Below are 57,053 nucleotides of genomic sequence, written 5' to 3'. Positions count from 1 at the left end.
TCGGTGATGTCTTTTTCCGAGGCGCCCGACGACAGGACGATGTCGGTGGCGCGGCGCCATTCGATGGAGTTGCGGTCCAGCATGTCGCGGGCGCGCATGGCGAACTGGTTGGCCTGTTCCGTGCGGCCCAGGGCGAACCAGTATTCGGCCGAGGCCAGACGCGCCTCGCCCTCCTTGCCCTGGCTTGCGTAGGCTTGGGACAGCAGGCGCCAGCCCAGGGTGTTGTCCTTCTCCAGCGCGATGGCGCGCTTCAACTGATCGACGGCGGCGTCCAGATTGGCGGCGTCATTGGTCTCGATCAGGGCGTGGGCCAGGTTGATGCGCAGCAGGGGCGCGTCCGGTTTCAACTCGACGGCCTTCTGATGGGCGCCGATGGCCTCGGCCGGGCGGCTTTCCTCGAACAGAATCTGGCCCTTCAACTCCCAGAAGTAGGGATTGTCCGGCTGTTCGGTCAGCAGATCGTCGACGGCGCCCAGGGCCTTGTCCGTCTGGCCGTCGCGATACCAGGCGATGGACCGGGCGTAGCGGGCGGGCAGGGAGGTGTCGGACGATGGATAGTCGCGCAGCGTCGCGTTCGGGCTGTCCATGAAGGAGCGGATCTTGGCGACCACCAGCGCGTGCTGGGCCATCCGCTCGGGGCTGTCTTGGTGACCGTAATGGGCGGCGGTCTCGACCGGACGACGCAGGGCCTCGATGCGCTGCGACGACAGGGGGTGGCTGCGGAAATAGGGATAGCGGCGCTGGTCCGAGAAGACTTCCTGCGAGCGGAAGTTCTCGAAGAATTCGACCATGCCCTTGCCGGATTCCCCGGCGCGTTCCAGGGCGCGGGCGCCGGTGATGTCGGCCTCACCCTCCTGACTCTGCATATAGCGCAGGGCGCCTAGGGTGCCGAAATACTGGCTGGAGGCCAGAAGCGCTGCGCCCGCGTCCGGCGCGCCCGCGATCGCGGCCAGAGCGCCGAGCGCCATGGTCATGATCATCGGCTGCATCCCGGCGTTCTGGGCGCCGTCGCGCAGGGTGTGGCGGTTCTTGATGTGCCCCGCCTCGTGGGCGATCACGCCCAGAAGCTGGTTGGGGGTCTTGGTCTGCAGGATCAGGCCGGTGTTCAGGCCCATGATCCGCCCGCGCGTGGCGAAGGCGTTCAGGTCCTGATCATTGACCAGCAGGACCTCGACCTCCGAGGGTTCCAGACCCATGGCCGTGAAGACCGGGTCGGACCATTCGCGGATGATTCCCTCGACCTCGGTGTCGCGGATCAGGCTCTGGGCCGAGGCTGATCCGGCCGCCGCCAGCACCGCCACGGCGGCCGTGGCGGAGACGAGCGAGCGGTAGGCGACACGTAGTGCGACACACTTTGCGACACGGGGAAGCCTGGTCATGGCGTACTCCAGAGCGACAGTCTCCCCCGTGTCTTCAAGCCTAATCGTGTCCGATCAACGGCGCCACCAGCCGCGCTTCGGCTTCTCGGGCGGCGCGACGATCTGGTTGGGATCCTCGGCGATGATGGCGGCCACGTCGACTTCGGGCGTCGGTGCGGGCGTCGATTCGACGACGGAGACCGGCTCGGGCGCGGTTTCAGGCTCAGGAGCCAGAGCCTGCTCGATGGCGGCCTCGACCTTGGCGGCGATCACGGGTTCCACGTCCAGCTGGGCGGGGACCGCGGCCGGTTCGGCCTCGGCTTCAGCGGGCGCTTCGATCACGGCCTCGGCGGCGACGTCGGCGCTGACCTTGCGGCGCACACGGCGACGCTTGGGCGCCTCGACGGCTTCGACCACGGTCTCAGGCGCATTGGCGACGTCTTCCTCGGCGGGAATGATCGTGGCGATCGGCGTGTCCGGCGAGCCGACGGGGGGCAGGCCCTCGTTGACGGCGCGGTCCTCGACCTTGGCCTCGTGGGTCAGGCCGCCGCGATCCCGGCCGCGACCGCGACCGCGACGACGGCGCGAACGGCCGCCTTCACGCTCGGCGCGTTCGCCTTCCGGACGCTCGTCGGCGACGGCCTCGACGTCGCGGGCTTCCGAAGCCTCGATCGGCGCGCGTTCGCTGCGCGGGGCCGGGTTGATCGGGTCGAACCAGACGTAGGGATCGTCCAGCGACGGCGTGCGGCCGCGCACCCAGGTGAAGGCGTCGCGTTCGCCGTCTTCACGCATGCGGCGACCGCCACGACGGCCGCGACGGCGGCGACGGCCGGCCTCGCTGTCGTCGTCCTCGTCGTCGGCGGCGACGACATCAACGGCTTCTTCCGAGCCTTCCTCATCACGGCGACCGCCGCGACGGCGGCGACGGCGGCCGCGGCCGCGGCCTTCGCCGTCGTGATGCTCGGCGCGCTCGCGGGCCTCGTCGTCGTCGGTGTCTTCGCGGTCCAGGTCGGCTTCGTCCTCGTCGTCGCCGCCGATGACTTCCTCGTCCTCGTCTTCGTCCTCGTGGTCGAAGGCGTGGTCGTCATAGCCGTCGTCCAGCTCGGCGGCCGAGATGTGGGTGACGGTCGGGACGAAGTCCTCGTTGGTCGAGGTGCGCTCGATGGCGTGCTCGCCCTGGGCCAGGCTGTCGTCGATCTGGATGACGACGTTCAGGCCGCGCTGTTCCAGCAGACGCTGCAGATAGCTGCGCTTGTGGTTCAGGATGTAGAGGGCGACGGCGGTCGAGACGCGCAGGTTGACCGAACCGGCGCCGTTGCGGCCGGCTTCGATGTCCACGGCGCGCAGAGTGGTCAGGGCGGCGCTTTCCGCCGAGCGGATACGGCCGGCGCCCTGGCAGTGCGGGCAGGCCTCGGTGGCGCCTTCGATCACGCCCAGGCGACGGCGCTGGCGGCTGATCTCCATCAGGCCGAAGCCCGAGATGCGGCCCATCTGGATGCGGGCGCGATCCTTGGCCAGGGCGTCCTTCAGCGCCTTCTCGACGGCGCGGTTGTTCTTGCCTTCATCCATGTCGATGAAGTCGATGACGATCAGGCCGGCAAGGTCGCGCAGACGCAGCTGGCGAGCGGCCTCGACGGCGGCTTCCAGGTTGGTCTTGGTGGCGGTGGCCTCGACATTGCGCTCCTTGGTGGAACGGCCCGAGTTGACGTCGATGGCGACCAGGGCTTCGGTCTGATTGATCACCAGATAGCCGCCCGACTTCAGCGGCACGACCGGCTGGTGGATCTGGGTCAGCACCTCTTCGATGCCGTTGGCGGCGAACAGGGGCTTGGAGCCCTGATAGAGGTGGATCTTCTTGGCCTGCGACGGCATCAGCACGCGCATGAAGTCGCGGGCTTCCTTGAAGCCTTCCAGGCCTTCGACCTGAATGCCGTCGAAGTCCTTGTCGTACATGTCGCGCACGGCGCGGCGAACGAGGTTTTCTTCTTCGTAGATGACAGCCGGGGCGTTCGACTTCAGCGTGGTCTCGCGGATCGTCTCCCACAGACGCAGCAGGTATTCATAGTCGCGCTTGATCTCGGCGCGAGTGCGCTTGGCGCCGGCCGTGCGGATGATCAGGCCCATGCCCTTGGGCACCTTCAGCGCCGAGGCGGCGGCCTTCAGGCGGCGACGGTCGGAGGTGTTGGTGATCTTGCGCGAAATGCCGCCGCCCTTGCCGGTGTTCGGCATGAGGACGCAGTAACGGCCGGCCAGCGACAGCCAGGTGGTCAGGGCCGCGCCCTTGGCGCCGCGCTCATCCTTGACGACCTGCACCAGCAAGATCTGACGGCGCTTGATGACGTCCTGGATCTTGTAGCGACGCATCAGGCGGCGCTTCAGACGTTCCTCGTCGGCCAGGCCGCCTTCGGACTCGTCGTCGCCTTCACGGCCCAGATCGTCGTGATCGTCGTCGTCCGAGTTCGCTTCGGCCATGATGGCTTCGCGGTCGGCGACCGGGATCTGGTAGTAGTCCGGGTGGATTTCGTTGAAGGCCAGGAAGCCGTGACGATTGCCGCCGTACTCGATGAACGCAGCCTGGAGGCTGGGCTCTACGCGGGTGACCTTGGCGAGATAGATGTTGCCGCGAAGCTGGCGGCGGGCCGTGGATTCGAAATCGAATTCCTCAACCTGGCGTCCGTCCACGATGGCGACGCGGGTTTCTTCCGCGTGCGCCGCATCGATCAGCATTGTCTTTGACATTAAAAGTCTCTCTCTGGCGCGCCAGGCCGGGCCCTGCGGATACATCCGCGGACAAGGGGGCGGCTCGCCGAATGGAAATGGGGGCCAAGGCGCGCGTCATCCCCTCGCGGTAAGCGAGAGCGGCATCAAACTGCCGGTCGGGAGCGCAGGCGGGTCGGCCCATGAGGTTCTGTCGGTCCTGGATCCGAACGCGCCGTTCAAGGCCGCGTCCCGGACCCGTTCGTCAGATCGTCGGCCAGGCCGGGCGATCCTCGGAATGAGGTGAAAGTCAGCGTTGCGAGGAGGGCGCGCCCGCCCTGCGGAAACATGCAGAGGGCGCGATCGTTCGCGAACGGATCACACCATAGGCCTAACTTGTGGAAAATAAAAGAACCGCCGCCGTTACAGGTCTTAACGAAATCCTTAGCACGTTTGCTCACCCTGTCGGCTGAACCAGAAGGGTGAAGTCCGTCCATGTATGGCCGGTGGCGTGACAATCTGGCCCGTTGGGGCGTGCGTGAATGGGCGATGACGGGCCTGGCCCTCGTCGTGATTTGCGCCGTCGTGCTGACGGCTGGGCGCGGCCTGGCGTTTGGCTCGGACAGTGAAATCAAGGCCGTCCGTTTCGGCGGAGACGCCCAGCGCACCCGCATCGTTCTGGATCTGGGCAAGAACACGCGCGGTCAGGTGATCGAGGACGGATCGACTGGCCGGGTCGTCGTGTCCATGTCGGGGATCACGCCGGGGCGCGGACTGGACGGGAACGGCTCAGGCCTGGTGCGCAGCTATGAAGTCAGCGCGACCGGCGGTGCGACGCGCGTGCGTCTGGACCTGGCGCGCGGCGCCGAAATCGAGCGCCGCTTCCTGCTGCCGCCGGGCGACGGGGCTCAAAACTATCGCTACGTCATTGATCTGAAGGCCACAGGCGCCGCCGCGTTGATCCCCGCCGCGCCGCCGCGCCGCGAACAGGCGCGCGCCGAAAAGCCCCTGATCGTCATCGACGCCGGTCACGGCGGCCGCGATCCGGGCGCTCAGGGCGTTCACGCCCAGGAAAAGGCCGTCACCCTGTCCGCCGCGCGCGAGCTGAAGGCCGCGCTGGAGCGCACCGGCCGCTATCGCGTGCGCCTGACCCGTGACGGCGACGTCTATGTCGTTCACGGCCGCCGGGTGCAGATCGCGCGCGACGCGGGCGCCGACCTGTTCATTTCCCTGCACGCCGACGCCGGGACCGACCCGGCCCTGCGCGGCGCCAGCGTCTATACCCTGTCGGAGCAGGGCGCGGGCCGGGCGGTGCGCGAGTTCACGCGCGGAGACGACTGGCAGCGCGATCTGCGCTTGCCGGGCCGTGACCCCTCGGTCGACCGCATCCTGCTGGACATGACCCAGCGCGCCACCCAGAACCGTTCGGCTCAGTTCGCGCGGGTGCTGCTGACGCATCTGGAAGGCGGAGATCATCCGCTCCTGCGCCGCAGCCACCGCGACGCGGGTCTGGCCGTGCTGCTGGCGCCCGACGTTCCGGCCATCCTGTTCGAGATGGGCTTCATCACCAATCCGGAGGACGAGCGCGTCCTGACCGACGAACGGGCGCGTCGCCGCCTGATGCGTTCGGTCGCCGAGGGTATCGACCGCTACTTCCGCGAACCCTCGGCGCCGGTCATGGTGGCCGGCGAGGTCGCCGGCGGCGGCTGATCTACTCCTCCAGCGCCAGCTTGGCGCGGTGGAAGATCTCCTCGAACATCTGCGGCGTCAGCCGGCCCGTGTTCGTGTTCAGCCGCGAGCAGTGATAGCTGTTGATGATCGTATAGCCGCCGACCTTGCCCTCGACGCCGTGTCCGGCGGGGATGGCCGTGCCGGGATAGCCGAGCGTTCGCAGGATGCTGCGGCGCGACACGTCGCCCAAGGTGACGATCACCTTCAACCGGGGCAGGGCGGCCAGACGGTCGACCAGGAAGGGACGGCAGGTGTTCTCCTCTTCGCCCGTCGGCTTGTTCAGCGGCGGGGCGCAGCGCACGGCGTTGGTGATCATGCAGTCGACCAGCGTCAGGTCGTCGTTTCCATCGGGATCGTAGCCGCCCTGGGCGAAGCCGGTCTTCCTCAGGGTGTCGTAGAGCAGCCATCCGGCGTGGTCGCCGGTGAAGGGGCGGCCGGTCCGGTTGGCTCCTGTGCGACCCGGCGCGAGCCCTGCGATCAGCAGCCGCGCATTGGGATCGCCGAAGGACGGCGCAGGACCGTTCCACCAGTCGGGGTTCTGGCGGATGTTTTCCTGCCGATAGGCGACCAGGCGTGGGCACAGGGGGCAGTCGCGCGGCGGCTCGGGGTTCAGGGCGCGGGTCATGTGCGGTCCTCCCGGTCGAAGGTGCGGGCCGTGGCCTGAGGAGTGGCGCTCTTGGGTTTGCTGAAGTGGGGCGCGACATCGGCCAGGTCGATGAAGGCGTCGGCCTGACGGCGCAGTTCGTCAGCGATCTGAGGCGGCTGGGTCCGGGTGGTCGAGACCACGGTGACGCGCACGCCTTTGGCCTGAATCGCCTGCACCAGTCGGCGGAAATCGCCGTCGCCCGAGAACAGGATCATGTGGTCCAGGCGCGGCGCCAGCTCCAGCATATCGACCGCGATCTCGATATCCATATTGCCCTTGATGCGCGAATGGCCCTGGGCGTCGGTGAAGCGCTTGACCGGCTTGGTCACCACCGTGAAGCCGTTGTAGTCGAGCCAGTCGACCAGCGGCCGGATCGGCGAGAACTCTTCGCCCTCGACCACTGCCGTGTAATAATAGGCGCGCACCAGCTGGCTCTTCTGGCCGAACCAGTCGGACAGCTTTCTGAAGTCGAGATCGACATTGAGCGCCTTGGCCGCCGAGTAGAGGTTGGCGCCGTCGATGAACAAGGCGATGCGGTCGCCCGTGTGGCCAGTCATGAATATGAGTCCGTGGAAATGGTCGAGAATATAAGCGTCCCGACCGAAATCCCCGAGGGCGACCTCGATCTGGACGGCGCAGTCATCGTCGCCCTGGGCTGCAATGACAAGGGCGTCTGGGCCTCTTGCGAAGAGTCGCTGGAAGCCGCCCTGGCGCGCTTCCGGGCCGAGGGCGTCGATGTTCTGGCCCGCTCGTCCTGGTGGTCGTCGAAGGCCTGGCCCGATCCGACCGACCCGCCCTTCCTGAACGGGGTGGTGATCGTGCGGACCGCGCACGATCCCGGAACCCTGATGAGCAAGCTGGCCCGGATCGAGGACGTGTTCGGCCGCCGCCGCAGCGTCCGCAACGCGCCGCGCACCCTGGATCTGGACCTGATCGCCTATGGGCGGCTGAGCGGTGATCTGGAGGGGCTGATTCTGCCGCACCCGCGCGCGGCCGAGCGGCTGTTCGTCATGGGGCCGCTGGCCGAGATCGCGCCGGACTGGAGGCATCCCGTCGTCGGGGGAAGCGCGGCCGCCCTTGCCGCCGCCTGCTCCGTCGGGTTAGACGCGCGTCCTGTTCCGGCGAAAGCGCGCGCCTGAGGCCCCATTCTGGCCTTCGCGGCGTTGCACAATCACGTCTAACCCTATATTTTGTGCGGTTCTCCCTGCCGCCAGAGGAAATTCATGGCCCGCGTCACTGTCGAAGACTGCATCGAGAAGGTGCCGAACCGCTTTGGTCTGGTTCTGCTGGCCGGCCACCGCGCCCGCAACATCGCCAACGGCGCCGCGCTGACGCTCGATCGCGACAACGACAAGAACCCGGTCGTGGCCCTGCGCGAAATCGCCGACGACACCGTCGTGCCGGAAGAGCTGCGCGAGAACATCATCACCACGCTGCAACGCGTCGATGAGCGCACGGAAGCTGAGGACGAAGCCGAAGTCGTGGCGCTGCTGGCCGAGCCGCAGCACATGAACATGGCTGAGGCCGAACTGATCCGCGCCCTGCAAAGCGACCGGGACGGCGGCCAGGAGGAACGCTACTGACGGCTGAGCCAGTCAACGGCGTCACTATCCTTCCGGCGCGGTCCCCCGCGGACCCGTCGCCGGACCAAGTCGCGAATCAGATAGACCAGTCGGCGTCGCTCCTCACCGGGGCGGCGCCGTTGTCGTCTGAAGCACCCTCCCAGTCCGAGTCCCAAGTGCCTGAAGCCAAGCGCGCGCCGATCATGCGCCAGTTCGAATTGATCGAGGCGGTCAAGGCCTATGACCCGACCGCCGACGAGGCGCTGCTGAACCGCGCCTATGTCTATGCGATGAAGATGCACGGCTCGCAGCTGCGGGCGTCGGGCGATCCCTATTTCGCGCACCCGATCCAGGTCGCGGGCATCCTGACCGACTACAAGCTGGACACAGCGACCATCGTCACGGCCCTGCTGCACGACGTGGTCGAGGACACCTCGGCCACCCGTGACGACATCGCCGCCATGTTCGGCGAAGAGGTCGCCGTCCTGGTCGAGGGCGTGACCAAACTGTCGCGGCTGGAGCTTCAGGCCGAGCACACGCGCCAGGCCGAGAACCTGCGCAAATTCATCCTGGCCATCTCCAAGGACGTGCGGGTCCTGTTGGTCAAGCTGGCCGACCGCCTGCACAATATGCGCACCCTCCAGTATGTGAAGCCGGAGAAGCGCGAGCGCATCAGCCGCGAAACGCTGGAAGTCTATGCGCCCCTGGGCCGCTCCATCGGCATCCACTCCATCGCCTCCGAACTGGAGGAACTGGCGTTCGAGCATCTGAACGCCACCGCGCGCGTCGCTATTCAGCGCCGTCTGGAGGCGCTGAAGCTGGAGCACGGCCGCGCCATCGAGGGCGTGTCGCGCGAGATCGAACTGGTTCTGAGCGAGGCGGGCGTCCGCGCCCATGTGAGGGGCCGCGAGAAAACTCCCTATTCGATCTGGCGCAAGCTGCAGCGCAAATCGGTCGGCTTCTCGTCCCTGTCCGACATCTACGGCTTCCGGGTGATCGTCGAGGCCGAGGACGACTGCTATCGCGCCCTGGGCGTCATCCACCGCGCCTGGCCGATGGTGCCGGAGCGGTTCAAGGACTTCATCTCGACGCCCAAGTCGAACAACTATCGCTCGCTGCACACCACGGTCGTCGGCCCCGGCGGCCTGCGCATCGAGATGCAGATCCGCACCGAGATCATGGACCGCGTGGCCGAGGACGGGGTGGCGGCCCACTGGGCTTACAAGAACCATTCCTATGGCTTCGACCGCGAGGCGATGGAGGCGGACGGCGGGCGCGACCCGCTGCTGAACCTGCGCCATCTGGTTCAGGTCATTGAGCACGGCGAGGGCGGCGAGGATTGGGTCGAGCACGCCAAGCTCGAAATGTATCTGGATCAGGTCTTCGTCTTCACGCCCAAGGGCGCGCTGATCACCTTGCCGCGCGGCGGCATGGCGCTGGACTTCGCCTATGCAGTCCACACCGAGGTCGGCGACACGGCGGTGGGCGTCAAGATCAACGGCGAACTGAAGCCGATGCGCACGGCGCTGCAGAACGGCGACGTGGTCGAGATCATCCGCGGGACCAAGCGCGAGGTGCCGACGGACTGGCGCAGTCTGACCGTCACCGGCCGGGCGCGCTCGGCCATTCGCCGCCACATCCGCACATCCGAACGCGACGAGTTCGTGCGTCTGGGCAAGGCGACGCTGGAGCAGACGTTGGAGCGAGCGGGCAAGTCGCTGGCCGCCGTCACGTTGAAGACAGTGCTGGAAACCCACGCCATCGCCTCGGAAGACGACCTGTTCGACGCCATCGGGCGGGGGCGTCTGGCCGCGACCAAGGTGGCCGAGACCATCTTCCCGGCGCTGAAGGGCCAGTTGAAGGCAGGGCCGGAGCGCAAACGGATCGGCAACGAACAGGCGCGCCTGTTCGTGCGCGGCAGCGGCCTGACGCCGGGCGTCAGCATCCATTTCGGCTCCTGCTGCAGCCCTGTGCCGGGCGACCGCATCGTCGGCATTCTGGAACCCGACAAGGGGCTGACGGTCCACACCATCGACTGTCAGACCCTGGCTGACTTCGCCGACGACGACTCGGTCTGGCAGGACCTTCAATGGACGCCGCAGGCGGAACAGGACGCAGTGGCCTCGGCCCGTCTGCGCGCCACGATCCGCAATGCGCCCGGCGTGCTGGGCCAGGTGGCGACCATCATCGGCGAGGCCGGCGGCAATATCCTGAACCTGTCGATGGCCCATCGTCAGCAGGACTTCTTCGACGTCGACATCGACGTGGAGGTCGAGGATGCCCGCCACGCGACCATGATCATCGCCGCCCTGCGCGCCAATCCGTCCGTCGACACCGTGGATCGAGCGCGCGGCTGATCTCTGCGCGCGTTTGAATGAAGGCCGAAATGACGCCCAAACAGCAAGAAGTCGCCAACGCCGCCCAGCTGGCGTCGCCCTCCTATCGTCTGGCCGCGCTGGATCAGGACTTCCTGCTGGGCGAGTCGATGCGCGGCGTGCGTTTCCAGATGGAATACCAGAAAGCCGAGGAAGAGCTGAAGGCCTGGGGCGTCCGCTCGACCATCGTGGTGTTCGGCAGCGCCCGCGTCGGCGTGAACGGCGACGGGCGGCACGCCTACTGGTACGAACAGGCACGCCAGTTCGGCCGCATCGCCTCGGAGCGGGGCGGGGCCTTCCGCGGGGCGCCGGGCGAGGTGCGCGACAACGTCATCGCCACCGGCGGCGGGCCGGGCATCATGCAGGCCGCCAACCAGGGCGCGCATGAAGCGGGCGCGCCCTCGATCGGCTTCAACGTCACCTTGCCGCATGAACAGGTTCCGAACCCCTGGTCGACGCCGGAGCTGACCTTCCAGTTCCACTACTTCGCCATGCGCAAGATGCACCTGGCCATGCGGGCCAATGGTCTGGTGGTCTTCCCCGGCGGCTTCGGCACGCTGGACGAGCTGTTCGAGATCCTGACCCTGCGTCAGACCGACAAGGCGCCGCCGATCCCCATCGTCCTGTTCGACGAGGCCTATTGGCGCTCGGTGATCAATTTCGACACCCTGATCGAGCACGGCATGGTCAAGGCCTCGGACATGGCGCTGTTCTCGTTCGCCGACGACGCCGAAACCGTCTGGACTAGGCTGCTGGAAGGCGGCGTCAAGCCTAACTGCGATCTGACCTAGATCGGTCGCTTGAGGGGGAGAGGCGCAGGGTCTAAGGGACGCTCTCATGAACACTGAAGACGTCCTCAACGAATTCCGCGACGCCGGCGCCCTGCGCGAAGGCCATTTTGTCCTGTCGTCCGGCCTGCACAGCCCGGTCTTCCTGCAGAAGAACCTGGTCTTCATGGACACGCGCCGCTGCGAGCGCCTGTGCAAGGCCCTGGCCGAGAAGATCGTGGCCACGGTTGGTCCGGTCGACGTGGCCATCTCGCCCGCCGTCGGCGGCATCATTCCCGGCTATGAGACAGCGCGGCACCTGAACGTGCGCTCGCTCTACGTCGAGCGCGAAGGCGGCGAGTTCAAGCTGCGTCGCGGCTTCACCGTCGAGCCGGGCGAGAAAGTCGTCATGGTCGAGGACATTGTCACCACGGGGCTTTCTTCGCGCGAATGCATCGCCGCCATCCAGAAGGCCGGGGGCGAGGTGGTCGCCGCCGCCTGCATCGTTGACCGCTCGGGTGGACGCGCTGACGTGGGCGTGCCGCTGATCGCCCTGGCGACGCTGGACGTCCCGGCCTACCCGGCCGACGCCCTGCCGCCCCAACTGGCCGCCCTGCCGGTCGAGGATCCGGGCAGTCGCCGGCTGTCCAAGTAAGAAGAGGGAACGGGATGAAGCGCGAGCGGGTTCGTCTGGGCGTCAACATCGACCACGTCGCCACGGTTCGTAACGCGCGCGGCGGCGCTCATCCCGATCCGGCCCGCGCGGCCGAGGCGGCGCTGGCGGCGGGGGCGGACGGCATCACCGCCCACCTGCGCGAGGATCGCCGCCACATCACCGACGCCGACATCGACGTGCTGACGGCCCTGTGCCGTCGCGCGGGCAAGCCGCTGAACTTCGAGATGGCGGTGACGGAAGAGATGCTGGCCATCGCCCTGCGCCATCGTCCGCACGCCGCCTGTCTGGTGCCGGAGCGGCGCGAGGAGGTCACGACCGAGGGCGGTCTGGCCGTCGCCGGTCACGAGGCGCGCATCGCCCCGGTGGTGAAGGCCCTGTCCGACGCCGGCATCCGCGTCAGCCTGTTCATCGAGCCGTCCGAAGCCCAGGTCGAGGCCGCAGCCGCCGTGGGGGCGCAGGTGGTCGAGTTCCACACTGGCCGCTATTGCCACCTGACCGATCCGGCCGAGCGCGCCTTCGAGTTGGACCGTCTGGCCGCCGCCGCCGCCCAGGCCGACATTCTGGGGCTGGAGGTCCACGCCGGGCATGGCCTCGACTACGCCACCGCCAGCGTGGTTCTGGCCATTCCCGAGATCAAGGAACTGAACATCGGCCATTTCCTGATCGGGGAGGCGGTCTTCGTCGGTCTGGACGCCGCCATCCGCCGGATGCGGACGGCGATGAACGAAGCGACCAGCGGAGTGAACCGGTGATCATCGGCATCGGCGCCGATATGTCGGACATCCGGCGCATCGAGGCGTCGCTGGCCCGCTTCGGCGACCGGTTCAAGAACCGCGTCTTCACCGAGATCGAGCGCACCCGTTCGGACCGCAAGCCGGACCCGGCGTGGAGCTACGCCAAACGGTTCGCGGCCAAGGAGGCCTGCGCCAAGGCGCTGGGCACCGGGATGCGGTCCGACGTCTATTGGCGCGACATGGGGGTGGTGAATCTGAAGTCGGGTCAGCCGACCCTGGCCCTGACCGGCCACGCCGCCGAGCACCTGGCGCGGCTGACCCCGCCGGGTCATGAGCCGCGCATCCACCTGACCCTCAGCGACGAACACCCGTATGCTCTCGCTTTCGTGGTGATCGAAGCCTTGCCCGTGGCGTAATCAGCCTTTACGCCTCAGGCTTCCAACCCCGCGTTCGGCGGGGGATTCGAGCAGACCATGAGCGACGACCCCAAGGCGAACGGCGGCGCCGGCAATCCAGCCATCGACCCGACCGAGCCGCGACCGATCTGGAGCGACGACGGCGACGCCCCCTTCGATCTGGGCGACGATCCCGAAGCCCTCGACAGCGACAAACCGATCTACGCCACGCCGCGTCCCAAGAAAGCCAAACGTGTGAAAAAAGAGAAGTCCGCGAGCAACGAGACGGTCGAGATCATCAAGACCGTCGTCTTCGCCCTGTTGATCGCCTTCGTGCTGCGGGTGCTGCTGTTCCAGCCCTTCACCATCCCGTCGGCCTCGATGGAGCCGAACCTCTATGAGGGCGACTATATCGTCGTGTCGAAGTGGTCCTACGGCTATTCGAAGCACTCGATCCCGTGGAGCCCGCCGCTGTTCGACGGCCGCATCCTGGGCAAGGATCCGACGCGCGGCGACATCGTCGTGTTCAAGCTGCCGCGCGACAACAAGACCGACTACATCAAGCGCGTGATCGGCCTGCCGGGCGACAAGGTGCAGATGATCGCCAACAAGCTCTACATCAACGGCGCGCCGGTGAAGGACGTGGCGGTCAGCCGCGCCGAACTGGCGGACGTCTTCGGTCCGCGTCCGGTGACCCAGGTCCGCGAGACCCTGCCCAACGGCAAGAGCTTCATGACCCAGGACTACGGTCCCGGCGGCGATCTGGACGACACCCCGGTTTATGAAGTGCCGGCCGGCTTCTTCTTCATGATGGGCGACAACCGCGACAACTCGATCGACAGCCGCGTCGAGATGTCGGCCGGCGTGGGCATGGTCCCGGCCGAGAACCTGGTCGGCAAGGCCGAGATCATCATGTTCTCCTGGTCGCCGGGTGCTTCGCTGTTCAACCCGGTCAGCTGGTTCGCCAACCTGCGTCCCAGCCGGTTCTTCAAGATTCTGGACTGATGGCGAACCTACGGGCCGAGGCCGTCGCCGCGCTCAGGCTTCGGCTGGGCCATGATTTCGCCGATCCGACCTTGCTGGAGCGGGCCCTGACCCACGCCAGCGTGGGCGAGGGCGGGGGACAGGCCGACGGCCGCACCATCGCCGACAACGAGCGGCTGGAGTTCCTGGGCGACCGGGTGCTGGGGCTGCTGGTCGCCGACCGCCTGACGCGCGACTTCCCCTCGGCGGACGAAGGCCAGTTGTCGGCGCGCCTTCACGCCCTGGTGGACAAGGCCGCTTGCGCCCGCGTCGGCGAACGGCTGGGCGTCGGCGCCGCCCTGCGCCTGTCGGCTGGCGAGACCAAGACGGGCGGCCGCAGAAAGGCCGGAGTCATCGCCGATGCTGTCGAGGCTATTCTGGCGGCTGTCTATCGCGACGGCGGCCTGACGGCGGCCAGGGCCATGTTCGATCTCGCCTGGGCCGAGGAGTTCGCATCTCCGCCGGCCGCAGCCGTGACCAATCCCAAGTCCGCTCTGCAGGAGTGGGCCCAAGCCCAAGGGCGTCCGCTGCCGACCTATCGGGTGGTGGAACGCACCGGATCAGATCATGCTCCGACCTTCGTGGTCGAGGCGACGGTGGTCGGCTTCGACCGCGTGAAACAAACAGGACGTTCGCGTCAGGAGGCGGAAAAAGCCGCCGCCACGGCGCTGTTGAAACGAGAAGGCGTAATTTGACCGAGACCCTCAACCCGAACCAGCGCGCGGGCTTCGCCGCCATCATTGGCGCGCCCAACGCCGGCAAGTCGACGCTGGTGAACCGGCTGACGGGATCCAAGGTCTCGATCGTGACCCAGAAGGTCCAGACCACGCGCTTCCCCGTGCGCGGCATCGCCATCGAGGGCGACGCCCAGATCGTTCTGGTCGACACGCCCGGCATCTTTACGCCGCGCCGCCGTCTGGACCGCGCCATGGTCGCCTCGGCCTGGGGCGGGGCGCAGGACGCCGACGTGGTGCTGCACCTGATCGACGCGCCTTCGCATATCGCGTCGGAAGGCCGTGACGGCACCCCCGCTGACCGCAAGTCCGCCGAGGACACGGAAACCATCATCGCCAACCTGAAGGCGACGGGGACCAAGGTCATCTTGGGTCTGAACAAGATCGACGGGATGCGCCGCGACACCCTGCTGGCCCTGTCGCACCGTCTGTTCGAAACCGGCGTCTATGAAGAGGTCTATATGATCTCGGCCCTCAGCGGCGACGGCGTGGACGACCTGAAGAAGCGTCTGGCCCGCTCCATGCCCGAGGGGCCATGGCTCTATCCCGAGGATCAGTCGGCCGACGTGCCGGTCCGGGTCCTGGCCGCCGAGATCACGCGCGAGAAGGTCTATCTGCGCGTCCACGAGGAACTGCCCTATTCGGCGGCGGTCGAGACGACCGCTTTCGAGGAAAAGGCCGATGGCTCGGCTCGCATCGAGCAGACCATCTATGTCGAGCGCGAAAGCCAGCGCCCCATCGTTCTGGGCAAGGGCGGCCAGACCCTGAAATGGATCGGCCAGAAGTCGCGCGAGGAGCTGATCGAGCTGCTCGACCGTCCCGTTCACCTGTTCCTGACCGTCAAGGTCGACCCTAAATGGCAGGACAGCCGCGCCCTGTACGCCCAGTTCGGGCTGGAGTTCGACGTCTAGGATCGTAGTTCAGTATCGTGTTTGTAGTTCCCAAGTCCGCAGGCGGGCGGCCCTGGTTCCTCGGATCCCTGGCCGCGGTCGCCCTGGTTTCCGCCGGCGCCGGCGCCTGGATCGTCCACGCCATCGCGCCTGAGACCCAGGCGGCGACGGCGACCAAGGCCAAGCTGCCGGAACGACCGCCGGTCGAGGTGGTCGAGGCCCTGCCGCAACTGAAGACGCGGCTGGATTATCTGGCCGAGCGCAAGCAGTTCATGGGCGCAATCCTGGTGGCCAGGGGCGATCAGGTCCTGTTCCGTCAGGTCTATGGCAAGGCGAATTACGAGAACGACCAACCGCTGAAGCTGGACACCCGTTTCCGTCTGGCCTCGGTGTCGAAACAGTTCACCGCCGCCGCGATCCTGAAGCTCCAGGACGAAGGCAAGCTTTCGGTTGAAGATCCGGTCTGCAAATGGATCCAGCCGTGCCCGGATGCGTGGAAGCCTTTGCGTATCCACCACCTGCTGTCGCACACCTCAGGCATCCCCGACCTGATGGCCCAGTCCGAGTGGGGCCGTATCCGCGTCACCCCGCGCACGCCGCAGGAGCTGACCGAGACCTCGGCCCGCTATGGACTGCAGTTCCAGCCGGGCACCAAAATTCGCTACGACAACGCCGCCTATAATCTGGCGGCCGAGATCGTCAGCAAGGCCAGCGGCAAGCCGTTCGAGACCTATCTGAACGACGCCATCCTGAAGCCGCTGGGCTTGAAGGACACGGGATCGGACGCTCACGCCGACGCGCAGGGCCTGGCCATGGGTTACGCCAACTTCCCCGGCGGTCTGGCGGCCCAACCGATCGCCAACGTCAGCGTCGTCTTCGGCGCCGGCGCCCTGTATTCGACGCTGGACGACATGCTGGTGTGGAACCGGGCCCTGCATAAGGGCCACGTCCTCAGCGACGCCTCCTACGCCCAGATGATCGCCGATCACGCCCCGGCGAACACGCCCAAGGAACGGGGCCGTGCGCACCGAGCCTATGGCTACGGCATCTACGTCAACAGCCTGGGCGAGCAGGTGAGGCCCGCTTTCGACGACAAGCAGATATATCACACGGGCAGCTGGGCCGGGTTCCGCAACCTGGTGCTGTATCAGCCGGACGCCGACGTGACCGTGGTGGTCCTGTCCAACAACTACCACCAGCGCGACCTGGTCTTCATGCTGAGCCAGCAGGCCATGGCCGAGGCCTTGGGGCGCGAGTTCCCGACTGGGATGAACCGCTAAGAACGTCCTCTGCTTTTCTCCCCACTTGTGGGGAGGGGGACCACGAAGTGGTGGGGGCGGCGCAGACGTCTGACGTCGAATCGCCCCCTTTGTCACGTCGCCTCCGGCTCCGCGCCACCTCCCATGGAATGGGGAGGAAAGCTTCAGACCTTCATCGACCCCGTTTCGATAAACCGTTGGTGCCAGGACAGGGCCTCGGTCAGCAGATGCGGCGATTGCAGGCCGTAGGAGCCCTTCAGCGCGCGGGCGTAATAGTCGCTCAGCGCGTCGCGGTAATCGGGGTGGGCGCAGTTGGCGATGATGACCTGGGCGCGCTGCTTGGGCGACAGGCCGCGCAGATCGGCAAGGCCCTGTTCGGTGACGATGACCTGCACGTCCTGGGTGATGTGGTCGACGTGGCTGGCCATGGGGACGATGGCCGAGATCTTGCCGCCCTTGGCCGTCGAGGGCGTGACGAAGCAGGAGATGTAGGCGTTGCGCGCAAAGTCGCCCGAGCCGCCGATGCCGTTCTGGATGCGCGAGCCCATGACGTGGGTCGAGTTGACGTTGCCGTAGATGTCGGCCTCGATCAGACCGTTCATGGCGATGCAGCCCAGGCGACGGATGATCTCCGGGTGGTTCGAGATCTCCTGCGGACGCAGGATGATCTTGCCGCGGAACTGGTCCATGCGGCTGTTCAGGTCGGCGGCGGCCTCGGGGCTCAGCGAGAAGGCGGTGGCCGAGGCGACGGTCAGCTTGCCGCTGTCCAGCAGGTCCAGCATCCCGTCCTGCAGCACCTCGGTATAGGCGGTCAGGTTCTCGAACGGGCTGTCCTGCAGGCCCGCCAGCACGGCGTTGGCGACATTGCCCACGCCTGACTGCAGCGGCAGCAGATGGGCGGGCAGGCGGCCCAGCTTCACCTCTTGCTGCAGGAACTCGATCAGATGCCCGGCGATGGCCGTGGCGCTGGCGTCCGGCGCGGCGAAGGGCAGGTTGCGGTCGGGGCTGTCGGTCTCGACGATGGCGGCGATCTTGGACGGATCGACGCGGAAGACCGTCTCGCCGATCAGGTCGGTCGGCTTGGTCAGCGGGATCGGCACGCGGGCGGGCGGCAGGGCCGTGCCGTAGTAGATGTCGTGCATCCCCTCCAGCGCCGGATTCTGCCAGCTGTTGACCTCCAGGATGATGCGGTCGGCGCGGTCCAGCCAGGTCTTGTTGTTGCCAATGGAGGACGAGGGGATCAGCGCGCCGTCCTCGCGGATGCCCGACACCTCGACCACCGCCGTCTCCAGCGGGCCGAGGAAGCCCTGCCAGGCGACCGGCGCCACCTGCGACAGGTGCATGTCGAGATATTCCATCTCGCCCTTGTTGATCTTCTCGCGGGCGATGGGGTCGGAGTTGTAGGGCAGGCGGAACTCGATGCCGTCCGCCTTGGCCAGGGCGCCGTCCAGTTCCGGCCCGGTCGAGGCGCCGGTCCAGACCTTCAGCTTGAAGGGGTTGCCCGCCGCGTGCTCAGCCTCGATCCGGTCGGCCAGGGCCATCGGCACGACCTTGGGATAGCCCGATCCGGTGAAGCCGCTCATGCCCACGGTCGAGTTGGCCGGGATCAGGGCGGCGGCGTCCTGGGCGGACATGATCTTCGACTGCAGGGCGGCGTTGCGGACGCGGGACATCGGAAACCTGACGACTGCGGCCCTTGAGGGCTCGGGGAGTGAGGCGGACATAGGCGCCGCATCATCCTGATTCCAATACGGCTTTGGTCGTAGCGACGCGCAATCACAAGGTCGTCAGCCGCCGGGTTTCCAGTCAGCCGCCGGGTTGGTGTTGACGATCCACGGGATGCCGAACCTGTCGGTCAGGGTGCCGAAGCCGGGGGACCAGAAGGTTTCGGCGAAGGCCATGCCGACCTTGCCGCCCTCGGACAGAGCGTCGAACACCCGGCGACCCTCGGCGACATCGTCGGTGTGATAGGAAACATCGAAGCCGTTCTTGGGCTTGTCGATGTTCGGGTCGAACTCGGGCGGCATGTCGGCGCCCATGATCGCCTGATCCCCGACCTCCAGCCAGCCGTGCATCAGCCAGTCCTTGTATTTGGGATCGACCTGCATGTCGGGTGGGCCGTCGCCGAAGGGAAAGGCGGCGGTGACCTTGCCGCCCAGCACGCGGGCGTAGAACTCCAGCGCCTCGCGGCACTGGCCCTGAAAGCTGAGACTGGTGACGATCTTCATGGTGGCTCTCCTGTGACCGGGTTGGAGGTCTGAACGCACGGGGCGGACGTCGTTTCCCTTCTCCCCTTGCGGGAGAAGGTGGCAGGCGAAGCCTGACGGATGAGGGGTGCTTGGAAGTTGACTGACGGCTTCCATTCTAGCGTCACGCTGACACCCCTCATCCGGCCCTGACGGGCCACCTTCTCCCTCAAGGGGAGAAGGAAAGGCGGCGCTTCCCCCGTTGGAGGAACAGGACTAGAACAAAGCCATGATCACCGCCGCCCTGATGATGCTCCAACTGTCCGCCGCCCCGGTTCAGGCCGCGCCTGCGCCCGAGGCTGAAATAGCGCCGGTGAACCGCGTGCTGGACGCCATGCACGCGGCCGCCTCGGCGGCCGACGGCGAGGCCTATTTCGCGACCTTTACGCCCGACGGGCGCTTCATCGGCACGGATGCGACCGAGCGGTGGACCCTGCCTGAGTTCCGCGCCTACGCCATGCCCTACTTCTCGCAGGGCAAGGGCTGGACCTATCGTCCGGTGATGCGGACCGTGACCATCGCGCCGATCGAGTGCCGCTGCGTCGCCTGGTTCGACGAGGTGCTGGACAATGATGCCTATGGGACCACGCGCGGTTCGGGCGTGCTGCGGCTGACCGACGACGGCTGGAAGATCGAGCAGTACGTCCTCAGCTTCGCCGTGCCGAACGACAAGGCGCGCGCCGTCGTCGACGTGATCAAGGCCGACTGATGGAGGTTCAGGACGACGCCTTCGTCCTGTCGGCGCGGGCGCATGGGGATACGGGGGCGGTGGTCGAACTGCTGACCGAGCGGCATGGGCGGCGCGCCGCCTATGTCGCCGGCGGGGCGTCGCGCAAGATGCGGCCCTTTCTACAGGCGGGGGCGCGGGTCGTGGCCGACCTGCGGTCGCGGACCTCGGATCAGCTGGGCTCGGCGCGGCTGGAGCCGGTGGGCGAGGGGCCGGCGGCCCTGTTCGACGATCCTCTGGCCCTGGTCGGGCTGAACGCCGCCGCTGCGGTGGCGCAGGGGGCCTTGCCCGAGCGCGAGCCGCATCCGGGGGCCTTCTGCGCCTTCGAGGCCCTCATGGGCGCTTTCGCCATGCCCGACGTCTGGCCCGCCATCTTCGTGCGCTTCGAGGCCGGGCTTCTGGAAGACCTGGGCTTCGGGCTGGATCTGTCGCGCTGCGCCGCCACCGGGTCGATGGACGATCTGATCTACGTCAGCCCGCGCACGGGCCGCGCCGTCAGCCGCGAGGCGGGCGCGCCCTATGCCGACAAGCTGCTGAACCTGCCGCCCTTCATGCTGGGGGCGCAGGCGGGCCTGGGTGAAGGCGACGTGAAGGCGGGCCTGGACCTGACCGGGCACTTTCTCGAACAGTTCGTCTTCCACGCCTTGAACAAGCCTCTGCCGCCCGCCCGCGTCTGGATGATCGAGCGGTTGGCCGAGGCGGGACGGCTCTAGCCGAAGGTGAAGGCGAAGACCTGAACGCCCGGGTCGAGGAACTCGATCTCGAAGGTCCGCTCGCGCGCGCCGCCTGACTGGCGCACCAGTTGATACAGGCGCTGGCTGTCGATCTGGCCCAGGCCTTGCGTGTCGATGTCCACGCCCGCGTCGGCGCCCGGCGCCTGTCCGTCGATGCGAACGCGGAAGCGCACCGGCTGGCCCATGTTGCTGGGCCCCATGACCAGATGCAGGTCGCGGGCCTTGAAGCGGAAGGCCAGCCGCCCGCCCGCCGTCTGCAGGTCGGCGTGTTCGGCGCGCACGATCCAGTCGCCGCTCAGGCTCCAGTCGTTCAGTTTCAGCGGGGCGGGCGCATAGGTCTTGCGCACGTCGAAGCCGAAGCCGCCGGGCGAGACGAAATGCTCGGCCCGGGCATAGCCGACATAGGTTTCGGGCGAGGCGACCTCGGCCATGTCGGCGGCGGCCTCGGCGCCCTGACCGCGCACCTGAACCACAGCCTGATCGACGTTTGAGGCCCCGGCTTCTTTCAGCAGTTGCTGGATGACCCGCTCGGAGTGCTCGTAGTCGCCCTCGCCGAAGTGGTGGTGGCGGATGTTGCCCCTGGCATCGATGAAGTAGTGGGCGGGCCAGTAGCGGTTGTCGAACGCCCGCCAAATGGCGAAGTCGTTGTCCATGGCCACAGGGTAGGTGATGCCGAAGCGACGCACCGCGTCGCGGACGTTGGCGGCCGACTTCTCGAAGGCGAACTCGGGCGTGTGGACCCCGATCACCACCAGACCCTGATCCCGGTACTTCTCGGCCCAGGCGCGGACATAGGGGATGGTCCGAACGCAGTTGATGCAGGAGTAGGTCCAGAAATCGACCAGCACGACCTTGCCGCGCAGCTGTTCGGTGGTCAGGGGCGGGCTGTTGATCCACGCGGTCGCCCCGGTCAGAGGCGGCATGGCGCCTTCGATCGGCAGGGCGTTCAGCGGTGCGCGGGCGGCGCTCGGCTGGGCGGCGCCGAAGCGGTTGAGTAGGCCCTGTTCGATCCGGTTGGTGTTGTCCGTCGAAAGCCGCGTCAACAGGCCGGTGTCGAGACCGAGCGCAATGGCGGCGACGCCGATCAGGACCAGGACGCCCAGGCCTCTACGCACCCACTCGCCGACGCCCAGCGACTTCTTCATCGTCTGAAACACCTTGCCGCCGATCAGCAGGGCCAGGGCCAGCGAGGTCGCCGCCCCGCCCGCGTAGGCGACCAGCAGCAGGGTCGTGCCCATACTGGCCCCCTGAAGCGCGGCGCCCGTCAGGATCAGGCCCAGGATCGGTCCCGCGCACGGCGCCCACAGCAGGCCGGTCGCTGCGCCCAGCAGAAAGGAGGTCCAGACGCCGCCGCCGCTTTGCTGCTCCAGGCTGGCCTTCTCGGTCAGGCGCGAGCCGAGCGCCACCAGAGGCCGGGTCAGCCGATCCGCCAGCGACGGAAACACCAGCGTCAGCCCCAGCACCGCCATGACCGCCAGGGCGATCCAGCGACCGACCTGATTGGCCTGCACCGCCCAGCCGCCGCCGACCGCCGCCAGCGTCGCCACTCCCGCGAAGGTCAGCGCCATGCCGACCAGCAAGGGCAGGCCGCTTTTGGCGAAGGGCTGACCGGCCCGCGCGAAGACGAAGGGCAGGACCGGCAGGATGCAGGGGCTGAGAATGGTCAGCGCTCCGGCCAGATAGGACAGCAGGATCAGGAGCATGACGTCGTCCTCGGGCGGGTCGCCTTGGGTGAAGATACGCCTGAAGCCGCCATCTGGATGCAGGGCGCGGGTTTTCCCGACTTTACCCCCTTCTGATTCTGCCAGTGGGCTAGACTTCGAGCGTCCGATCTCCGATTCGAAGTCACATGACCATCCACACCCCGACGCCCGAAGGCGGCCGCATCGTTGAAGAGCCGATGGGCGATGCGCTGTCCAAGCGCTACCTGGCCTATGCCCTGTCGACCATCACCAACCGGGCGCTGCCCGACGTGCGTGATGGCTTCAAGCCGGTGCACCGGCGCATCATGTACGCCATGCACCAGATGCGGCTGAACCCGCAGGCGGCGGCGCGCAAATGCGCCAAGGTCGTCGGCGAGGTCATGGGCGGCTATCACCCGCACGGCGACGCCTCCATCTATGAGGCCCTGGTGCGTCTGGCCCAGGACTTCGCCCAGCGCTATCCGCTGGTGGACGGGCAGGGCAATTTCGGCAACATCGACGGCGATAGCGCCGCCGCCATGCGTTACACCGAGTGCAAGCTGACGCCGGCCGCGGTTCTGCTGCTGGACGGCATCGATCAGGACGCGGTCGACTTCCGCCCCACCTATGATGACCAGGACGAAGAGCCGCTGGTCCTGCCGGCGGGCTTCCCCAACCTGCTGGCCAACGGCTCGTCGGGTATCGCCGTGGGCATGGCGACCTCGATCCCGCCGCACAATGTCGGCGAACTGATCGACGCCTGCCAATTGCTACTGGAACGCCCCGAGGCGACGACGTCGGAGCTGGTGCAGATCGTGCCGGGGCCGGACTTCCCGACAGGCGGCGTCTCGGTCGAGGGCCATGCCTCCATCCTCGACGCCTATGAGACCGGTCGCGGCGGCGTGCGCCTGCGCGCGCGCTGGGAGACCGAGGACCTGGGTCGCGGCGTCTGGCGCATCATCGTCACCGAGATGCCCTATCAGGTGCAGAAGAGCCGCTTGATCGAGGGTCTGGCCGACCTGATCGAGAACAAGAAGGCGCCTCTGCTGGGCGACGTGCGCGACGAGTCGGCGGAAGACATCCGCCTGATCCTCGAGCCCAAGAACCGCACCATCGAGCCCGAGATGCTGATGGAGAGCCTGTTCAAGCTGTCCGATCTGGAGGTCCGCTTCCCGATCAACATGAACGTTCTGGACGCCAGCGGTACGCCGCGCGTCATGGGTCTGAAGGACTGCCTGCAGGCCTTCCTTGATCACCGCCGCGTGGTGCTGAACCGCCGTTCGCAATGGCGGATCGAGCGGGTGGAGAAGCGACTGCACCTGCTGGAAGGCCTGCGCATCGTCTTCCTCAATCTGGACGAGGTGATCCGCATCGTCCGCGAGGAGGAGCAGCCCAAGGCTGTCCTGATCGCGCGGTTCGGTCTGAGCGAGCCTCAAGCCGACTACATCCTCGACACCCGTCTGCGTCAGCTGGCGCGGATCGAGGAAATGGCGATCGACAAGGAATACAATGCACTGGCCGAGGAACTTGCGGCGTTGAAGGCGCTGACCTCGTCCGAGGCCAAGCAGTGGAAGGCCATTTCCAAGGAGCTGGAGGTCGTTCGCAAGGCCCTGATCTCGCCGCGCCGCACGACCATCGGCGAGGCGGTGGACGCCTCGGCCTTCGTGGCGCCGGAAGCCTTCATCCCCCGCGAAGCCATCACCGTCATCCTGTCGGAGCGTGGCTGGATCCGCGCCGCCAAGGGCAAGGTCGAGGATCCGTCGGAACTGAAGTTCAAGGAAGGCGACAGCCTGGGCTTCCTGGTCCCGGCCTTCACGACCGACAAGCTCCTGATCGGGGCGTCGGACGGGCGCATCTTCACCATCGGCGCCGACAAGCTGGCCTCCGGGCGCGGCCACGGCGAGCCGCTGCGCCTGATGATCGATCTCGACGAAAAGGCCGAGATCATCAACGTGGTGGCGCACGAACCGAATGCGAAGCTTCTGGTGGCGTCCAAGGCCGGCTACGGCTTTGTCGCGCCCGAGAACGAGCTTCTGGCCCAGAAGCGCGGCGGCAAGCAGGTGCTGAACGGCGATATGCTGGCCATGCTGCGCGTGACCGGCGATCACGTCGCGACGATCGGCGAGAACATCAAGGCGCTGATCTTCCCCATCGCCGAACTGCCCGAAATGGGCCGGGGCAAGGGCGTGAAGCTGCAGAACTACAAGCAGGGCGGTCTGGTCGACGTGGCGGTGTTCAACGCCGAGACGGGGCCGGAATGGGCCGACGGCGGCGGCCGCCGCCGCAACTGGCCCGACTGGAAGGACTGGCTGGGCAAGCGCGCCGGGGCCGGTCGCCAGGGGCCGCGCGGGATGAGGAAGTTCCGCTGAACTTAACCCTCTCCGCGCGGGGGAGGGCTTGAGCGCACGAGAGCGCAGCGATCGTTCTTGCGGAAAGGGGAGGGGCTTGTCCTCTCAGTCGGCGTAAGCCGTCGCGCTACGGCCTTTGGCCGATTTCATTCGAGAACCCTCACCCTTTCGCCTTGCGGATCGCCTGCGGCGCTCCGAGGCTCAAGCCCTCTCCCATCGGGAGAGGGAAGGGTGACGCCGAATTCATTGGTTGCCGGGGCTGAGGCCCCCCATATTCCTCCTGAAATGCTGGAGGAGGCTTAATGATCACCTGGATCATCATCGGCGTCATCGTCATCGTTCTGCTGTTCGTTGTGGTTGGCGCCTACAACAGGCTGGTGGCGCTGGATCAGGCGGCCAACCAGTCGTTCGCCGACATCGACGTGCAGTTGAAGCAGCGTCAGGACCTGATCCCCAATCTGGTCGAGACGGTGAAGGGCTATGCCACGCACGAACGCGGCACCCTTGACGCCGTGACCCAGGCACGGGCCGCCGCCGCCGGGGCCCGTACGGTCGACGACAAGGTGCAGGCCGAAAACTTGCTGACCGGCGCCCTGGGCCGTCTGTTCGCCGTGTCCGAGGCCTATCCGGACCTGAAGGCCAACGCCAACTTCCAGCAGCTGCAGATGGACCTGTCGGACATCGAGAACAAGCTGGCCGCCACGCGCCGCTTCTTCAACAATGCGGTCAGCGAGTTCAACGCCGTGCGCCGCCAGTTCCCGACGGTTGTGTTCGCCCCCATGTTCGGCTTCGCCTCGGACAAGCCTTTCTTCGACGTGGGCGAGGGCGAGCGCGCTGCCCTGAGCGCGGCTCCGCCGACGGTGAAGTTCTAAGCCCCAATGGCGGTTTTCGGTCAGGCCGTTGGCCTCAAGACCCATATCTGGAAGAACAACACCCGGTCGGCGGTCCTGCTGGCCGGGTTTCCGGTTCTGCTGGTGCTGATCCTGTTCGGCATCCAGGTGCTGATGATGGGCTTCGGCCTGCTGCCCAACTCGGGCGGCGGTCTGGAGCAGGACCTGGCGCTGGCCGCCTCCATGCTGGGCTGGACCGTGCCGACGGCGCTGGTCGTGGCCGTCATCTGGTTCGTCATCGCCTATTTCGGCAATCAGGCGATGATCGACGCCATGACCGGGGCGAGGAAGGTCGAGCGCCGGGTCGAGCCGGAGCTCTATAATCTTCTGGAAAATCTCGCCATTTCGCGCGGCCTGCGCACGCCGACCCTGCGGATCATCGAGAGCCCGTCGCTGAACGCCTATGCGTCCGGGCTGCACGAGGGGAACTACAGCGTCACCGTCACGCGCGGCCTGATGCAGACCCTCAGCCGCGACGAGATGGAGTGTGTCCTGGCCCACGAGCTGACCCACGTCATCAACAAGGACGTGCGGACCATGGTGATCGCCTCGATCTTTGCGGGCATCATCAGCGTGATCGCCGAACTGGTGTTCCGGGGGCTGTTTTATGTGCGCGGCGGGCGCAGCGGGGACAACAAGAACGCCCTGCCGCTGGTCCTGATCGGCCTGGCGATCGGCGTGATCGGCTTCGGTCTGGCCGCCGTCATCCGCATGACCCTGTCGCGGACGCGGGAATATGTGGCCGATGCGGGGGCGGTGGAGCTGACCAAGAACCCGGACGCCATGATCTCGGCCCTGCGCAAGGTGTCGGGCCAGTCCAAGATCGAGGCGCCGGACGAACTGCGCGGGATGTTCCTGGACAATACGGCGGACAAGGCGGACTTCGCCGGCCTGTTCGCCACCCACCCGCCGATCGAGAAGCGCATCGCGGCCCTGGTGAAGTTCGCCGGCGGTCGGGACGCGGGGCCGTCGGCGCCGATCGCTTCGCACGCCAGCACGGCTGTGCCGAGGACCTAGGGGAGCCGCTCCCAGCCCAGGGGGCGCAGCGCCTCCATCGGTCTGAACTTGGCCTTGTATTCCATCTTGGGCGAGCCCTGGACCCAGTAGCCCAGGTAGACGTAGGGTAGGCCGACCTGCGCCGCCTGGCGCAGGTGATCTATGATGGCGAACTGGCCCAGGCTGCGGCGCTCCAGGTCGGGGTCGAAGAAGCTGTAGACCATGGACAGGCCGTCATGCAGCAGGTCGGTCAGGCAGACGCCGACCAGATCGCCTGGGCCCTCGTCGGTCGCGGGCAGGCGGTATTCGATCAGGTGGGTGCGGACGGCTGTGTCCTCGACCATCGACACATAGTCGGACCAGCCCATGTCGCTCATGCCGCCGCCGGGGTGGCGGGCGGACAGGTAGCGGCGCAGCAGGTCGAACTGCTCCATCGTCGCCTCGGCCTCGACCAGATCGCGCGACAGGTCGGCGTTGCGGTTCAGGATCTTGCGCTGCGAGCGCGAGAAGACGAACTCGCCGACCGGGATGCGCACCGAGACGCAGGCGGCGCAGGCCTCGCAGGCCGGGCGGTAGGCGATGTTCTGGCTGCGACGAAAGCCGGCCTGGGTCAGGGCGTCGTTGACGTCGGCGCCGTCGCTGAAGGGCAGGTTGGCGAAGACCTTGCGCTCGAACTGGCCGGGCAGATAGGGGCAGGGCGCGTTGGCGGTCATGAAGAACCGCAGCTGCCGGGTCGGAAAATGCTGGGTCACGGCCTCAGGTCCGCTTCCATTCTCGTCGGCTGTATCGCGCGTTGGTCACCATGTCCCGATTTGGCGCGCAACCGGGGGATTTCGCAAGCGCCGTGAAGACGGCGCTCGCGATCACAGGCTGGTGTCCGTGGGCAGGACCGGCGCTTCGCGCAGCAGGACGATGGCGATGCGGCGGTTGCCGGCCAGCGACGGGTCGTCGGGATAGAGGGGGTCGGAGCCCGCCTTGCCCGCCACTGAATAGACCCGGTCGGCGTCGACGCCGGCGCCTTGCAGCACCATACGCGAGGCGTTGGCCCGCTCGGCCGACAGGGTCCAGTCGCCGGCGCCGCTGGCGCGGCTGGAGCCGGCGACGGCGCTGGTGTGGCCGGTGACCGAGATGCGGTTGGGCAGTTGGGTGATGACCTTGGACACGGCTCGCAGCAGCAGCTGGGCGCGTGGATTGGGGCGGGTCGAGCCGTTCTCGAACATCGAGCGGCCTTCCTGATCGACCAGCTGGATGCGCAGGCCCTCGGGCGTCTGGTCGATGATCAGCTGTTTCGACAGTTCGGCCAGTTCGGGCATGGACTGCATGGCCTGGCGCAGACTTTCGGCGGCGCTGGCGAAGTCGGCGGCCTCGCGCCTGGCGATCTCGGCGCGCAGGGCGGCCTCGCTGGCGGCGGCCAGGTTGGTGCTCTGGCCAGCGGTTTCGGGCGAATCGGGCGCTTCGGGGGCCAGTTGTTCGACCACGGACATGGAGCCGGAACTCTTGGCCCCGTCGTCACCGAGGGCGGTGCCGCCCAGAATGCCGCCGGAGCCGGAGGTCGAGGCCGAGACGTTGGCCGGAGCGAAATATTCGGCGATGCCGCGCTTCTGCTCCGGGTCGGTCGTGTTGATCAGCCACATCAGCAGGAAGAAGGCCATCATGGCCGTCACGAAGTCGGCGTAGGCGACCTTCCACGCGCCGCCGTGGTGGCCGCCGGCGGTCACCTTTTTCACCTTCTTGATGAGGATCGGGCGATCGCTCACGGACATGGGCAGGCCAATCTTAACGTCGTTCGTTAGTCGTGAATCTCACGCAGCCCGTTAAGAAGCGGTTGCGGCGCGGGCGTTTCCGGGTGCGACCTTGCCGCGCGGCGACCCACGGCTTAGGTCAGGCCTGTGTCCGTGACCTCATCCTCTTTCGAATTCGACGCCAAGGCCTATCGCAAGGCGCTGGGCGGTTTCGCCACCGGCGTCTGCGTGGTGACGGCCCATACGGCCGAGGGGCCGCTGGGCATTACGGTCAACAGCTTCACCTCGGTATCGCTGGACCCGCCGCTGGTGCTGTGGTGCATGGACATCAAGTCGGATCGCCATGACGCCTTCGCCGGGGCCGAGCGCTTCGCCGTCCATATGCTGCCGGTCGAGGACCAGGCGATGTCGGACCGCTTCGCCTGGGGCGTCTGCACCCTGTCGGAGGACGAGTTCGAGGTCGGCGACCCGGCCCCGCCGCGCCTGCGCAACGCCGTGACGCGGCTGGACTGCACGACTCACGACCGTATCGTCATGGGGGACCATCTGGTCATCGTGGGGCGGGTCGCCGCCTTCGAGACCCATCCCGGCGACGCCCTGACCTATTTCCGCGGCAAGTATGGACAGGCCGTCGACCCGATGGCGTGAGATGTCCCTTCTCCCTCAAGGGGAGAGGGGGTGATGTTACGGGTTTGTTTCTCTTCAGATTTGTCCACGCTCAAGGCCTGCTCAGGGCCTATCCAGCCAATGGAGAGTCAAGGACTTAGGCCCTGAGGCGACACAAACCCTGCACAGGGAGCCGCCCCGATGGCCTTTTTGATCGACCCCCAGGAGCTGAAGCCTGGCCTCATCCTTTTCCGCCGCGCGGACGTTCAGCACCGCAACTGGTACTGCCGCATCAGAGTGCCCGGCTCGGACCGATACAAGACGGTCTCGCTCCGCACCGCCGACGTGACGGCGGCTAAGGAAGCCGCCTTCGACGCCCACGCGGATCTGCGCTTTCGAGTGAAGCATGATGTCCCGGTGTTCGACCGGACCTTCGCCCAGATCGCTAAGATGTACGTCGACCATCAGCAGGCCCGCTCCGAGGCCGGTGAGATCACTCACCATCGCTGGGAGGTGGTGGAGTCCATCATTCGCGCCCAGATTAATCGCTACGTGGGCGCCAAGCAGATCGCTCACGTCTCTCACGACGACTTCCTGGGTTATCCCCTCTGGCGCCGCCAGAATGGGCAGGGTCGCGGCGGACGACCTGTGTCGGACGCCACCATCCGATATGAGATGTCCATCTTCCGTTCCGTCATCGCCTTCGCTGTTGGCAAGCGGTTCGTGCCGGAAAGTCATGTCTACAAGGGCAAGCTGCCGCTAGCAAAGGTACGCCGGGAGGAGTTCACTCCTGAGGAGTATCGCAAGCTCCATACCTTCGCGCGCGGCTGGATCAAGCGCGCTAAGACCAAGAAGTTCGAATGGCACCGTCAACTCGCCTACAACTTCATTTTGATCATGTGCAACACGGGCATGCGCCCGGCTGAGGCCAAGAACCTCCGTTGGAGAGACGTAGCAATCCGCACCGACGCTGACGGCCGGCGGATGGTTGTTCTTCACGTGCGTGGAAAGGACAAGTCTCGACAGCTGGTTGCGGCCGGGAACGTTGCTGACTACCTGGAGCGAGTTCGCTCCCTGACAACCACCAATGAACCGGCGCCCGAGGGCGCCGTCTTCGTCAACGGCAAGGGTGATCCCGCAGCCACCCTCTATGCCGACCAGATCGAAGCGCTGTTGAGAGAAGCAGGCCTGCTTCTCAGCGCGTCGGGCAGCACGCGTTCCACCTATTGCTTCCGGCACACCTACGCGACCTTCCGCCTGACGGAGGGCGTGGATGTCTATTTCCTATCGAAGCAGATGGGGACGTCGGTGAAGATGATTGAAGATCATTATGGCCACATCAACCCGGTGAAGAATGCGGCGCGCATACTGCAAGGTCTGCCGGGTTGGGAGGCAGCTTAGCTGCCACAACCCGACATTGGCTTCGCGCGCCGACAATCGGTCGTTCGCGTTGGATCAGACCAGATATCGCCTGCACCAGGCGATCGACAGCGAAGGCGGCGAGGAAGGGTCGTGCGGAATTGCGTAAGCTGATCGCCTGGACTTCATTCCGCTGGAAGCCCTGGGCAAGTTCCATCGGTAGCCTGGTCGTCATGCTGGACCCGGGCGGAACCCTGGAGGCACAAAATCCCCGTAGCGAGGGCTGCTGGGTTCGGGATTTTGGGTGCGGGAGCCCGCTTGGGCCACCGTAACATCAACAGCACGGTGGATATTCCCGCCTAGCCTCCGCCCCCGTGCTGGGCCCTGCGACGTGAGTTGTGGCATGCCCTAAGCCTCACGGGCCAGCCCCGCCTGATCACCCCTCATGTCAGGATAGTCCGCCATCATGTCTTCGACTTCACGCCGGCTTCTTCCGCCCTGATCTTCGGCCCCGACGGCGTGGGGGAGTTCGGACGGGCCTATCGCTACGCCCTGGCCGATGGCGCGGCCACCCTCAGCTAGGCCGTCTCGACCCGTCCCGTATTTTAGTCTGACCATCTGCAGCCCTCGAACAGTTCCGCCCCCGTCAAACCTGCGGAGAGGCCGACATCCCATCATTTGAAGGTTGGAGGCTGGCGCAATCCTTGGCGTCGAAATCGAAGAGCGCTTCTGCCGATCCAACTTCGGGCGCGTCGAGCGCTACCGCATACTGAACCGCGCGAGTACACAGTACCAGGGATATGTCCGCAACGTACCGCCTGCGGCCGCCGGCGAGGATGTACCACCCGTCCCAGCTCTCTCTGAACACCTCAACGCCGCTGGCGGCATAACCGATGAGCGTGACCCTGGACGGCCTCACGAAGCTTCCGCCAGCGTTCCAGACGGTAACCCCAAGCGCCCCTGCTTCAATATCCACTTTCTCGATACTGGGGCGCGACGGTCCCTCCGGCATTCCTATGAAAACAGGTAAGTCGATAACTGGAACGATCTCAATCTGGTCCTGCGGCGTCGCGCCATCCGAAACCGGACGAATAACGATCCGATAAGTTCGCTCTCCGGTAGGCAGGTCCGAAACGAATCTAACGTCGACCGACTCGCGCTCCCCGGGCGCAAGGGAGAGTTCAGAAGGCCTTATCGTGACGTCATCGGTCTGCGAGAGAATCGGTTTGCCGTCTTCTCCTTGATCCCAACGCATCGCGCTGAGGACATATCGGCGCAGAGTGTCGCTGTTGCTGGTCAGGACAAGGCTAGCTGGCTGATCCGCACCAGGAATGAACAGGCGTGTTGGAGAGGGAACCGGGTCTGCCGCGGCCGTTGCTCCAAAAGCGAGAAGGGCCGCCGCCAAGATGAATGATCGCAGTTTGGCCATGATGCACCGGCGGGCGCTCATGCGCCCGCCGGCCCCTTGATCAGTAGGAATAGTTGACCGTGAGCTGAAGCGGCGTGCTCACCATCGACGAACTCAAAACTTGCGTGCTGGTCGAGTTCACACGCACCCGGAAGAAGAAGGGTTGAAGGCTGCCGACTCCAGCATGGAAGTTCGTCGAACCGGAATTAAAGCCGCTCAGAGGGGCGCAAATGCTCCCTGACGTGCGGCAATGGGTGATCTTGAACGACATGCCTGCCGGCGCGCCCGAATAGGTCGCGTACCAGGACGTGCTGGTGATCACGGTGCCGCTCGGCTGCGCCTGCGGATTGATGTTTCCCGAGTTATAGTCGGTATTGGTCTGGCGGATGACGGGCGCGGAGACGGTGCCATACCAGTTTCCTGTTTGAGCACTCGCGGACGCGCTGGCGAGGACGGCGACCCCGCCCGCAAAGGCGGCGACGAAGAATTTCAACCTAGACATTGCAAAACCCCCAAATAACATCGCTATTTGCGACTACCAAGCTATACAACCTTGAATTTGTACGGTCCATGCAAGATCGGCAATATTTACCCTCCATGGCGATATTTTCTCACCAGTCGCACAGATAAAGTCCTAATAATGGGCTGAAACAAAAGAATAAATTTTCAACTCGGTTTGGCGCACGCTTTGCTAGGCGTGGTTGTAGGCCATAAAGGAGTCTCGTGATGCTGATCGGGTCCACAAGCCCCGCACCTTACACGCAAAGGCTACGTCTTGCCGCTGCGCCTTCGGCGGTCCCGAACTCCCAAGGCGCTCCAGGCGCGGCTCCGCGATCCAATATGCGAACTGCAGCGCTGTTCTCAGACGGACAGTTCGTCGGCTCGGCCCAGCTCACTTCTTCTGCCAATCTTTCAGCCCTGTTCCAGCTTGTCGACGGCAAGGTTCAGCACGGCGATCTGGGCAGCCCAGTCATCAAGCGGGGCGTAACACTTGATACGCCGCTGGAGCATATGGCGAAGTTCATGGCCATGGGGCCCGAGGAAACCTGGAGCACGTCCGATCGCACGGTGGCCAGGGATCTGGCGAAGATCACCGACAACGACAAAGCCATGTTCCGCCAGATAACGGGCTACAATCTTTTCATAAGCGGTCCGGCTGCGATGATCGTCGATGATGAAGGAAACGCCCCCTCCGAAGCTGAAGCCGCGGCGGCGGACGAACTGTTCCAGCGTATGCGTTATGTTCGTGAGAGCGGACACGAGATCGATGCGGCCTGGTTTAGCGGGATTTCAGGAGACCTCGCAACGGCAGGGCACCCTGACTTCCCTTCGGACTGGAATGACAAAGCTGAAAAATGGTTCGATCAATACTTCGAGGCTCGCAAGGATCGGCCTTCATTGGGGGAGGATAAAGACGAGGGCCAGGTGAGATCGGAAGTCAGCGCTGCCATCGCCGCCTATGCCGACACTTCCGGATTTGGCTACTCGGGCACCGCAGTCTCAAAGCCCGTCATGCTGGTGAATGCGTAACCTCCACATCGCGATCCGGGTCGACTACACATTCCTTCCTTAGAGTGCCTGAGAATCCTCCAACCCAGATCACGAGACTCCACCGGATGCTGTGGCGATTTTCCTTTCTCGCGCTTTCTAGCATCTTTCCGTTGGCTCTCCCCGCACACGCCATTGAGGCATCGCCTTCGCCGGCTGCTCAACAGGCCCCAACACCGGAAGAGCCTGCGATCGAGATTGACCCGGTAGATGTCTTCGCCAAGCGCCGCCCCTTGCTCGCCCGACCCGAGCGCGAGATCGAATCCACGGAGATCGACGCCCTCGGCGCACACAATATCGGCGACGCCATCACACGACTGAGCCGCGCCTATGGTTTGGAGGCACCGCCAATTGTCATCATCAACGGCCGCAGGGTGGCGTCACCGCAGGACTACCTCGACTTCCCGCCTGACGCGCTGGAGCGCCTTGAGGTCATGCCTCGCGGCTCCGGCGCGCTTTACGGCGGAGGCGCATCCGACCGGGTCCTGAATCTCGTTCTACAGCCGCGCTATAGAGGTCGTGATGGAACATGGAGCGGCGGGCGCCCCACGAACGGCGGGCAATCCCTACTTCTCAGCGGGCTGCGTCAGGCAAGCATCAACAACAATGACACCGGATTGATCGAAATCCGTGCGTCCCGGGATACATCTCTTCGCGCCGCAGAACGAGAGACAGAAGGCGGAGCCGTTGGTCCGCCTGACACCTCCCTCAGGCCTGAAAGCAACGTTCTCTCCGCAAATCTGAGCATGAACCGCTCCATCGGCGCCTGGGCCGCTTCCGCGAGCATCAATGCGCGGAGTCAAACCGATCGTGCGATCACCTCAGTTAGTGACCAGCCGGTCCAGACGAATCGAGATTTGGAGACATTGACACTTACTGGCGGCCTCGGAGGTGACGTTTCGGGCTGGAATTTCCAGTTTGGCATGATGGGGACTGCAGTCGAGGCGGAGCAATCGGGCGTATCGAACACGCAAACCCGGAATCGAAACCTGTCCGCCAACGCCACTGCTGATGGGAGGCTGCTTGAGCTGCGAACAGGACCGATCACAACAAGCCTAACCGGACGCGCCACCTGGACGCGCTCGGAGGCGAGCGGCGATCTGGACGAGCGCGCGCCAGAAACAAGCCAGATTGTCGATCTCTCCGGCGCCCTCACCATTCCTCTCTCGCGCCGCAGCGGAGAAGAAGCCGACGGCCGGGACCTCAAATCACTGATGGGAGACACCGTGCTGACGGTGGGCGGCTCATATCAGAGCGCGGGCGGCCAGGCGGACGGCAATGGACTGAATGGTGCTTTGACCTGGAGCCCTCTTGCTAGGCTCAGCGTCAACCTTTCCTGGTCGAACCTGTTCAGTAACCCTACGAACACACAACGGTTTGATCCCACATTTTTCGGCGCGCCGCGCAAGATATTCGACCTGTCGAGAGGCGAAGTCGTGGAGGTTCAGCCACTTTTGGGCGGAAACCCGAGATTGGCTCCCCAAGCCTCAGAGCAACGCTCGATCGCTGTCTCAATCGGCCCATTCACGGCCCTGGACTTCGCGGGAAGCATGAGCCTGCGGTCCAATCGGGACAGCGGGGCGATCGGGTCGCTGCCGCCCCTTACCCCCGCGGTCGAGGCTGCGTTTCCCGAGCGGTTCACAAGAGATGCGAACGGCAGGCTGGTCGGCGTGGACCAGCGACTGACCAATATCGACCGATCGAAGGACGACGCTCTGTCCTCCAACCTCATGCTCGGCCTTCCTGCGCGGTGGCTTTTCCTGGCTGGCGCTTCGAACGACGCAAACGTCCGCTTCTCAGTCAATCATACTTGGCGTCTTCGCAGCCGCATGACGCTCCGCGATGATCTGAAAGAACTGGACAGATTATCCGGAGACGGTGGAGGAACTGCTCGTCACGAGTTGACCGCACAAATTGACGGTCAGGTCGGCGCATTCGGTTTTAACGGCGGTCTCAGATGGAGGGACGGATACCGCGTCAGACGCGAGATCGACCGCGACACGGCAGATGATCTGCAGCATTCGAGTTTCCGCACGATCGATATCAAACTGAGCTACTCGCTGGTCCGGGCGCTGGGGCAGGCCGCGGATGCGACCTCTCAGCGGATGGGGACAAGCACTCGATTGGAATTTGAGATCGCTAACCTTCTTGACGACCGCCCGCTGGCTCGACTGGGGGACGGCCGCCGAGCCCCTGGCTATGGGCGAGATTCTCAAGACCCGGTCGGCCGCGTCGTTCGCTTCTCAGTCAGCGCTCGCTTCTGACCCAAGCGCTGATAGCCAACTCCACGCCGCCATAGCTCAGCACGTTTTCACACAGCCTCAGTCCACAAGAGCCATTAGCCAAGTCTATCAAGCATAAAGGCTGCATCTGGGGCATTTCAGCCTTCGCTGGCGTCGCTCAACAAGTTTAATCGAGCTTGGCAAATCGACCCCACCAAGTCTTGGAGCATTTTCAGTCGCTCCAGCATCCAAGCCAGTTCCTCAGCGGTCACACGGTAATGCTCCGAATAACGGGCCTTCACATAGGCTGCGCGCAAAAGCTCGAAGCACCGCTTCTGGAACTTCGTATCCGTCGGCCAGACCTCCGCCAGTCGCGCGTCGATCGGCTCGGCTGCATTCCGCAACCGGACCAGGTTGTGGGACTTTGGCGTGTACAGCGTCGCGACGAGCAGGACCGCATTGTAGAAGTGCTCGGCCGCCTGATGCAGATCGAAGGCTGCGATCTTGGGCGCCTCGTCATCGATGGCGTGCTGCGCTTGCCGAAGGAACTGTTGACCTGCCGTGAAATGCTCGCGGTAGAATTTCTCAGCTTCCTTTAGCGCGGCGTCGCTCGGCAGAGGCTGAGGGTTGGCAAACGGTTGATCCGCCTCCTCAAACAGCACTACCCCCTCACGCACGATGTCCGCGAAGAAGTACCGGCCCTGGATCAGTTGATCGTTCACGTCTTCGAGCGAATGAATGATCAGGTCGGCCGGGGTGCGCAGATTGGCGCCCGAAGCGAGGTCCGCGCGCAGGCGTTTTTCGGCGCCCTGCCAGAACTCCAGCACGTCTGTCAGCTTCTCGTCGCTGACGACGACCAGTAGATCGAAGTCGGAGAAGTAGCGGCCGACCGGATCCTCGACCCAGTCACCTCGGGCGTATGATCCGTAGAGGATGACCTTGAGGATCTGGCCGTGCTTCACGCCCTCGGCGCGCCGGTTAGCGATAGTCTTGCCGAACTCGTCCTTGATGACGCCGAGCACGTGCTCCAGCTCGCGGCGTTTGCCGAGCGGCAGATGGTCAAGACTCGTCTTCATCCGGCGAGTCTTGCCGTTACCGCCGCGCTTCGCAAGGCGAAGCTCCTCGCGGCCGGCTCTGTGGTATTCGCGACGGATCACCATGGGGCGGGAGCATCGCCGCTGGGGGACTCCTTGTCACCCCTGAAGGCGCGCCGTCCCCGGTGCGCCAGAACCGCCATAGCCTCGTCGCGCCGATCAGAATGCAGCATGGCGGCGACGACAAGCAGGCCGCCGAGAATGGCGTTGCGGTCGTCGCCGGTCAGTTCGACCAGCCCGGCCTTCTGCACCAGACCGCCCAGTTCAATCAGATGCCGGGTGCGGGCGCGCCGGGCATCCTGACGTTCGCGATGATCGGCCCGCCGCTGCATGGCTTCAGCCCGGCGCATCAGGGCTGGAAGCCGGGCCAGCCCTAGGGTCGTTGCGCGAAGCGCCCGGCGCAGGGGCGCGCGTCCGTTCGCCGCGAAAGAAGGCTTCGCCCCGCTGGCGCCATTGGCCTCGGGTCTGGTCGTTCTTCTCGGCTGCTGCGGCGCTCAGCGCGCCCATGAGAATGTCGGCGCCTAGGGCGTCGGCGCCGCTGGCGATGACGAGTTCGCCGAGTTGGCTGACCCGGCGCGCCTTCAGCACGGCGGCGCGTTCCGCCAGCGCTGCGAGTTCGGCGTCGATATCCTTGGGTTTTCGCATGATGGCGGCTCTCTCTTCCTACGAAGAGCCGCCATCATGCTTGCGTCCCGCCTTACGCGCGCCCCCGTAAGTCTGCGGTGGTGCGCGGGCGTAAGCGGCCTACTTGGTCGCCGGTTTGCGGCCGCGCTTGGCGGGCTTGCGACCGCCCTGTCCGAGGCCCATCGACTTGGCCAGTTCCGACCGCGCGGCGGCGTAGTTAGGCGCCACCATCGGATAGTCCTTCGGCAGGCCCCACTTGGCGCGATAATCCTCCGGGGTGAGGCCGTACTTCTGGGCCAGATGGCGCTTCATCGACTTGAAGGGCTTGCCGTCCTCCAGGCAGATGATGTGGTCCGGGGTGATGCTCTTGCGGATCGACACCGCAGGCGCCTGTGGCTCGGGCTCCGGCGCCGCACCCTGCGTCGTGCCGGCCAGGGCGCCATGCACGCCCGCGATCAGGCGCGGCAGGGCGTCGGCGGCGATGGCGTTGTTCGACACGAAGGCCGAAACGATATCGGCGGTCATGCCGATCAGGTCGGTCTCGGCGGTCAGCTCATCCATGCATTCAGGTCCTAGCGGTGGGGGAGTAGGTCAGCTCAGCCTTGCACGTCCCCTCATGCCTGGAAACCGGACGCGATGAAGGATCGCGGCTTTCCGCCTCCGTAGACTTGCGGGACGCCAGTCCCCGTCACGACGGACATGCTGTCCGGAGTGCGCGCTTATACGTCGTTCCGACGTGCGCTTTGCTTCGGGGCGCTGCGGTCGTGGCCATCTACCACTTCTCCGCCAAGGTTATCTCCCGCTCGACCGGCCGCAGCGCCGTGGCGGCGGCGGCCTATCGCTCGGCGTCGCGGTTGTTCGACGAGCGCACCGAACAGCCCTTCGACTACAGCCGCAAGTCCGGCGTGCTGCATTCGGAGATCCTGTTGCCAGACGGCGCGCCCGAGCGCTGGTCCGACCGACAGGTGCTCTGGAACGACGTCGAGTGGGGCGAGAAGCGCAAAGACGCCCAGCTCTGCCGCGAGATCGAGTTCGCCCTGCCCAGAGAGATGAAGCCCGACGACGCCATCGATCTGGCCCGCGCCTTCGTCGAGCGGGAGTTCGTGCGGCGCGGCATGGTCGCCGATCTGAACGTCCATTGCGACATCGGCGAGGACGGCCTGCCGAAGCCTCATGCGCATGTGATGCTGGCGCTCCGGGAGGTGGGCGCCGATGGTTTCGGCGCCAAGGCGCGGGACTGGAACAGCACCGCCCTTCTGGAACACTGGCGCGAAGCCTGGGCGGAGCATGTGAACGTCCGTCTGGCCGAACTCGACCACGACATCCGCATTGATCACCGCAGCCTCAAGGACCAGGGCATCGACCTTGAGCCCCAGTTCAAGATCGGCCCTGCCGCCGCGCGATCTGAAGCGCGCGGACGGGCCTCCGAATGGGCTGAACAGCACCGCGACATTGCACGCCGAAACGGCGAGCGACTGCTGCGCAATCCGGCCGCCGCGCTCGAAACCCTGACCCACACGCAGGAGACCTTCACCCGCCATGATCTGGCGCGGTTCGTCTTCCGCCATACCGACGGCAAGGAACAGTTTGACCGGCTCCACGCCAGAATACTGGCGTCGCCGGAGTTGGTGCCTCTGGGAGCCGACGAACGCGGGCGGGGGCGCTTCACCAGCCGCGATCTGATCCGCGCACAGGAGGCCATGCTCCGGGCCTCAGACCGGCTGGAGAGCCAGCCTCATCGCGCCATCACCGATCGGTCGGCCGATGCGGCTAGGGCCGAGATGGCGGCCTTGGGGCGACCGCTCGGTGATGAACAGGTGCTGGCCCTGGCGCACGTGCTGTCGGCAGGGTGTCTGGCGACGGTCGTCGGTTACGCGGGGACCGGCAAGAGCACGGCGCTGGGCGTCGCGCGCGCGGCTTGGGAGGCAGAGGGCTATCGGGTCGTGGGGGCGGCGCTTAGCGGCATCGCGGCAGAGAATCTGGAGAAGGGGTCCGGCATCCCGTCGCGGACGCTGGCGAGCCTGGAATACGCTTGGGCGCGCGACCGGGACCGCCTGACGCGCAACGATGTGCTGGTGATTGATGAGGCAGGCATGGTCGGGACGCGCCAGATGCGCCGCATCCTCGAAGCGGCCGAGCGCGGCGGCGCCAAGGTCGTGATGGTCGGTGATCCGGAGCAGCTTCAAGCCATTGAAGCTGGGGCGCCGTTCCGGCGGCTGGTTGAGCGGCACGGCGCCATGGAAATCACCGAGGTGCGCCGTCAGCGCGACGACTGGCAGCGGACGGCGACCCGGGAGTTGGCGACGGGGCGAACCCAGGCGGCCATCGAGCGCTACGACGCCGCCGGCGCCGTCCATGGGCACGACACTCGAGAGGAGGCGCAACGGGCGTTGGTGAAGGACTGGATGGCGGATCGGGTGCGCGATCCAGCCGGGTCGCAGGTGCTGCTGGCCTACACGAGGGCGGACGTGGCGAAACTAAACTGGCTGGCGCGGGAGACGCTGCGAGCGGCTGGAAAACTGGGGCCGGATCAGGCGGTCGAGACCACGAACGGCGAACGGCCCTTCGCGGTCGGGGAGCGGGTCATGTTCCTGCGGAACGAACGCTCGCTCGGGGTCAAGAACGGGACGCTCGGGACGCTGACGGGGCTCGATCGATCAAGAATGACAGTCCGGCTGGATGACGGCCGAACCCTGCGGTTCGACCGCAAGGAATATGCGGACCTGACGCATGGCTACGCCGCCACGATTCACAAGATGCAGGGCGCGACGGTCGACAAGGCCTACGTTCTGGCCAGCCGCCACATGGATCGTCATGCGGCCTATGTGGCGATGAGCCGGCATCGAGACGCAACGAAGTTGCGGTTTGGGCGCGAGGATTTCGCGACGACGAGAGAGCTTGCTCGCTCATTGGCCGGGAGGCGAAACCCACACGATCTTGCCCAGTATGTCGGGCAAAGTTGGAAAGGCACGGCCAAGGAGCGTTCTCGTACACGCTAGTTTCAGGCTATGCCGCTGTCTTGTGGGCAAGCGTCTAAAGTGAGCGAGGCGCGTTGATAGCTGTTTAAGCTTGGGAGTTGTCCAACCGTAAGGCGATCCCCGACACGACCCTTCGTCCGCTGGCGCGCGTCAACTGCACATAGACGTCGATGGTCGAGCGCACGTAGTGGATGACATCCTCGCGCTTTAACCGAGTTCCGCCCTGTAACACCAAGAGGGCGATCTGTTCGACGGCGCGTTCGGGGCTGTCGGCGTGGACGGTCGTCATCGACCCCGGATGACCCGTGTTGACGGCGCGCAGGAAGGTGTAAGCTTCGGGACCGCGCAGTTCCCCCAGGATCAACCGGTCTGGCCGCATGCGCAGCGAGGCATTCAGCAGGTCCTCCCCAGTGACAGCGGCCTCGCCCAGGGCGCTGCGCGCCGCGAGCAGGCCGACGGCGTTGGGATGGTGCAAATGAAGTTCGGGCGTGTCCTCGATGAAGATCAGCCGCTCTGCGATCGGGATCTCTCGCATCAGGGCGTTGAGGAAGGTCGTCTTGCCGGTGGAGGTGCCGCCGGAGATCAGGATGTTGCGCCGGCCTTTGACGGCGGCGGAGAGCAGTCCGGCGACGTCGCCGGACACCAAACGCTCCTGGAGAAGTGCGTTCAGGTCCGACGGATGACCGACTGCGCCGAGTTGCGTGTTCTCGAAGGCGCCGGAGGCGACGTAGTCGTCCAGCGTGAGGTCAGACGAGACGTGCTTGCGGATGGCCAGGGCGATGTGGCCCCGCGTCGCCGGGGGGATGATGATCTGCACCCGCTCGCCGCCCGGCAGGGCGGCGGACAGGATGGGGTGTTCGCGATTGACGCCTTGGTGGGCGTAGGCGGCGATCTGACGCGCGAGGCGCATGAGCACGTCGTGGGTGAGGCCCGCGACCTGATGTTGCTCGATCCCGCCGCCCAGGGTTTCCGCCCAGAGCTCGCCGGGGGCGTTGACGTAGATGTCGGTGACGTCCTCGCGGGCGAGAATGTCAGCGAAGGGCGCCAGATAGCTGCGGAGATAGACTTGGCCGTCGGGGAGCGGGCGGGTCACCGCTTCGCCTCGCCCGATGGGAACTCCAGATCGCGGGCGATGAGGGCTGTGACCCTGACGCCGGCGTCTACGCGAAGGGTCGGCTGGGGCCGGGACGGTGTGGCCGAGGCGGCTGCGCCCTGGATGGCGCCCGGCAGAGCGACTACGACGGGGGCGTCGCGGTTGAGGCTTTGTCCGGCCAGATTGGCGCCCACGTTCAGGGTGGTCTGCAGCAGGGCGTCGCCGAAGCGCGCCAGGAAGTGGTTGTTGACGCGGCCCGGAATGCCGGCGCGGCCCTGGATGTCGGCGGCCGGCGACGCCAGGGCGATCGTGACCCCGTCCGGTCGGACGAGACGGGTCCATTGGACGAGGGCCCGCCTTTGGCCCGCCGCCATGTCGGCCTGGTACTCGCCGAACAGCCGCGTGCCGCGAGGGATGAGGATGCGGCTGCCGTCGAACCCGGTCACGTCGCGAGACACGATGGCTCGGACGTGGCCGGGTCGCGTGGAGTCCAGAGCCGTCTCAAGCACCGCCTGGATCAGCGTGCCCTGAGGGACTGTGGTGGCGCGGCGACCAGGTTGCGTCGCCCGGATCGAACTATCTTCCGCCTTCTCTGCCGTCGCGGCGCTGTCAGGGTTGGAGATCGTCGCCGATCCTGTGGTGGTGTCGATCACCAGAACCGCGCTGCCTGAGGCGGATTGCTGAAGGGGGGCGGCCATCGGCGGCGGCGATGAAGCCCAGGGCGGCGGCGCGTAGTTGGGCGGCGGAGGTTGAGGCGCGAAAGGCGAAGCCGGGGGCTGAGGGGACGCCTGTTGCAGCGGCGGCGCCGCCGTCAGAATCTCTGTCGTCTCGGCAAGCGGCGGAGCTGGCGGAGGCGGGGGCTCAGGAATGATGTAGAGCGGCGGAAGGGCCGCCGACATCTGCATCGCATCCGTCGTTCGGGCTTGCGTCGTCGGCGCGGTCAGGACGCGGCGCTGAGCGTCCAGAACGCTGAACAGCAGGATGCCCCCCAAGGCGACGCCGCCGATGAGGAGCCAGACGGGGGCGTCGCCGCCGCGCCTGGCGACGATGGGGCGGATGTCCGCCTCGCTGGCCCCTTGGAGGCGGGGATCCTTGACGTGGACGTTCACCGGGCGGACCTGGGGCGGATACGATTGGCGCGCGCGGTTTGGCGCTCCAGCCGGAAGAGCAGCGCCGGATGGACGGCGTCCACCACATAGCGCCCGTCTCGCATATGTCCGTCGAGAAGAACCTCGTCGCCGCGTTCGTCTATGGCGAAGACCGCCGGAAGCGTCTGTTGTGCGCGCCACTCGACATAGGTGCGCACGCCGTCGTCGCTGATCGCGCTCGGACGCAGGGCGCGGGCGCCGCTCAGCCTGTACCGGCCGACTTGTACGGCGGTGGCTTTGGTTGCGTCTTGGGAAAGGCTGTCGGGATAGGCGAAGCGCACGGTGTAGGGCGTCTCGGCGGTCGGGCCGTAGGCAGCCGACAGCTCGAAGCTGTAGACGCGTGCGTCGGTGATGACCGTCATATTGGTCACGCCGTTCGAGCGCAGCGGCTTGAGGAAGAGGGCGTCGCCGCGGCGGTTGAGCGTCGCCTGCCAGACCTCGCTGTCGCCGATGGCGACATTCTCCACCCGCTCATCGGGACTGAAGATCAAGGTCATCTGGTAGTTGGTCGCGGCCGTGAGGCGCACGACCTGGGCAGGATCGTAAGGGATGACGCGCAGGCGCGGATCGCTCGGGGTTTGGGCTGACGCCTCGATGGCGGCGGGCGGCGTCTGGGCGACGGCCGGCGCGCCGAGCAGCAGGGCAAGTAGGGGGATGAGGCGTTTCACGGCGTCACCTCCCCCGGGGAGCCGGCCATGACGTCTTCCGCCTCAATCGGCACGGCGTCCTGGATGTCACGCGTGAGCGTAGCATCGACCGGGGTCAGGGTCTCGGGATCGCGCCGGTACTTCAGCACCTGGAAGCCCAGGGGGTTGAGGAAGCGGTCCTCCGCCGACATGGGCTCGCCGGAGAAGCGATACTCGACGGTGGCGACCCAGGGTACGGCGGAATGATAGGGGCCGTCGGCGTCGCGCCGAACGGTCTCGAAGCGAACGAGCGCCGACCGATCGTCCAGGCGCGACACGCTCTTCACGCGCGCCTCGATAGCGGAGGTGCGAGGATAGCGCGTCAGTGGGCTGTCGATGTTGGAAGCCTGCATGTGCGCCAGATAGTCCGAACGCGCCTGTTCCGCCGACCACAGGCCGACCTTGCGGTAGTCGGTCTGGAGCGTGGCCATGTCGAAGCCTTCGCGGGCGATGACGTATTGAACCAGCATGGACTGGACCAGGGCCTTGTCCGGCGTGATCTGACCAGGATCCAGCGGTTTGAGCGCCTGGACGAAACCGGTCGTGCGATCAACCATCAAGGTATAGGGCTCGACCGTCTTCAGCGGCATCAGCACGATGAGGGCGCAGGCCTCGGCCACGGCCACGGCGGCGGCGGCGCCAGCCACGATCCATGCGACACGACGCGATCTCTGAAGGCCCGAGACCTTGTCGGTCGCCCAGCTTCCGGCTTCACGATAATAGGCGTCGAGCGCCTCGCGACTTGATTTCTTCATGAACGACGGTCTCGAAGCACGGCGCTGACGGATTTCCGCGGTCGGGTGCGACGCAGGGCCTGACCAGTGGAGGGAATGGCGAAGTCGTCGCCAGTGTTGAAGCCGCCGCCGGGCGAGCGGCCTGTGGCGACGGCCGGCGCGCCCGTTGACAGGGGCGGCGAACTGGCCCGCTCGCGGCGCTGGGCCGCCATGAGGGCGCTGGCGACGGCCTGGGCGCGAGGCGCGGTGTGTTCCGGTGTGGTCCGTTCCGGCTGCGTCGGGACGGGCTGCGGCTCAGGGCGAGCGGGGGCCGGCGTGTGTGTCTCCTTCATCTCGCTGCGCCCCGACGGGACTTGGACGGTGAAGGCCAGGCGCAGGAGAATGCCAAGTGCGCCGAACAGGGCGAGGGCGAAGGCCAGGCAGATGACCAGAAGCTCGATGGGCGCGACGGCGGCCAGGGCATTGCTCTGCCGCAACTGGATCACCTGGGCCAGCCAGGGCTCGAGCAGGGCCAGTTGAACCCCCAGCACGACGGTCGTGATGACCGACGCCAGCAGGGCGAAAACCAGGGCGCGGATCCAGCCGACAAAGAGGCCGCGGGCCATGTCGAACAGCAAAAGACCGGCGAAGAGCGGCGCCAAGGCCAGCAGCACGCCGGCGGTCAGCCGAACGGCGGCGAAGGCGGCGATGGTGCTGGAAAGAAAGAAGACGCGGGCCCAGCCCAGAGCGGGGTTGTCGGCGATCGGCGTGCGCTGGGCGGGCTCGTTTGGATTGCTCGACGGCAGGACGGCGAGGTCGTCGCGTCCCGTTCCGTAGTTGATCAGACGGATGATCGAGGCGTCGGCGCCCTGAAGTCGATTGATCAGATCGCCGTCGGCGCCGGGAAGGCCAGCGGCGCGGCCAAGCGCCGAACTGAGTTGCGCCGGTCCCTGGACGACGAGGTCGTAGACGACGGTGCGATAGGCGGGCCAGCTGGCGGCGATCGTCAGCACCACGCCGATCTTGACGACGGCCATCACCCCGTCGCGTACCGTCGGCGCCTGGCCGAGCATCATCCGCAGGCCGAACAGGGCGACAAAGATCGTCAGCAGGCCGGTCAGCGCCAGGGCGAAGGGCGAGCCGGGATCGGCCAGGGCCTGGTAGCCGTCGGCGCCGATCGTCTGCGCCTGGCAGTCGATGTGGCGCAGCAGGGTCGAGAGGAAGGCTTCGCCGGTGGACAGTCTGGGACAGGTCGCCATGGTCACGCCCGCTCCAGCAGCGTCGTCATCCAGTTCGCGGGTTCATCACCGACCGAGGCGCGGATATCATCCAGCAGCCGCACCGACCGTTCGCGGCCGGACAGGATCGTCAGGATGTCCTTCTCGCCCGACAGGTCGAGGCGGACGACGACGCTTTCGCCGCCGCGCTTGATCAGGAAGCAGTGGGCGCTGTCCGGCAGGGTGCGGATCAGGTCGTACTCATGCAGCGTCAGGCCGAAGCCCCCGACATAGTCCTCGGCGCGCGCCTTGGCGTTGACCATGAAGATCTGCGTCGCGGCCTGTTCGATGATGGCGCTGGCGATACGGCTTTCCAGCGCGTCCTGGGCGCTCTGGGTGGCGAAGCCGACGATGCCGTTGCGCTTGCGGATGGTCTTTTCCCAATCCTTGATGCGCCGCACGAAGACTTCGTCGTCCAGGGCCTTCCAGCCCTCGTCGACGACGATGATGGCGGGTGAGCCGTCGAGCCGCTCCTCCACCCGGTGGAACAGGTACATCATGGCCGGAGTGCGCACGGCCGGATCGTCCAGCAGCACCGTCATGTCGAAGCCGACGGTCCGCACCGACAGATCGGTCAGGTCTTCGGGGTTGTCGAACAACCAGGCGCGTTCGCCGTCACCCCACCAGGGACGCAGTCGCGACCAGAGATCGCCGGCGTGAGGGCGGTGCCCGCCGCGGAACAGCTCGACCAGATGCCTCAGGCGCCGGTGCGTCTCGGGCTGGTCGTAGCTGGCGCTGACGGCCTCCCTGATCCGCTCCAGCTCTTCGAGATCGGCGCCGCCGGCGAGCTGACTGAGCCAGTCGACCAGGAAGCCCCGATTGGCCGGGGTGTCTTCCAGTTGGAGAGGGTTGAGCCCGGAGGCTTGGCCGGGACGGAGCTGATCATAGCGACCGCCGATGGCGCGGATGAACAGTTCCGCCCCCCGGTCCTTGTCGAAGAAGATGATGCGCGGATCGAGCTTGCGCGCCTGGGCTAGGAGGAAGTTGAGCACGACCGTCTTGCCTGAGCCGGACGGGCCGATGACGGTGAAGTTGCCCAGGTCGCCCTGGTGAAAGTTGAAGTGGTAGGGACCGGCCGCCGTCGTCTCCAGCAGGGTGACGGCGTCGCCCCAGTGCGCGCCCATCGCTTGGCCAGTTGGGAAGTTGTGGATGCTGGCCAGACCGGCGAAATTGTTGGTCGACACCAGTCCGCGCCGGGCGATGTATTTGAAGTTCGCTGGGAACTGGGCCCAGAAGGCGGGCTCCAGTGCGATCTCTTCGCGGACGGCGACGACTCCCATGTCCGCCAGGGCCGCCGTGACCTCGGCGACGCCGGCGTCGACGGCTGCGGGGCTGTCGCCGCGCACGGCGATGGTCATGTGGTGCTCGCCGTAGCCGGCGCGCCCGGCAGCGACGTCGTCCTTGGCCTGGGCCAATTCGCCGCGCAGGGAGACGGCCTCGTCCTCGGCGGACCGCATGCGTCGAAGCGCCAGGTTCATCCGCTCCAGCGCCGCCTGCCGTTCCACGAAGGCGAAGGACTGGGTGATGGTCAGTTCAAAGGGCAGGCGCATCAGCTCGTCGAACATGCCGGGCACGCTATAGGCCGGGTAGTCCTTGATCGAGACGATGCCGAGGAAGCTGCGCGGCAAATGGCCTGCGGCTGAAAGCTCAACGGCTTCCTGACCGAAGCTCACCCTGCGGTAGGGCAGATAGGACCCCAGGTCCTGGCGCGGCAGCAGCACGGGCCGCTCTTCGCCATTGTAGAGCGAGGACAGGAACTCCAGCGGTTCCGAGCAGGCGCCGTTGGGGGTGTCGTAGACGCCGAGCAGGTGCGGTTCGTATTCGCCCAGGGTCGCTAGCAGCGCGTCGCGGCCGGCGTTCAACTGGGCCAGTTCATAGGACAGGCTGGCGTCCGGCGCCTGTCCGGTGCGCGTGACCCAGCTGCGGATCTGGTCGGCCAGACCGATGCGGCCCTGAAGCGGGCGGCGGACCAGGGTCAGGTAGAGGTCGTTGACGAACAACCGCTTGGCGCCCAGCCGGTAGGCCCAGCGGTCGCCGAGGCTCTGCGAGAAGGCGTCGGGGTAGTCGGCGTCGAGGTCGATCTCGGCGCGTCGCCGCACTACGTGGTGATAGAGGGCGAAGCGCGACGTACCGATGGCGCGCAACATGGCGTCGCGTAGGCTCTTGCGATAGTTGAGCTCGCCCGTGTCCGCCGTCTCGAACAGCAGGCCGCGTAGCCGGATCGTTTGCAGCAGCAGGCCGTCGCGCGTCTCCAGCGTATAATCGTCGACATGACGCGCATAGGGCAGGTGAGAGCCTGCCGTCTGTTCGCGCTTCACCGTCTTCGCCCCCTGGCTCAGGGACGGTAGGAGTTGCATCGCCAGATCTTGTGGTTGCGGACGCGCGGGCACTTCCCGATCCGGGTCAGCCACAGGTCGATGATGCGCGGCTCGCGCAGGCACAGCAGGACGCCGACGCCGTGGATGACCAGAGCCATCGGCAGGACCCAGATCGAGCGGAACACCAGGAACAGCTCCACCGCGATCACGGCGTTGATGATGAAGTAGCTGTAAGTGACGCCCGCAAACATCTGCGGGCGCGTCAGGGCCGTGAACAGGGGCGCGCGGTCAAGCTGCTCCAAGGCGTCAGCCGATGACGCCGGCGGTCGAGCGGATGCCGGCTACGATGCTGGCGGCACCGAACAGGATGAAGCAGCCCAGGATGACGACTGCGCCATGACGCCAGTTGATCCGACCGCTCAGCATCAACAGGCCCACGCAGGCCACGGCGATCACAGCGACGACCGTGGCGATGGTGCCCAGCAGGGTGCCTTGCAGCCACTGGACAGCGGAGACGATCGGGCCAGAACCGCGGGGGTCAGCGAGAGTGGTCTGCGCGTGGGCGATGGCTGGGGCTGCCGTAGCTGTTGCCGTCGTGATGGTACGCCAAATGCCCCTGAGAAGCTTGATCATAATCTCTTTGGCGCCTTTGCTATTAATGCGGAGCATTGTCCCATCTGGCGAGGCTAGATGTTACAGTTTTTCTTGAATTATAAATATTGTCCTGATTATTATCAGAATAATAAATGGTTACTATGGTATTTTTGTAGGGAATTATTGATACGCACAGCCCTTCGTCGCTCCTTAGGAGGGAGCATGATGCTGCTATTTTTTCTATCGAACCGATTTTGTATTTGTATACCCAGTAGGTCTCGTTGCCTTCTCGTTTCATAGAGTTAATAGTTTCATTCGACAACGGCATTGTCACTCCTTCGCAGGCATCATTTTTCATGCTTTTGGAGCGAATTTTCTCGACTGTGCAGTTATCTTTTCGATCTTCTATGCTTGCCTTGAATGATATTTTCTTATCTTCAGAAGGTATTGATACAATGAAAGAATTTCTTCCAATTGGGGGAAGCCACGGAATTTGCTCTTTCTCCAAAAAAATATTTGGAACCACGAATGAATTTTCACCCACTTTGTATGTGGTTGTGTCTTGGTTGTTGCATGAAGATAATATTAAAAATGACGCCAATGCGTAGCGACTAATTTTCACAAGCATGACCTCCATATTCCGGATGAAGCAAATGCTTCAGCTGCGGTTCCTGTTATAAAAGATCCGCCAAAAGTTGAACTCAAAAGTCCATTTTCTGCAAATACGCCGTAGTGGTACACGGCAACTTGCGCTGCGCTTGGGCTTCCTTGTTCATTTACCGCGGTCACGTGCGCCCTCATTAGTTGTATTCCTATTTGGTTAACTTCATGCTGGACGGCATGTAGAGGTTGGGGGGCTCCTGCCTGGGCGTTTCGTTTGAAAATTGCGGTGGCAAGGGCGTCGTTCGCAGCGGCTCCGAAGCCTCGATCCTGAACTATGGATAGCGCGGTTCGTGCCAAGGGGTCTCCCCTCGATGCGCGGCTGTTCCAAAAGGCCAATCTATTGCCATCTCGAGAATATCTTTCTTCGGAGGATGAAATTGGTGCCGACGAACAGCTTTGTACTCGTTCTTTTGCCTTTCTCGCTCCGCTAATTATAACATCCGCTATATTTACTGTTTGACTAAGAAAGTTGTCGATCTCGTTTCGTTCGGATAAACACGTTGCGCCTCTTTGGCATTCGTTTCTGTGTCCTATTACAACTATGGGGCCAACAGTAGTTGCGCTGTCTTCTCGCAGGCCCCACGGATCATTGGCGTTGATGGGGTCACCGCCAACGTAACCGTAGAGATTGCTCCCGGCTTGATATCCAATCGGGTCGGGCTGCATGAACCGCCCGAGTTGTGGCGCATAGACGCGGGCCTTGTAGTGATAGGCCTGCGCCTGCGGCAGCCAGATCTGGCCAGTGTACTGGAACAGGCCGGTGTTGCCGGCGGTCGGCTGCCCGTACTCGTCATAGGTATTGATGTTGACAGCCGCAGCCGTACTGTCGGCGTAGGCGATGGCGGACTGGCGTTCATCTGCGATCAGCCAACGACGACCGGTGAAGCCTGCCCCTTCGTAGGACAGCACCGTTTCGTCCATGATCAAGCCCGGCACGTGCCGGCGGACGATATTGCCCGCGGCGTCATACTCGGCCATCGGTCGCGCGCCGTCATGCAGCAGCCGGGTGGCGCCCATCTGGAACATCCGGCCGGCCGGATCGTAGCCGAAGGTGGTCGTCGCGCCAGCCACCGTGGCCGAGGTCATCTGATTGAGGCCGTCGTAGACGTAAGCCCCCATGGGCGCGGCAGCGATGTTCTGGCGCGCATCATAGGTCACAGCCGAACCGCCGACCGAAGTCACCTGGTTCTTGCCGTTGTTCACATAGCCGGTAGCGCCCAGCGAAGGTGTGTTGACGTAGGCGGGATTGGACACTGTCCGGCTGACGACCTGGCCAGGCGGATTATAGGCGAATGTGAAAGTCACGTCGGCGGCGGTGTCGCGCAGGTTGTGCGACAGACTGGTCAGGCGGTTCGCGCCATCATAGCCGTAGTCGGTCGGGACAGTATTGCCGCGGTAGGCTCGCGTGCGACGTCCCAGATTGTCATGGGCGTAGGTTGCCAAATTCCAGTCTGTAGCGCCGTTCTCGCGGATCGCGGTCAAGTCTCCGGCGACATTGTAGTCGTAGTTGACGAAGAAGCCGTCGGGCCATGCCAGTCCTGTGCGGCGTCCCGCCAGATCGTACTGATAGCTGACCGTCTTGCCGAGTGGGTTCTGGGTCTCGTTGGTCATCCGTCCAAGCGCATCCCAAGCGCGGGAGAGGGACGATCCGCCTCCCGACATGGCTGCGCCGGTCAGGCGGTCCAGATTGTCGTAAGAGAAGGTTCGGTCGGCAATGGCCGAGCCGCCCTGGGTGACGGCGCGGTTCAGAGCGTCATATTGGACGCCGATGAGCTCGCCTGCTCGGTTCCGATACTGGGTGACATTGCCTGCAGCGTCGTATGTGTACTGCTCATAGTCGGTCGTCGAGGAACCGCCGCCCGTAGCATTGGGATAGCGCATCTTCACGGCGCGGTCGAAGCCGTCGTACTCGATCGTCGAGACATTGCCCTGACCGTCGGTCAGGGTCAGGGGCATACCGTTGGCGGTGTAGGAGGCCCGTTCGGTGATGGGGCCCGCGCCGACGCCAGAGGTCGTCGAGACCAACTGACCGGCCTTGTCATAGAGGTTCTGGGTGATCCGGTCGGGGCCGAAGGAGCCTGCCGTGGTCGCCGTGCAGGCCGAGGCCGGCGGGCTGGCGAAGGTCGCCGGGTTCATGCGGGTTACGGTGCAGTCTAGGCGCCCTGCGGCGTCATAGCTGACCTGGCTCAGGGCATGGGTCGTTCCGCCGGACTGCTGGCGCTGATGCGTGGCGCGCCCATAGGCGTCGTAGCTAGCGGATGCTTGCTGCAGGCTGTTGAAGGCGGCCCAGTCAGCGTCGCTCGTCCCCGTCGCCGTGCCGACTTCGGACAGAACGACCTGGCCGTTCTGGTTATAGGTCGTGCGTTGCGCTCGGTGCAGCAGGGCGCCGGCGCCATCGGGATCGGGGCCGACGACGCCGACCAATTGTCGGGCGGCGTCATAGCGATAGGTGGTGGTGTCCGCCGCGCCGGGCAGGGGGCCGTCGACGGCGGCGACGTCGCCCTGGGCCGTGTAGGTTACGGCCGTCGTGGCCGTCAGCGAGCCGTCGCCTGCGCCCGTCGTCGTGGAGGTGGGCAGAAGATTATTGGCAGCGCCAGGGGAGCCGTAGACAATCGAGGTCTTCACCTCATCGGCGGTTCCGGCGCAAGACGCGCCTGTGACGCAGGTCGAGCTGGAGACGGGCAGAATGATCGGCGACGGCGCGGCCGTCAGGACGCCGGCGGCGTTCTCGTAGCGGGCGGTTTGCGGCGCATAAGCGATGCGCGTCTGAGGGCGGACGGTGCCAGCGGTCGGCGCCGGGGCGGTGACGGTCAATAGGCCGCCGTGCGCGGCGTCATAGGTGTAGTCGGTGACCCCGCCGCGTGCATCCGTGGTGGTGAGGGGCAGGTTGCAGGTGATGTTGTTGACGCAGCTGGTCGGATAGGTGGCCGAGACGCTCAGGGGCGTGGCGGTCACCGACGGCGGCGGCGAGGCTGTGATGCGGGTGATATTGCCACGGGCGTCGTAGGTGTAGCCGGTGCTGTTCAACTGAGGGTAGGTGACCTTTGACAGGCGGCGCTGGCTGTCGTGTCCATAGAGGGTTTCACGGTTCAGCGGGTCCTTGATCGAGACCAGCAATCCGGACGACGTATCGACCTTGGCCGTGGTGACGCTGGCGTCCGGAGCCGTCGTCGATATGGTGCGCACGCCTCCCGCCTCGGCATAGGCATAGTTCCAGGTGCTGCCGGCCTGCTCCACGGCGGTGACGCGCTGGTTGGCGTCCGTGGTGTACCTGATCGCGTCGACCGTCGGGTTTTCGGGTAGGCGCATGACCAGTTGATTGGCGCCTTGCGAGCCGTAGAAGGTCACGCGTCCGCTTTGATCGGTCGTCTTGCCGCCGTCGAAGGTCACGCTGGGCCAGTTCTGGCCGGGACAGGCCGACGGCCCGTTCCAGCTGCCGCCGCCGCATTCGGCTTTGTTATAGGCGGTCACGCCGGCCAGACGTTGCCAGAAGCCGTAAGTCAGGTAGTTGGGCGTAGCTTCCTGTTGATAGTGGAAGAACAGGGCGTAGCCGAAGTTGTTGCTGACTTCGCGAAGGCGGATCGCCCAGAACTTCTGGTCCTCGGGCGTGCCCTGGACCTCGCCCCATTCCTCGGCGGTCTCATAGCGGAAGGAGATGATCTCGCCATTGGGGCGAGTGATGCGTGACAGTCTTCCGCCATTGGCCTGGTACTGGGGCGCGCTCAACCTTTGATCCTGCAGGCTCTGGTCGAAGCGATACTCGACGCCGTCGCTGGTGCGATAGGTGTAGACGCCGCCCGTCAGGCTCAGCGTCTGACCCAGGTTCCTTCTGGGCGCATAGGTCGCGCCCGACTTGGTGAAGACGTCGGTGACGCCGCCGATGCTCACGGAAACGATGGACAGGTCGGGGCTGAGCGTCACGGCGCCGGTGACGTTGTCGCGCCAGGAACCGCCGATATAGGTGCGGTCATAGGACAGGCCGCCGGATCCCGGCTGACCGATCGAGACCAGGCGCCGATTGCGCACCGGCCGACCCGACAGCAGATCCACGCCGCGCGCGTCGATGCTGTAGGTCTCCGGCGGCGGCGAGAACAGGGCGTTTTGCGCCTGGGCCTCGAATCCGGCGCCGAGAAGAAGCGCCACGGTCGATGCGCTGACAGACAGTCTCAGGCGCTTCATGGATCGCCCTCCTTCTTAAATGCTTTTTTCTTGGGGGAGGCGAGCGCGCGCTTCCGTGCAGGTCACGATGTGAAGATGGCGCCGGACCTGAGTTAGGGACGGCGTCCGGGCGTCACATTTCTTCGCAGTAGTCCTTGCCGGGCGGCGGGGTGCAGCCCTCGGGGGGGATAACGACGCCTGCAGCAGTAACTGTGAAGGTGCGGGCGACGTCGCTGACAGCGAGGGTGCCTGAGGTGGAATAGCCTGCAGCGATAGCCCTCACGCGCATCTGAACCATCTGTCCTGCTGACACAGTTCCTCCCGTCGTGACCCAAGCGCCGGAATCGATGCGGTATTCGCCCTTGGCGACTGTGATCGGGACCGGGACATTGATGCCGCTGATCGTGAAGGGTTGGGTTTCCGCCCAGGCATAGGGTGCGACCGTGACGGGGCCGCCCAGGTTGAAGGCGTTCGGCGTCGTGTCGACGATGGAAGAGACGACGAAGGTGTCGGAGACGCCGCCGATGTCGAGGGTGGCGGTCTGGCTTGCGCCGCCAGCCGCAGGAGCCTGGACGCGAACCTGCAATGTTTGGCCCGATGAGACGGAACCCGCCGCCGTCCGCCAGGCGCCGGCGTTGATGTTGTACTGACCGCCAGCGATGGTGACCGGGACAGCCGCGCTTACACCGCTCACTGTGACGAGGGCGGAGGTAGCCCAGGCGCCCGAAGCCGCCGACGCGGGCCCGCCAAGTTCGAACGCATTGGGCACGCTTCCCGAAACAGCAATTGTCCGCTGGGTGCGATTGTCGGCTCCGTCATAGGCGTAGGCCGTCGACGGTCCGTCAGAGCGGGTCACCGAAACGAGGCGTCCCTGGGCATCGTAAGCATAGATGGTCGTGGATTGCGCATGCGCGTCGTTGGCTAGAAACACAATCATGGCGAGGCATGCGGCGGCGCGTGAAGGGCTCGCGGGTCTTGCTGAAGTGTCCAGATACATTGTGAGCCCCCGCTTCAGTTGTAGCGCGACTGCAAAGGCGGAAATTCACAGAGTTTTGCAATACGTAGTTTTACGTTACAATTCAAATTGTAACGTCAAGAAGAGATCTGGCGTATGGGGGCGAGACTTTCGCTCATCTTCGAGCATGACAGCCGCGTGCAGCGAGCAGCGAGCAGCGAGCAGGATGGCACGGTTCGTGCGCAGCTTCACAGCTTCACAGTCTCGACACAGCTCATCTAGGGTCGAAAATTCCTAGATATGATGATAGGTTGGAAAGCCACCTTCTCCCACAAGGGGAGAAGGAAGAGGTTAGCCCAGCAGCCGCGCCGCCTTGGGCGCGAAGTAGCTGAGAACGCCGGACGCGCCCGCGCGCTTGAAGGCGTGCAGGGTTTCCAGGATGGCGCGGTCTTCCTCCAGCCAGCCGTTGGCGATGGAGGCCTGCATCATCGCGTACTCGCCGGACACCTGATAGGCGAAGGTCGGGATCTTGAAGGTGTCCGAGACCAGGCGGACGATGTCGAGGTAGGGCAGGCCCGGCTTGACGATCAGGGCGTCGGCGCCTTCGGAAATGTCCATCGCCACCTCGCGCAGGGCCTCGTCAGCGTTGGCGTAGTCCATCTGATAGGTCTTCTTGTCGCCGGTCAGAGACTTGGACGAACCCACCGCGTCGCGATAGGGGCCGTAGAAGGCCGAGGCGTATTTGGCCGCGTAGCTGATGATCAGGGTGTCCGACAGGCCGTTGGCCTCCAGCGCTTCGCGGATGGCCTGGACGCGGCCGTCCATCATGTCGGAGGGGGCCACGGCGTCGGCGCCGGCGTGGGCGTGGATGAAGGCCTGTTCGGCCAGGCGTTCCAGCGTCGGGTCGTTGACGATGCGGCCGTTCTCCAGAACCCCGTCGTGGCCGTGGTCGGTGTAGCAGTCCAGGGCGACGTCGGTCATGACGCCGATCTCGGGCGCGGCGTCCTTGATGGCCTTGATGCAGTCGGGGATCAGACCGTCCGGGTCGCTGGCGGCGGTGCCGACGCTGTCCTTCAGGCTGTCGTTCACGTTGGGGAAGAGGGCGATCATGGGGATGCCCAGATCGCGGGCCTCGACGGCGGCCTTGGCGGCTTCCTTCGGCGACAGGCGGAAGACGCCGGGCATGGAGGCGACGGGCACGCGCTCCTCGGCGCCGTCATGGACGATGATCGGCCAGATCAGGTCGGCGGGCGTCAGGGTCGTCTCGGCGACCAGACGGCGCACCCAGGGCTGCGAACGCAGGCGACGCGGGCGGGCGTAGGGGAAGGCGGCGGGCTGGAAGGGCAGGGTCATGCAGCGCTCATAGTCCCCTCGGCGGGGCAGGGAAACGGCCTTGGCGGCCGGATATCGGAAGTCGGTCGCGAAAAAACAGAGTCCAATTCGTCTGAATCGTCTGAAATCGACGCTTCGAAAGGCAGAGACTAGCGCGTCCCTGCGTCACAGGCGGACACAAGATGCGGCGCAAGGCGCTGGCGGGGTGACGTTTCGCCGGGCCTTGGATAGAAGCAGCAAGAACGCCCCGTCAGAGGGCAGAGTCGGGAGTATAGATCATGGACTTCGCCCTCAACGACGATCAGCGCGCGATCCAGGATGCGGCGCGGGCCTTCGCCGACGCCGAGCTGGCGCCGCACTCGGCCCAGTGGGACGAGGACAAGCATTTCCCGGTCGAGGTGATGAAGTCGGCGGCCGAGATGGGCTTCTGCGGCATCTATACGGGCGAAGAGCACGGCGGCATGGCCCTGGGCCGCGTCGAGGCGGCCATCATCTTCGAGGAGCTGTCGCGCGGGGACGTGGCGACGGCGGCCTTCATCTCGATCCACAACATGGCGACCTGGATGATCGACAAGTTCGGGTCTGAGGACCTGCGCTCGCGGTTCGTGCCGTCGCTGGTGGCGATGGACAAGATCGCCTCCTATTGTCTGACCGAGCCGGGCTCGGGGTCGGACGCGGCGGCGCTGCGGACCACGGCGGTGCGCGACGGCGACCACTATGTGCTGAACGGTTCCAAGGCCTTCATTTCCGGCGCGGGCGTGTCGGACGTCTATGTCGTCATGGTCCGCACGGGCGGCGAGGGCGCCAAGGGCGTCTCGACCATCGTGGTCGAGGCGGGGACGCCCGGCTTGTCGTTCGGCGCCAATGAGAAGAAGATGGGCTGGAACGCCCAGCCGACCGCCGTGGTCAGCTTCGACGACTGCCGGGTGCCGGTCGCCAATTTGGTGGGCGAGGAAGGCGCGGGCTTCAAATACGCCATGGCCGGTCTGGACGGCGGGCGGCTGAACATCGCCGCCTGCTCGTTGGGCGGGGCGCGGCTGGCGCTGGAGACGGCGCAGGAATACGTCACCACCCGCAAGCAGTTCGGACAGGCCATCGGCCAGTTCCAGGCCCTGCAGTTCCGTCTGGCGGACATGGCGACGGATCTGGAGGCGGCGCGCCTGATGGTGCTGCGCGGGGCCTGGGCCATCGACAATGAGCATCCCGAGAAGACCAAGTGGTGCGCCATGGCCAAGCGGCTGGCCACCGACGCCTGCTTCCAGCTCGCCGACGAGGCGCTGCAGCTGCACGGCGGCTATGGCTATCTGAAGGACTATCCGCTGGAGCGGATCGTGCGCGACCTGCGGGTCCACCGCATCCTTGAAGGCACCAACGAGATCATGCGCGTCATCATCGCGCGGGAACTGGCCCGATGAGCGACGCTGAAGTCATCACCCGCATCGAAGGTGGGGTCGGTCGCATCACCCTGAACCGGCCCAAGGCGATCCATGCGCTGAACCGCGCCATGTGCGAGGCGATGATCGAGGCGCTGCTGGCGTGGCGTGAGGACGACGCCGTGAAGTCGGTGCTGATCGACCACGCGGGCGAGCGCGGCTTCTGCGCCGGGGGCGACATCCGCATGATCGCCGAGAGCGGGGCGGGGGACGCGTCGGAGGCCAAGGCCTTCTTCAAGACCGAGTATCAGCTGAACCATCTACTTTTCGCCTATCCGAAGCCGATCACGGCTGTCGTCGACGGCATTGTCATGGGCGGCGGCGTGGGCATCAGCGAACCGGCGGACGTCCGCATCGCCACCGAGCGCACCACCTACGCCATGCCCGAGACGGGCATCGGTCTGTTCCCCGACGTGGGCGGGGGCTGGTTCCTGCCGCGCCTGCCGGGGCAGACGGGCGTCTGGCTGGCGCTGACCGGCGCGCGGCTGAAGGCAGCGGACACCGTGGCGCTGGGCATCCACACCCATTTCGTGGCGAGCGAGGGCGTCGAGGCGCTGAAGGCCGAACTGCTGGCCGCGCCGGCTGATCCGAAGGCCGTGGCGGATCGCCTGGCGGGCGACGCGGGGCTTGCG

52 protein-coding genes (2 of these 52 cut by a window edge) are annotated in these 57,053 nt (G+C 65.7%); 25 read left to right on the top strand and 27 right to left on the bottom strand.

Going from position 1 to position 57,053, the window contains the following annotated elements:
* Nucleotides 1–1,379, bottom strand: the 5' portion of a protein-coding gene (locus ACREEF_RS01825; protein ID WP_431563906.1) for a M48 family metalloprotease. It extends 58 nt beyond the left edge of the window; only the first 1,379 of its 1,437 coding nucleotides appear in the window; its start codon is at nt 1,377–1,379; its stop codon lies off the left edge, out of view.
* 54 nt (nt 1,380–1,433) lie between these two features.
* Nucleotides 1,434–4,097 carry an Rne/Rng family ribonuclease gene (locus tag ACREEF_RS01820; RefSeq protein ID WP_431563905.1) on the bottom strand — a complete coding sequence of 888 codons (2,664 nt, stop codon included), beginning with the start codon at nt 4,095–4,097 and terminating at the stop codon, nt 1,434–1,436.
* Between the two features lie 453 nt (nt 4,098–4,550).
* On the opposite strand from ACREEF_RS01820, the gene ACREEF_RS01815 reads away from it, so the two are divergent.
* Nucleotides 4,551–5,765: an N-acetylmuramoyl-L-alanine amidase family protein gene (locus ACREEF_RS01815; protein WP_431563904.1), complete on the top strand. Its 1,215-nt coding sequence runs from the start codon at nt 4,551–4,553 to the stop codon at nt 5,763–5,765.
* 1 nt (nt 5,766) lies between these two features.
* On the opposite strand, the gene ACREEF_RS01810 is transcribed toward ACREEF_RS01815, so the two are convergent.
* Together ACREEF_RS01810 and ACREEF_RS01805 are read right to left on the bottom strand one after the other, a co-directional pair.
* Entirely contained in the window at nt 5,767–6,411 is a 645-nt protein-coding gene (locus ACREEF_RS01810; protein WP_431563903.1) for a uracil-DNA glycosylase, read from the bottom strand.
* Nucleotides 6,408–6,989, bottom strand: coding sequence for an NYN domain-containing protein (locus tag ACREEF_RS01805; protein WP_431563902.1), 582 nt, complete (start codon nt 6,987–6,989; stop codon nt 6,408–6,410). Before ACREEF_RS01805 ends, ACREEF_RS01810 begins: the two co-directional genes overlap by 4 nt.
* Before the next feature lie 18 nt (nt 6,990–7,007).
* On the opposite strand from ACREEF_RS01805, the gene folK reads away from it, so the two are divergent.
* The 11 genes from folK to ACREEF_RS01750 all read left to right on the top strand — a co-directional run bounded on the left by folK (nt 7,008) and on the right by ACREEF_RS01750 (nt 16,868).
* Nucleotides 7,008–7,571, top strand: coding sequence for a 2-amino-4-hydroxy-6-hydroxymethyldihydropteridine diphosphokinase (gene folK / locus ACREEF_RS01800; RefSeq protein WP_431563920.1), 564 nt, complete (start codon nt 7,008–7,010; stop codon nt 7,569–7,571).
* Between the two features lie 84 nt (nt 7,572–7,655).
* A complete protein-coding gene (gene rpoZ / locus ACREEF_RS01795; protein ID WP_431563901.1) occupies nt 7,656–8,015 on the top strand; it encodes a DNA-directed RNA polymerase subunit omega in 360 nt (119 codons plus the stop codon).
* Between the two features lie 182 nt (nt 8,016–8,197).
* Nucleotides 8,198–10,351, top strand: a complete 2,154-nt coding sequence (locus ACREEF_RS01790; protein ID WP_431563919.1) for a RelA/SpoT family protein — start codon at nt 8,198–8,200, stop codon at nt 10,349–10,351.
* Between the two features lie 29 nt (nt 10,352–10,380).
* On the top strand, nt 10,381–11,160 hold the full coding sequence (locus ACREEF_RS01785; protein ID WP_431563900.1) for a TIGR00730 family Rossman fold protein: 780 nt from the start codon (nt 10,381–10,383) through the stop codon (nt 11,158–11,160).
* Nucleotides 11,161–11,206: 46 nt separating this feature from the next.
* Nucleotides 11,207–11,791, top strand: coding sequence for an orotate phosphoribosyltransferase (gene pyrE, locus ACREEF_RS01780; protein ID WP_431563899.1), 585 nt, complete (start codon nt 11,207–11,209; stop codon nt 11,789–11,791).
* A gap of 14 nt (nt 11,792–11,805) precedes the next feature.
* Nucleotides 11,806–12,564 carry a pyridoxine 5'-phosphate synthase gene (locus tag ACREEF_RS01775; RefSeq protein WP_431563898.1) on the top strand — a complete coding sequence of 253 codons (759 nt, stop codon included), beginning with the start codon at nt 11,806–11,808 and terminating at the stop codon, nt 12,562–12,564.
* Nucleotides 12,561–12,962 (top strand): holo-ACP synthase, encoded by a 402-nt coding sequence (gene acpS / locus ACREEF_RS01770; RefSeq protein WP_431563897.1) that lies wholly within the window; start codon nt 12,561–12,563, stop codon nt 12,960–12,962. The genes ACREEF_RS01775 and acpS overlap by 4 nt, the downstream gene beginning before the upstream one ends.
* Before the next feature lie 57 nt (nt 12,963–13,019).
* Nucleotides 13,020–13,946, top strand: a complete 927-nt coding sequence (gene lepB / locus ACREEF_RS01765) for a signal peptidase I (protein WP_431563896.1) — start codon at nt 13,020–13,022, stop codon at nt 13,944–13,946.
* Nucleotides 13,946–14,659 carry a ribonuclease III gene (rnc, locus tag ACREEF_RS01760; protein ID WP_431563895.1) on the top strand — a complete coding sequence of 238 codons (714 nt, stop codon included), beginning with the start codon at nt 13,946–13,948 and terminating at the stop codon, nt 14,657–14,659. The genes lepB and rnc overlap by 1 nt, the downstream gene beginning before the upstream one ends.
* Nucleotides 14,656–15,609, top strand: coding sequence for a GTPase Era (gene era / locus ACREEF_RS01755; protein WP_431563894.1), 954 nt, complete (start codon nt 14,656–14,658; stop codon nt 15,607–15,609). The genes rnc and era overlap by 4 nt, the downstream gene beginning before the upstream one ends.
* Nucleotides 15,610–15,626: 17 nt before the next feature.
* Complete coding sequence (locus ACREEF_RS01750) at nt 15,627–16,868, top strand: serine hydrolase domain-containing protein (RefSeq protein ID WP_431563893.1); 1,242 nt, start codon at nt 15,627–15,629, stop codon at nt 16,866–16,868.
* Between the two features lie 143 nt (nt 16,869–17,011).
* Here ACREEF_RS01750 and ACREEF_RS01745 read toward each other — a convergent pair whose 3' ends face one another.
* Both ACREEF_RS01745 and ACREEF_RS01740 read right to left on the bottom strand, forming a co-directional pair.
* A complete protein-coding gene (locus ACREEF_RS01745) occupies nt 17,012–18,520 on the bottom strand; it encodes an acetyl-CoA hydrolase/transferase family protein (protein ID WP_431563892.1) in 1,509 nt (502 codons plus the stop codon).
* A gap of 114 nt (nt 18,521–18,634) precedes the next feature.
* Complete coding sequence (locus tag ACREEF_RS01740) at nt 18,635–19,075, bottom strand: VOC family protein (protein ID WP_431563891.1); 441 nt, start codon at nt 19,073–19,075, stop codon at nt 18,635–18,637.
* Between the two features lie 247 nt (nt 19,076–19,322).
* Between ACREEF_RS01740 and ACREEF_RS01735 the strand changes: the two genes are divergently transcribed.
* Nucleotides 19,323–19,802 carry a nuclear transport factor 2 family protein gene (locus tag ACREEF_RS01735; RefSeq protein WP_431563890.1) on the top strand — a complete coding sequence of 160 codons (480 nt, stop codon included), beginning with the start codon at nt 19,323–19,325 and terminating at the stop codon, nt 19,800–19,802.
* Nucleotides 19,802–20,533 (top strand): DNA repair protein RecO, encoded by a 732-nt coding sequence (gene recO, locus ACREEF_RS01730; protein WP_431563889.1) that lies wholly within the window; start codon nt 19,802–19,804, stop codon nt 20,531–20,533. Before ACREEF_RS01735 ends, recO begins: the two co-directional genes overlap by 1 nt.
* Here the strand turns inward: recO and ACREEF_RS01725 are convergent.
* Complete coding sequence (locus tag ACREEF_RS01725; protein WP_431563888.1) at nt 20,530–22,257, bottom strand: cytochrome c biogenesis protein DipZ; 1,728 nt, start codon at nt 22,255–22,257, stop codon at nt 20,530–20,532. The genes recO and ACREEF_RS01725 overlap by 4 nt on opposite strands.
* Nucleotides 22,258–22,403: 146 nt before the next feature.
* On the opposite strand from ACREEF_RS01725, the gene parC reads away from it, so the two are divergent.
* The 3 genes from parC to ACREEF_RS01710 all read left to right on the top strand — a co-directional run bounded on the left by parC (nt 22,404) and on the right by ACREEF_RS01710 (nt 26,491).
* Nucleotides 22,404–24,605: a DNA topoisomerase IV subunit A gene (parC, locus tag ACREEF_RS01720; RefSeq protein ID WP_431563887.1), complete on the top strand. Its 2,202-nt coding sequence runs from the start codon at nt 22,404–22,406 to the stop codon at nt 24,603–24,605.
* 281 nt (nt 24,606–24,886) lie between these two features.
* Nucleotides 24,887–25,456 (top strand): LemA family protein, encoded by a 570-nt coding sequence (locus ACREEF_RS01715; RefSeq protein WP_431563886.1) that lies wholly within the window; start codon nt 24,887–24,889, stop codon nt 25,454–25,456.
* Between the two features lie 6 nt (nt 25,457–25,462).
* On the top strand, nt 25,463–26,491 hold the full coding sequence (locus tag ACREEF_RS01710) for a M48 family metallopeptidase (RefSeq protein ID WP_431563885.1): 1,029 nt from the start codon (nt 25,463–25,465) through the stop codon (nt 26,489–26,491).
* Here ACREEF_RS01710 and ACREEF_RS01705 read toward each other — a convergent pair.
* Nucleotides 26,488–27,222, bottom strand: coding sequence for an arginyltransferase (locus tag ACREEF_RS01705; protein WP_431563884.1), 735 nt, complete (start codon nt 27,220–27,222; stop codon nt 26,488–26,490). The genes ACREEF_RS01710 and ACREEF_RS01705 overlap by 4 nt on opposite strands.
* A 111-nt stretch (nt 27,223–27,333) precedes the next feature.
* Complete coding sequence (locus ACREEF_RS01700; protein WP_431563883.1) at nt 27,334–28,233, bottom strand: flagellar motor protein MotB; 900 nt, start codon at nt 28,231–28,233, stop codon at nt 27,334–27,336.
* Nucleotides 28,234–28,365: 132 nt separating this feature from the next.
* Between ACREEF_RS01700 and ACREEF_RS01695 the strand changes: the two genes are divergently transcribed.
* The 3 genes from ACREEF_RS01695 to ACREEF_RS01685 all read left to right on the top strand — a co-directional run bounded on the left by ACREEF_RS01695 (nt 28,366) and on the right by ACREEF_RS01685 (nt 30,759).
* Nucleotides 28,366–28,860, top strand: coding sequence for a flavin reductase family protein (locus ACREEF_RS01695; RefSeq protein ID WP_431563882.1), 495 nt, complete (start codon nt 28,366–28,368; stop codon nt 28,858–28,860).
* A gap of 159 nt (nt 28,861–29,019) precedes the next feature.
* A complete protein-coding gene (locus ACREEF_RS01690; protein WP_431563881.1) occupies nt 29,020–30,219 on the top strand; it encodes a tyrosine-type recombinase/integrase in 1,200 nt (399 codons plus the stop codon).
* Nucleotides 30,220–30,573: 354 nt separating this feature from the next.
* Complete coding sequence (locus tag ACREEF_RS01685) at nt 30,574–30,759, top strand: hypothetical protein (protein ID WP_431563880.1); 186 nt, start codon at nt 30,574–30,576, stop codon at nt 30,757–30,759.
* Nucleotides 30,760–30,823: 64 nt separating this feature from the next.
* On the opposite strand, the gene ACREEF_RS01680 is transcribed toward ACREEF_RS01685, so the two are convergent.
* Nucleotides 30,824–31,627: a hypothetical protein gene (locus ACREEF_RS01680; RefSeq protein ID WP_431563879.1), complete on the bottom strand. Its 804-nt coding sequence runs from the start codon at nt 31,625–31,627 to the stop codon at nt 30,824–30,826.
* A gap of 19 nt (nt 31,628–31,646) precedes the next feature.
* Nucleotides 31,647–32,078: a hypothetical protein gene (locus ACREEF_RS01675; RefSeq protein ID WP_431563878.1), complete on the bottom strand. Its 432-nt coding sequence runs from the start codon at nt 32,076–32,078 to the stop codon at nt 31,647–31,649.
* Between the two features lie 233 nt (nt 32,079–32,311).
* Between ACREEF_RS01675 and ACREEF_RS01670 the strand changes: the two genes are divergently transcribed.
* Nucleotides 32,312–33,115 (top strand): hypothetical protein, encoded by an 804-nt coding sequence (locus ACREEF_RS01670; protein ID WP_431563877.1) that lies wholly within the window; start codon nt 32,312–32,314, stop codon nt 33,113–33,115.
* An 86-nt stretch (nt 33,116–33,201) separates the two neighbouring features.
* Nucleotides 33,202–35,397 (top strand): hypothetical protein, encoded by a 2,196-nt coding sequence (locus ACREEF_RS01665; protein ID WP_431563876.1) that lies wholly within the window; start codon nt 33,202–33,204, stop codon nt 35,395–35,397.
* Nucleotides 35,398–35,513: 116 nt separating this feature from the next.
* On the opposite strand, the gene ACREEF_RS01660 is transcribed toward ACREEF_RS01665, so the two are convergent.
* The 4 genes from ACREEF_RS01660 to ACREEF_RS01645 form a co-directional block, all read right to left on the bottom strand.
* Complete coding sequence (locus ACREEF_RS01660) at nt 35,514–36,515, bottom strand: HEPN domain-containing protein (RefSeq protein WP_431563875.1); 1,002 nt, start codon at nt 36,513–36,515, stop codon at nt 35,514–35,516.
* Nucleotides 36,509–36,799, bottom strand: coding sequence for a conjugal transfer protein TraD (locus tag ACREEF_RS01655; protein ID WP_431563874.1), 291 nt, complete (start codon nt 36,797–36,799; stop codon nt 36,509–36,511). Before ACREEF_RS01655 ends, ACREEF_RS01660 begins: the two co-directional genes overlap by 7 nt.
* Nucleotides 36,786–37,094 carry a conjugal transfer protein TraD gene (locus ACREEF_RS01650; protein ID WP_431563873.1) on the bottom strand — a complete coding sequence of 103 codons (309 nt, stop codon included), beginning with the start codon at nt 37,092–37,094 and terminating at the stop codon, nt 36,786–36,788. The genes ACREEF_RS01655 and ACREEF_RS01650 overlap by 14 nt, the downstream gene beginning before the upstream one ends.
* A 99-nt stretch (nt 37,095–37,193) precedes the next feature.
* Nucleotides 37,194–37,625, bottom strand: coding sequence for a MucR family transcriptional regulator (locus ACREEF_RS01645; protein ID WP_431563918.1), 432 nt, complete (start codon nt 37,623–37,625; stop codon nt 37,194–37,196).
* 212 nt (nt 37,626–37,837) lie between these two features.
* Here ACREEF_RS01645 and traA point away from each other — a divergent pair, with 212 nt between their 5' ends.
* Entirely contained in the window at nt 37,838–40,072 is a 2,235-nt protein-coding gene (gene traA, locus ACREEF_RS01640) for a Ti-type conjugative transfer relaxase TraA (protein ID WP_431563872.1), read from the top strand.
* A gap of 64 nt (nt 40,073–40,136) precedes the next feature.
* Here the strand turns inward: traA and virB11 are convergent, their stop codons facing one another.
* From virB11 to hemB, 12 genes are all read right to left on the bottom strand, one after another.
* Nucleotides 40,137–41,144 carry a P-type DNA transfer ATPase VirB11 gene (gene virB11 / locus ACREEF_RS01635; protein WP_431563871.1) on the bottom strand — a complete coding sequence of 336 codons (1,008 nt, stop codon included), beginning with the start codon at nt 41,142–41,144 and terminating at the stop codon, nt 40,137–40,139.
* On the bottom strand, nt 41,141–42,253 hold the full coding sequence (locus ACREEF_RS01630; protein WP_431563870.1) for a TrbI/VirB10 family protein: 1,113 nt from the start codon (nt 42,251–42,253) through the stop codon (nt 41,141–41,143). Before ACREEF_RS01630 ends, virB11 begins: the two co-directional genes overlap by 4 nt.
* Nucleotides 42,250–42,960: a TrbG/VirB9 family P-type conjugative transfer protein gene (locus ACREEF_RS01625; RefSeq protein ID WP_431563869.1), complete on the bottom strand. Its 711-nt coding sequence runs from the start codon at nt 42,958–42,960 to the stop codon at nt 42,250–42,252. The genes ACREEF_RS01630 and ACREEF_RS01625 overlap by 4 nt, the downstream gene beginning before the upstream one ends.
* A complete protein-coding gene (locus ACREEF_RS01620) occupies nt 42,957–43,733 on the bottom strand; it encodes a virB8 family protein (RefSeq protein ID WP_431563868.1) in 777 nt (258 codons plus the stop codon). Before ACREEF_RS01620 ends, ACREEF_RS01625 begins: the two co-directional genes overlap by 4 nt.
* Complete coding sequence (locus tag ACREEF_RS01615; RefSeq protein WP_431563917.1) at nt 43,730–44,950, bottom strand: type IV secretion system protein; 1,221 nt, start codon at nt 44,948–44,950, stop codon at nt 43,730–43,732. The genes ACREEF_RS01620 and ACREEF_RS01615 overlap by 4 nt, the downstream gene beginning before the upstream one ends.
* A 2-nt stretch (nt 44,951–44,952) precedes the next feature.
* Entirely contained in the window at nt 44,953–47,325 is a 2,373-nt protein-coding gene (locus tag ACREEF_RS01610; RefSeq protein ID WP_431563867.1) for a VirB4 family type IV secretion/conjugal transfer ATPase, read from the bottom strand.
* Complete coding sequence (locus ACREEF_RS01605; protein WP_431563866.1) at nt 47,304–47,588, bottom strand: type IV secretion system protein VirB3; 285 nt, start codon at nt 47,586–47,588, stop codon at nt 47,304–47,306. The genes ACREEF_RS01610 and ACREEF_RS01605 overlap by 22 nt, the downstream gene beginning before the upstream one ends.
* Before the next feature lie 4 nt (nt 47,589–47,592).
* On the bottom strand, nt 47,593–47,919 hold the full coding sequence (locus tag ACREEF_RS01600; protein WP_431563865.1) for a TrbC/VirB2 family protein: 327 nt from the start codon (nt 47,917–47,919) through the stop codon (nt 47,593–47,595).
* A 22-nt stretch (nt 47,920–47,941) separates the two neighbouring features.
* Nucleotides 47,942–48,508, bottom strand: a complete 567-nt coding sequence (locus ACREEF_RS01595) for a hypothetical protein (RefSeq protein WP_431563864.1) — start codon at nt 48,506–48,508, stop codon at nt 47,942–47,944.
* Nucleotides 48,499–52,722, bottom strand: a complete 4,224-nt coding sequence (locus tag ACREEF_RS01590; protein ID WP_431563863.1) for an RHS repeat domain-containing protein — start codon at nt 52,720–52,722, stop codon at nt 48,499–48,501. The genes ACREEF_RS01595 and ACREEF_RS01590 overlap by 10 nt, the downstream gene beginning before the upstream one ends.
* Before the next feature lie 112 nt (nt 52,723–52,834).
* Nucleotides 52,835–53,698 carry an RHS repeat domain-containing protein gene (locus ACREEF_RS01585; protein WP_431563862.1) on the bottom strand — a complete coding sequence of 288 codons (864 nt, stop codon included), beginning with the start codon at nt 53,696–53,698 and terminating at the stop codon, nt 52,835–52,837.
* Between the two features lie 309 nt (nt 53,699–54,007).
* On the bottom strand, nt 54,008–55,009 hold the full coding sequence (hemB, locus tag ACREEF_RS01580) for a porphobilinogen synthase (RefSeq protein ID WP_431563861.1): 1,002 nt from the start codon (nt 55,007–55,009) through the stop codon (nt 54,008–54,010).
* A gap of 257 nt (nt 55,010–55,266) precedes the next feature.
* Between hemB and ACREEF_RS01575 the strand changes: the two genes are divergently transcribed.
* A complete protein-coding gene (locus tag ACREEF_RS01575) occupies nt 55,267–56,403 on the top strand; it encodes an isobutyryl-CoA dehydrogenase (RefSeq protein WP_431563860.1) in 1,137 nt (378 codons plus the stop codon).
* A protein-coding gene (locus ACREEF_RS01570) for an enoyl-CoA hydratase/isomerase family protein (protein WP_431563859.1) crosses the window boundary here: on the top strand, nt 56,400–57,053 show its 5' portion. It continues 393 nt past the right edge of the window; 654 of the gene's 1,047 nt are visible here — the first part of the coding sequence; it begins with the start codon at nt 56,400–56,402; its stop codon lies beyond the right edge, outside the window. Before ACREEF_RS01575 ends, ACREEF_RS01570 begins: the two co-directional genes overlap by 4 nt.

The organism is Brevundimonas sp., from assembly GCF_050729455.1.
In the GTDB taxonomy this organism is placed as follows: domain Bacteria; phylum Pseudomonadota; class Alphaproteobacteria; order Caulobacterales; family Caulobacteraceae; genus Brevundimonas.
This window is presented reverse-complemented; position numbering and strand designations above follow the sequence as displayed.

Bases quoted from the DNA above. Each gene is read 5' to 3' on its own strand.
- ACREEF_RS01785 (WP_431563900.1), top strand. From the start codon at position 10,381: ATGACGCCCAAACAGCAAGAAGTCGCCAACGCCGCCCAGCTGGCGTCG.
- ACREEF_RS01620 (WP_431563868.1), bottom strand. From the start codon at position 43,733: ATGAAGAAATCAAGTCGCGAGGCGCTCGACGCCTATTATCGTGAAGCC.
- ACREEF_RS01735 (WP_431563890.1), top strand. From the start codon at position 19,323: ATGATCACCGCCGCCCTGATGATGCTCCAACTGTCCGCCGCCCCGGTT.
- ACREEF_RS01650 (WP_431563873.1), bottom strand. From the start codon at position 37,094: ATGCGAAAACCCAAGGATATCGACGCCGAACTCGCAGCGCTGGCGGAA.
- rpoZ (WP_431563901.1), top strand. From the start codon at position 7,656: ATGGCCCGCGTCACTGTCGAAGACTGCATCGAGAAGGTGCCGAACCGC.
- hemB (WP_431563861.1), bottom strand. From the start codon at position 55,009: ATGACCCTGCCCTTCCAGCCCGCCGCCTTCCCCTACGCCCGCCCGCGT.
- ACREEF_RS01710 (WP_431563885.1), top strand. From the start codon at position 25,463: ATGGCGGTTTTCGGTCAGGCCGTTGGCCTCAAGACCCATATCTGGAAG.
- ACREEF_RS01660 (WP_431563875.1), bottom strand. From the start codon at position 36,515: ATGGTGATCCGTCGCGAATACCACAGAGCCGGCCGCGAGGAGCTTCGC.
- recO (WP_431563889.1), top strand. From the start codon at position 19,802: ATGGAGGTTCAGGACGACGCCTTCGTCCTGTCGGCGCGGGCGCATGGG.
- lepB (WP_431563896.1), top strand. From the start codon at position 13,020: ATGAGCGACGACCCCAAGGCGAACGGCGGCGCCGGCAATCCAGCCATC.
- ACREEF_RS01725 (WP_431563888.1), bottom strand. From the start codon at position 22,257: ATGCTCCTGATCCTGCTGTCCTATCTGGCCGGAGCGCTGACCATTCTC.
- ACREEF_RS01775 (WP_431563898.1), top strand. From the start codon at position 11,806: ATGAAGCGCGAGCGGGTTCGTCTGGGCGTCAACATCGACCACGTCGCC.
- ACREEF_RS01595 (WP_431563864.1), bottom strand. From the start codon at position 48,508: ATGCTTGTGAAAATTAGTCGCTACGCATTGGCGTCATTTTTAATATTA.
- ACREEF_RS01615 (WP_431563917.1), bottom strand. From the start codon at position 44,950: ATGGCGACCTGTCCCAGACTGTCCACCGGCGAAGCCTTCCTCTCGACC.
- ACREEF_RS01745 (WP_431563892.1), bottom strand. From the start codon at position 18,520: ATGTCCCGCGTCCGCAACGCCGCCCTGCAGTCGAAGATCATGTCCGCC.
- ACREEF_RS01590 (WP_431563863.1), bottom strand. From the start codon at position 52,722: ATGAAGCGCCTGAGACTGTCTGTCAGCGCATCGACCGTGGCGCTTCTT.
- ACREEF_RS01805 (WP_431563902.1), bottom strand. From the start codon at position 6,989: ATGACTGGCCACACGGGCGACCGCATCGCCTTGTTCATCGACGGCGCC.
- ACREEF_RS01790 (WP_431563919.1), top strand. From the start codon at position 8,198: ATGCGCCAGTTCGAATTGATCGAGGCGGTCAAGGCCTATGACCCGACC.
- ACREEF_RS01690 (WP_431563881.1), top strand. From the start codon at position 29,020: ATGGCCTTTTTGATCGACCCCCAGGAGCTGAAGCCTGGCCTCATCCTT.
- ACREEF_RS01810 (WP_431563903.1), bottom strand. From the start codon at position 6,411: ATGACCCGCGCCCTGAACCCCGAGCCGCCGCGCGACTGCCCCCTGTGC.
- ACREEF_RS01600 (WP_431563865.1), bottom strand. From the start codon at position 47,919: ATGATCAAGCTTCTCAGGGGCATTTGGCGTACCATCACGACGGCAACA.
- ACREEF_RS01585 (WP_431563862.1), bottom strand. From the start codon at position 53,698: ATGTATCTGGACACTTCAGCAAGACCCGCGAGCCCTTCACGCGCCGCC.
- rnc (WP_431563895.1), top strand. From the start codon at position 13,946: ATGGCGAACCTACGGGCCGAGGCCGTCGCCGCGCTCAGGCTTCGGCTG.
- ACREEF_RS01610 (WP_431563867.1), bottom strand. From the start codon at position 47,325: ATGCAACTCCTACCGTCCCTGAGCCAGGGGGCGAAGACGGTGAAGCGC.
- ACREEF_RS01820 (WP_431563905.1), bottom strand. From the start codon at position 4,097: ATGTCAAAGACAATGCTGATCGATGCGGCGCACGCGGAAGAAACCCGC.
- ACREEF_RS01655 (WP_431563874.1), bottom strand. From the start codon at position 36,799: ATGCGCCGGGCTGAAGCCATGCAGCGGCGGGCCGATCATCGCGAACGT.
- parC (WP_431563887.1), top strand. From the start codon at position 22,404: ATGACCATCCACACCCCGACGCCCGAAGGCGGCCGCATCGTTGAAGAG.
- ACREEF_RS01665 (WP_431563876.1), top strand. From the start codon at position 33,202: ATGCTGTGGCGATTTTCCTTTCTCGCGCTTTCTAGCATCTTTCCGTTG.
- ACREEF_RS01575 (WP_431563860.1), top strand. From the start codon at position 55,267: ATGGACTTCGCCCTCAACGACGATCAGCGCGCGATCCAGGATGCGGCG.
- ACREEF_RS01680 (WP_431563879.1), bottom strand. From the start codon at position 31,627: ATGAGCGCCCGCCGGTGCATCATGGCCAAACTGCGATCATTCATCTTG.
- ACREEF_RS01700 (WP_431563883.1), bottom strand. From the start codon at position 28,233: ATGTCCGTGAGCGATCGCCCGATCCTCATCAAGAAGGTGAAAAAGGTG.
- ACREEF_RS01670 (WP_431563877.1), top strand. From the start codon at position 32,312: ATGCTGATCGGGTCCACAAGCCCCGCACCTTACACGCAAAGGCTACGT.
- ACREEF_RS01740 (WP_431563891.1), bottom strand. From the start codon at position 19,075: ATGAAGATCGTCACCAGTCTCAGCTTTCAGGGCCAGTGCCGCGAGGCG.
- ACREEF_RS01715 (WP_431563886.1), top strand. From the start codon at position 24,887: ATGATCACCTGGATCATCATCGGCGTCATCGTCATCGTTCTGCTGTTC.
- folK (WP_431563920.1), top strand. From the start codon at position 7,008: ATGGTCGAGAATATAAGCGTCCCGACCGAAATCCCCGAGGGCGACCTC.
- ACREEF_RS01815 (WP_431563904.1), top strand. From the start codon at position 4,551: ATGTATGGCCGGTGGCGTGACAATCTGGCCCGTTGGGGCGTGCGTGAA.
- pyrE (WP_431563899.1), top strand. From the start codon at position 11,207: ATGAACACTGAAGACGTCCTCAACGAATTCCGCGACGCCGGCGCCCTG.